The 49,834-nt window shown below is 72.6% G+C and carries 48 protein-coding genes and 3 tRNA genes; 33 read left to right on the forward strand and 18 right to left on the reverse strand.

Annotated features, from left to right (window positions below):
- Window positions 1–165 precede the first annotated feature (165 nt).
- The 13 genes from NQ707_RS09470 (at window position 166) to NQ707_RS09530 (ending at window position 12,472) form a co-directional block, all read left to right on the forward strand.
- Complete coding sequence (locus NQ707_RS09470) at window positions 166–1,569, forward strand: glycosyltransferase (RefSeq protein WP_404435585.1); 1,404 nt, start codon at window positions 166–168, stop codon at window positions 1,567–1,569.
- Window positions 1,566–3,485, forward strand: a complete 1,920-nt coding sequence (locus NQ707_RS09475; protein ID WP_404435586.1) for a polysaccharide biosynthesis protein — start codon at window positions 1,566–1,568, stop codon at window positions 3,483–3,485. Before NQ707_RS09470 ends, NQ707_RS09475 begins: the two co-directional genes overlap by 4 nt.
- Before the next feature lie 5 nt (window positions 3,486–3,490).
- Window positions 3,491–4,516 (forward strand): glycosyltransferase family 4 protein, encoded by a 1,026-nt coding sequence (locus NQ707_RS09480; RefSeq protein WP_058730928.1) that lies wholly within the window; start codon window positions 3,491–3,493, stop codon window positions 4,514–4,516.
- On the forward strand, window positions 4,513–4,989 hold the full coding sequence (locus NQ707_RS09485) for a hypothetical protein (RefSeq protein WP_061225014.1): 477 nt from the start codon (window positions 4,513–4,515) through the stop codon (window positions 4,987–4,989). Before NQ707_RS09480 ends, NQ707_RS09485 begins: the two co-directional genes overlap by 4 nt.
- A complete protein-coding gene (locus NQ707_RS09490; protein WP_061225013.1) occupies window positions 4,986–5,285 on the forward strand; it encodes an AtpZ/AtpI family protein in 300 nt (99 codons plus the stop codon). Before NQ707_RS09485 ends, NQ707_RS09490 begins: the two co-directional genes overlap by 4 nt.
- 139 nt (window positions 5,286–5,424) lie before the next feature.
- The gene (gene atpB, locus NQ707_RS09495) at window positions 5,425–6,159 is read left to right on the forward strand and encodes a F0F1 ATP synthase subunit A (RefSeq protein WP_165590083.1); all 735 of its coding nucleotides are present in this window, start codon (window positions 5,425–5,427) and stop codon (window positions 6,157–6,159) included.
- 133 nt (window positions 6,160–6,292) lie between these two features.
- Entirely contained in the window at window positions 6,293–6,496 is a 204-nt protein-coding gene (gene atpE / locus NQ707_RS09500; protein WP_058730908.1) for an ATP synthase F0 subunit C, read from the forward strand.
- Between the two features lie 51 nt (window positions 6,497–6,547).
- A complete protein-coding gene (locus tag NQ707_RS09505; RefSeq protein ID WP_058730909.1) occupies window positions 6,548–7,099 on the forward strand; it encodes a F0F1 ATP synthase subunit B in 552 nt (183 codons plus the stop codon).
- Window positions 7,099–7,917: a F0F1 ATP synthase subunit delta gene (locus NQ707_RS09510; RefSeq protein ID WP_404435589.1), complete on the forward strand. Its 819-nt coding sequence runs from the start codon at window positions 7,099–7,101 to the stop codon at window positions 7,915–7,917. The genes NQ707_RS09505 and NQ707_RS09510 overlap by 1 nt, the downstream gene beginning before the upstream one ends.
- 137 nt (window positions 7,918–8,054) lie before the next feature.
- Window positions 8,055–9,689, forward strand: coding sequence for a F0F1 ATP synthase subunit alpha (gene atpA, locus NQ707_RS09515; RefSeq protein WP_404435591.1), 1,635 nt, complete (start codon window positions 8,055–8,057; stop codon window positions 9,687–9,689).
- A 61-nt stretch (window positions 9,690–9,750) separates the two neighbouring features.
- Entirely contained in the window at window positions 9,751–10,677 is a 927-nt protein-coding gene (locus NQ707_RS09520; protein WP_404435593.1) for a F0F1 ATP synthase subunit gamma, read from the forward strand.
- Window positions 10,678–10,721: 44 nt separating this feature from the next.
- Entirely contained in the window at window positions 10,722–12,185 is a 1,464-nt protein-coding gene (gene atpD / locus NQ707_RS09525) for a F0F1 ATP synthase subunit beta (RefSeq protein ID WP_144934746.1), read from the forward strand.
- A gap of 2 nt (window positions 12,186–12,187) precedes the next feature.
- Window positions 12,188–12,472, forward strand: a complete 285-nt coding sequence (locus NQ707_RS09530) for a F0F1 ATP synthase subunit epsilon (RefSeq protein ID WP_404435595.1) — start codon at window positions 12,188–12,190, stop codon at window positions 12,470–12,472.
- Between the two features lie 177 nt (window positions 12,473–12,649).
- Here NQ707_RS09530 and nucS read toward each other — a convergent pair whose 3' ends face one another.
- Entirely contained in the window at window positions 12,650–13,345 is a 696-nt protein-coding gene (gene nucS, locus NQ707_RS09535) for an endonuclease NucS (protein ID WP_061225011.1), read from the reverse strand.
- Between the two features lie 54 nt (window positions 13,346–13,399).
- Here nucS and NQ707_RS09540 point away from each other — a divergent pair, with 54 nt between their 5' ends.
- Complete coding sequence (locus NQ707_RS09540; protein WP_061225082.1) at window positions 13,400–13,732, forward strand: hypothetical protein; 333 nt, start codon at window positions 13,400–13,402, stop codon at window positions 13,730–13,732.
- Window positions 13,733–13,747: 15 nt separating this feature from the next.
- On the opposite strand, the gene NQ707_RS09545 is transcribed toward NQ707_RS09540, so the two are convergent.
- Entirely contained in the window at window positions 13,748–15,097 is a 1,350-nt protein-coding gene (locus NQ707_RS09545) for an AI-2E family transporter (protein WP_404435598.1), read from the reverse strand.
- Between the two features lie 229 nt (window positions 15,098–15,326).
- Between NQ707_RS09545 and NQ707_RS09550 the strand changes: the two genes are divergently transcribed.
- From NQ707_RS09550 to NQ707_RS09570, 5 genes are all read left to right on the forward strand, one after another.
- Window positions 15,327–16,298: a co-chaperone YbbN gene (locus NQ707_RS09550; RefSeq protein ID WP_404435600.1), complete on the forward strand. Its 972-nt coding sequence runs from the start codon at window positions 15,327–15,329 to the stop codon at window positions 16,296–16,298.
- 15 nt (window positions 16,299–16,313) lie between these two features.
- Window positions 16,314–17,147, forward strand: coding sequence for an ABC transporter ATP-binding protein (locus NQ707_RS09555; RefSeq protein ID WP_061225009.1), 834 nt, complete (start codon window positions 16,314–16,316; stop codon window positions 17,145–17,147).
- Window positions 17,129–18,718 (forward strand): hypothetical protein, encoded by a 1,590-nt coding sequence (locus NQ707_RS09560; protein WP_404435602.1) that lies wholly within the window; start codon window positions 17,129–17,131, stop codon window positions 18,716–18,718. The genes NQ707_RS09555 and NQ707_RS09560 overlap by 19 nt, the downstream gene beginning before the upstream one ends.
- 46 nt (window positions 18,719–18,764) lie before the next feature.
- Window positions 18,765–19,091, forward strand: coding sequence for a DUF3039 domain-containing protein (locus NQ707_RS09565; RefSeq protein ID WP_081046080.1), 327 nt, complete (start codon window positions 18,765–18,767; stop codon window positions 19,089–19,091).
- 68 nt (window positions 19,092–19,159) lie between these two features.
- On the forward strand, window positions 19,160–20,953 hold the full coding sequence (locus NQ707_RS09570) for a DEAD/DEAH box helicase (RefSeq protein WP_404435604.1): 1,794 nt from the start codon (window positions 19,160–19,162) through the stop codon (window positions 20,951–20,953).
- Window positions 20,954–21,025: 72 nt separating this feature from the next.
- Here the strand turns inward: NQ707_RS09570 and NQ707_RS09575 are convergent, their stop codons facing one another.
- The 4 genes from NQ707_RS09575 to NQ707_RS09590 form a co-directional block, all read right to left on the reverse strand.
- On the reverse strand, window positions 21,026–21,382 hold the full coding sequence (locus NQ707_RS09575) for a hypothetical protein (RefSeq protein ID WP_058730920.1): 357 nt from the start codon (window positions 21,380–21,382) through the stop codon (window positions 21,026–21,028).
- Window positions 21,379–21,780 (reverse strand): TetR/AcrR family transcriptional regulator, encoded by a 402-nt coding sequence (locus NQ707_RS09580; protein WP_058730921.1) that lies wholly within the window; start codon window positions 21,778–21,780, stop codon window positions 21,379–21,381. The genes NQ707_RS09575 and NQ707_RS09580 overlap by 4 nt, the downstream gene beginning before the upstream one ends.
- 79 nt (window positions 21,781–21,859) lie before the next feature.
- Window positions 21,860–22,495: an isochorismatase family protein gene (locus NQ707_RS09585; protein WP_129357450.1), complete on the reverse strand. Its 636-nt coding sequence runs from the start codon at window positions 22,493–22,495 to the stop codon at window positions 21,860–21,862.
- Between the two features lie 97 nt (window positions 22,496–22,592).
- Window positions 22,593–23,876 (reverse strand): nicotinate phosphoribosyltransferase, encoded by a 1,284-nt coding sequence (locus NQ707_RS09590; RefSeq protein WP_100463164.1) that lies wholly within the window; start codon window positions 23,874–23,876, stop codon window positions 22,593–22,595.
- Window positions 23,877–24,088: 212 nt separating this feature from the next.
- Here NQ707_RS09590 and clpS point away from each other — a divergent pair, with 212 nt between their 5' ends.
- The 7 genes from clpS to NQ707_RS09625 all read left to right on the forward strand — a co-directional run bounded on the left by clpS (window position 24,089) and on the right by NQ707_RS09625 (window position 29,278).
- Window positions 24,089–24,430 (forward strand): ATP-dependent Clp protease adapter ClpS, encoded by a 342-nt coding sequence (gene clpS / locus NQ707_RS09595; RefSeq protein WP_064725644.1) that lies wholly within the window; start codon window positions 24,089–24,091, stop codon window positions 24,428–24,430.
- Window position 24,431: 1 nt separating this feature from the next.
- Window positions 24,432–24,983 carry a DUF2017 domain-containing protein gene (locus NQ707_RS09600; protein ID WP_064725645.1) on the forward strand — a complete coding sequence of 184 codons (552 nt, stop codon included), beginning with the start codon at window positions 24,432–24,434 and terminating at the stop codon, window positions 24,981–24,983.
- A gap of 100 nt (window positions 24,984–25,083) precedes the next feature.
- Complete coding sequence (gene murI, locus NQ707_RS09605; RefSeq protein ID WP_404435607.1) at window positions 25,084–26,166, forward strand: glutamate racemase; 1,083 nt, start codon at window positions 25,084–25,086, stop codon at window positions 26,164–26,166.
- On the forward strand, window positions 26,157–26,951 hold the full coding sequence (locus NQ707_RS09610) for an MBL fold metallo-hydrolase (protein WP_404435609.1): 795 nt from the start codon (window positions 26,157–26,159) through the stop codon (window positions 26,949–26,951). Before murI ends, NQ707_RS09610 begins: the two co-directional genes overlap by 10 nt.
- Window positions 26,952–27,009: 58 nt before the next feature.
- The gene (rph, locus tag NQ707_RS09615) at window positions 27,010–27,771 is read left to right on the forward strand and encodes a ribonuclease PH (RefSeq protein ID WP_075514412.1); all 762 of its coding nucleotides are present in this window, start codon (window positions 27,010–27,012) and stop codon (window positions 27,769–27,771) included.
- Complete coding sequence (gene rdgB, locus NQ707_RS09620) at window positions 27,764–28,414, forward strand: RdgB/HAM1 family non-canonical purine NTP pyrophosphatase (RefSeq protein WP_064725648.1); 651 nt, start codon at window positions 27,764–27,766, stop codon at window positions 28,412–28,414. The genes rph and rdgB overlap by 8 nt, the downstream gene beginning before the upstream one ends.
- Before the next feature lie 15 nt (window positions 28,415–28,429).
- Window positions 28,430–29,278, forward strand: a complete 849-nt coding sequence (locus NQ707_RS09625) for a phosphotransferase (RefSeq protein WP_061225004.1) — start codon at window positions 28,430–28,432, stop codon at window positions 29,276–29,278.
- A gap of 16 nt (window positions 29,279–29,294) precedes the next feature.
- Here NQ707_RS09625 and NQ707_RS09630 read toward each other — a convergent pair whose 3' ends face one another.
- On the reverse strand, window positions 29,295–30,413 hold the full coding sequence (locus NQ707_RS09630; protein WP_058743444.1) for an ADP-ribosylglycohydrolase family protein: 1,119 nt from the start codon (window positions 30,411–30,413) through the stop codon (window positions 29,295–29,297).
- A gap of 39 nt (window positions 30,414–30,452) precedes the next feature.
- Between NQ707_RS09630 and NQ707_RS09635 the strand changes: the two genes are divergently transcribed.
- Genes NQ707_RS09635 through NQ707_RS09645 form a run of 3 tightly spaced genes read left to right on the forward strand, consistent with a single transcriptional unit; the run spans window position 30,453 to window position 36,411 of the window.
- Complete coding sequence (locus NQ707_RS09635) at window positions 30,453–31,619, forward strand: exonuclease SbcCD subunit D (RefSeq protein ID WP_404435612.1); 1,167 nt, start codon at window positions 30,453–30,455, stop codon at window positions 31,617–31,619.
- The gene (locus tag NQ707_RS09640; RefSeq protein WP_129357453.1) at window positions 31,616–35,065 is read left to right on the forward strand and encodes an AAA family ATPase; all 3,450 of its coding nucleotides are present in this window, start codon (window positions 31,616–31,618) and stop codon (window positions 35,063–35,065) included. The genes NQ707_RS09635 and NQ707_RS09640 overlap by 4 nt, the downstream gene beginning before the upstream one ends.
- Window positions 35,062–36,411 carry an MFS transporter gene (locus tag NQ707_RS09645; protein ID WP_129357454.1) on the forward strand — a complete coding sequence of 450 codons (1,350 nt, stop codon included), beginning with the start codon at window positions 35,062–35,064 and terminating at the stop codon, window positions 36,409–36,411. Before NQ707_RS09640 ends, NQ707_RS09645 begins: the two co-directional genes overlap by 4 nt.
- Window positions 36,412–36,543: 132 nt before the next feature.
- Here NQ707_RS09645 and NQ707_RS09650 read toward each other — a convergent pair whose 3' ends face one another.
- From NQ707_RS09650 to bcp, 8 genes are all read right to left on the reverse strand, one after another.
- Window positions 36,544–37,194: an MBL fold metallo-hydrolase gene (locus NQ707_RS09650; protein WP_061224999.1), complete on the reverse strand. Its 651-nt coding sequence runs from the start codon at window positions 37,192–37,194 to the stop codon at window positions 36,544–36,546.
- Complete coding sequence (locus NQ707_RS09655; RefSeq protein ID WP_061224998.1) at window positions 37,191–38,297, reverse strand: S-(hydroxymethyl)mycothiol dehydrogenase; 1,107 nt, start codon at window positions 38,295–38,297, stop codon at window positions 37,191–37,193. Before NQ707_RS09655 ends, NQ707_RS09650 begins: the two co-directional genes overlap by 4 nt.
- Window positions 38,298–38,387: 90 nt before the next feature.
- Window positions 38,388–39,188: a hypothetical protein gene (locus tag NQ707_RS09660; RefSeq protein ID WP_404435615.1), complete on the reverse strand. Its 801-nt coding sequence runs from the start codon at window positions 39,186–39,188 to the stop codon at window positions 38,388–38,390.
- 47 nt (window positions 39,189–39,235) lie between these two features.
- The gene (locus NQ707_RS09665) at window positions 39,236–40,318 is read right to left on the reverse strand and encodes a YihY/virulence factor BrkB family protein (protein ID WP_100463015.1); all 1,083 of its coding nucleotides are present in this window, start codon (window positions 40,316–40,318) and stop codon (window positions 39,236–39,238) included.
- Between the two features lie 108 nt (window positions 40,319–40,426).
- Window positions 40,427–41,950, reverse strand: coding sequence for a malate:quinone oxidoreductase (locus NQ707_RS09670; RefSeq protein ID WP_260008890.1), 1,524 nt, complete (start codon window positions 41,948–41,950; stop codon window positions 40,427–40,429).
- A 161-nt stretch (window positions 41,951–42,111) separates the two neighbouring features.
- Window positions 42,112–43,710, reverse strand: a complete 1,599-nt coding sequence (locus NQ707_RS09675; RefSeq protein WP_404435617.1) for an ABC transporter substrate-binding protein — start codon at window positions 43,708–43,710, stop codon at window positions 42,112–42,114.
- A 34-nt stretch (window positions 43,711–43,744) separates the two neighbouring features.
- Window positions 43,745–43,826 (reverse strand) — tRNA-Leu (locus tag NQ707_RS09680).
- 112 nt (window positions 43,827–43,938) lie between these two features.
- On the reverse strand, window positions 43,939–44,418 hold the full coding sequence (gene bcp, locus NQ707_RS09685; protein ID WP_058730598.1) for a thioredoxin-dependent thiol peroxidase: 480 nt from the start codon (window positions 44,416–44,418) through the stop codon (window positions 43,939–43,941).
- 60 nt (window positions 44,419–44,478) lie between these two features.
- On the opposite strand from bcp, the gene NQ707_RS09690 reads away from it, so the two are divergent.
- Window positions 44,479–44,979, forward strand: coding sequence for a MarR family winged helix-turn-helix transcriptional regulator (locus tag NQ707_RS09690; protein WP_064725622.1), 501 nt, complete (start codon window positions 44,479–44,481; stop codon window positions 44,977–44,979).
- Window positions 44,980–45,070: 91 nt separating this feature from the next.
- Here the strand turns inward: NQ707_RS09690 and NQ707_RS09695 are convergent.
- From NQ707_RS09695 to NQ707_RS09705, 3 genes are all read right to left on the reverse strand, one after another.
- Window positions 45,071–45,143: transfer RNA gene (locus NQ707_RS09695), tRNA-Lys, on the reverse strand.
- 44 nt (window positions 45,144–45,187) lie between these two features.
- A tRNA-Lys gene (locus tag NQ707_RS09700) sits at window positions 45,188–45,263 on the reverse strand.
- Window positions 45,264–45,401: 138 nt separating this feature from the next.
- Window positions 45,402–45,863 carry a hypothetical protein gene (locus NQ707_RS09705; RefSeq protein WP_058730599.1) on the reverse strand — a complete coding sequence of 154 codons (462 nt, stop codon included), beginning with the start codon at window positions 45,861–45,863 and terminating at the stop codon, window positions 45,402–45,404.
- Between the two features lie 423 nt (window positions 45,864–46,286).
- On the opposite strand from NQ707_RS09705, the gene NQ707_RS09710 reads away from it, so the two are divergent.
- The 3 genes from NQ707_RS09710 (at window position 46,287) to ilvC (ending at window position 49,727) form a co-directional block, all read left to right on the forward strand.
- On the forward strand, window positions 46,287–48,101 hold the full coding sequence (locus NQ707_RS09710; protein WP_081046387.1) for an acetolactate synthase large subunit: 1,815 nt from the start codon (window positions 46,287–46,289) through the stop codon (window positions 48,099–48,101).
- Between the two features lie 6 nt (window positions 48,102–48,107).
- Window positions 48,108–48,617, forward strand: a complete 510-nt coding sequence (ilvN, locus tag NQ707_RS09715) for an acetolactate synthase small subunit (protein ID WP_058730601.1) — start codon at window positions 48,108–48,110, stop codon at window positions 48,615–48,617.
- Between the two features lie 84 nt (window positions 48,618–48,701).
- Entirely contained in the window at window positions 48,702–49,727 is a 1,026-nt protein-coding gene (gene ilvC, locus NQ707_RS09720) for a ketol-acid reductoisomerase (RefSeq protein WP_058730602.1), read from the forward strand.
- Window positions 49,728–49,834: the final 107 nt, after the last annotated feature.

The raw sequence follows: 49,834 nt of genomic DNA on the forward strand, positions 1-49,834 counted from the left end.
GTGGCCCCCGGGGCGGTTGCCCTGCCGGGCCCCCGGCATCGGGGGGAGTCCGGCGGCGGGGGGCGGGCGGGGGGGGGGGGGGGCGGGGGGGGGCGCCCCCCCCCCCCCCCCCCCGGGGGGGCGGCCCCCCCCCCGGGCGGGCCGGGGGGGGGGGGGCCCCCGCGGGTGGGGGCGCGCACGATCCGCTCGGGCTCCTTCGTCTCCCTGCTCATGGACGCGACGCCGATGCGCCGCACCGGGCTGCCCCTGGCCGAGTACTTCATCTGGAACGACGACTTCGAGTACTCCACGCGCCTGGCCCGCTTCCGCGACGCGGTGCAGGCCCCCGCCTCCGTGGCCGTGCACCGGACCAAGACCTTCGGGACCACGGATGCGGATCCGGGCCCGCGGTTCTACTTCGACGTGCGCAACAAGCTGTGGGTGTTCACCCGCAGCGCCTCGCTGGCGCCGTGGGAGAAGGTCCTGTACTTCGGGGCGACGCTGCGGCTGTGGCTGCGCACCTTCCGCGGGGCCTCGGATCGGCGCGTCGTGGCGGGGCGCCTGCTGCGGGGCGTGCGCGACGCGCTGCGGGCCCCGCGCCCGACCGACGAGGTCCTGCGCGGCTGCTACGACCTGCGCCGACACGCGGTGCCCGGCGAACGTGAACCCGAGGTTGACCCACAAGCTCAGGTGGAGGATGAGGTTTTCTCGGTGCTGATGCCGGTCTACCGCGGAGACACCGCGGAGGGTCTGCGCCGGGCCCTGGAGTCCAACCTCTTCGAGCAGCGCCTGCGCCCCTCCCAGCTGGTCCTGGCCGAGGACGGCGCGCTGCCCGAGGACCTGCATGCGGTCATCCGCGAGGCCACGGCCCGGGCGCGGGAGGCGGGGATCGACGTCGTCGTCCTGCAGCGGACCGAGCACCGCGGTCTGCCGAGCACGCTCAACGAGGGGCTGTCAGCGTGCACCCATCGGGTGGTCGCCCGGGCCGATGCCGATGACGTCTCGCTGCCCGAGCGCTTCGCCCGTCAGGTGCCGCCGGTGGTCGAGGGGCGGTACACGGTGCTCGGGGCCGGCCTGCGCGAGGCCGATGCGAGCCTGACCCGGATCGAGGCCGAGCGGCGCATGGAGACCGATCCCCGGCGGATCCGGCGCGCGGCGCGGCTTCGCAACCCCCTCGCGCACCCGACCGTGGTCTTCGACGCCGAGGCGGTGCGCGAGGTCGGCGGCTACGAGGAGGTCCCGGGGGCCGAGGACTACGCCCTGTGGATGCGTCTGCTGGCCCGCGGAGACCGGCTGGGCAACCTGCCCGAACCGCTCGTGGTCTACCGCGCCGGCGCCGCGGCCTGGGATCGCCGCGGGGGAATGGGGGCGCTGCGCCGGGAGCTGCTGCTGCAGCGGCATCTGCGCGAGGCCGGGCACATCGGCCCGGCCACCGCGCTGCGCAACGTCGTCGTGCGCGGCGGGTACCGTGTCATTCCGAGGGCATGGCGCATCCGCGCCTTCCGCGCCCTCATCGGCTCCGGTCGCACGCGGCGCGGACTGCGCGGCGGTCAGGGGCCGGCCACCGAGGGAAGGGAGCAGCCGGCATGACCGGGACGGGAACGTCATCGGAGGCGGCGGTCGCCTACGAGCGGCCCCGGGCGTGGCTGTGGACGCAGATGCTCCTGGACTCCGCCGCGTGGATCGTGGCGGTGCTGCTGGGGCTGTTCCTGCGCTACGAGATGGATTACGGTCTCGTGCACGTGCCCGGTCTGATCGCCGTGGTGGTGCTCGCGGTGGTCGCGCAGATGATCGCCGGCGCCCTGTTCGGCCTGTATCGGGGGCGCTACAGCTTCGGCAGCTTCGACGAGGCCAAGGCCCTCATCCTGGTCACCCTCGTGGTCACGATCGTGGTGCAGGCCTTCCTGCTGATCCTCGGGGTGTGGCTGCACATGCCCCGCTCCATCGGCCTGATCGCCTTCCCCTTCGCCTGGCTGTTCATGGCGGCGGTGCGCTACCTCAAGCGCATGTACGTCGAATCCAAGTCCAAGCCCAGCGAGCACGCTCCGCACGCCGTCGTGTACGGGGCCGGCTTCCTCGGCAACACCCTGGTCACCCAGATGCTGCAGGACAAGGACTCCCCGTACCTGCCGGTCGCGATCATCGACGACGACCCGGCCAAGAAGCACCTGCGCATCAGCTCCGTGCCGGTGGCCGGGAACCTCACCGATCTGCCGGCGGTGCTGCGCCGGGAGCGGGCCCAGGTGCTCATCATCGCGATGGCCGACCCGGACCCCGAGCTGATGCACCGGATCCGCGAGGAGCTCGGTGATGCCCAGGTGCGCATCCTCACCGCCCCGCCGCTGAAGGACATGTTCGGCGCCTCCGCGCGGCGGGCGCTGGATCTGCGCGACATCCGCCTGGAGGACATCGTCGGGCACCGACCCGTGGACATCAACGTGGAGGGCATCGCCCGCTACCTCACGGACAAGCGCGTGCTGGTCACCGGCGCGGGCGGGTCGATCGGCTCGGAGCTGTGTCGGCAGATCACCCACTTCGCCCCGCGGGAGCTGATCATGCTCGACCGCGACGAGTCCAACGTGCAGGCCACCCAGATCTCCATCACCGGCCGGGGCCTGCTGGACGGGCCGGACACGGTGCTGGCCGACATCCGCGACGAGGAGGCGCTGCGCCGGATCTTCCGCCAGCGCCGTCCCCAGGTGGTCTTCCACGCCGCGGCCCTGAAGCACGTCTCGCTGCTGGAGCAGTACCCGGACGAGGCGTGGAAGACCAACGTCCTGGGCTCGCGCAACGTCCTGCAGGTCGCCGCGGAGGTGGGCGTGGAGGTCTTCGTGAACGTCTCCACGGACAAGGCGGCCAACCCCACCACGGTGCTGGGCCACTCCAAGCGGATGGCCGAGAAGATGACCGCCTGGATGTCCCGGCACGCCGACGGACGCTACACCTCGGTGCGCTTCGGCAACGTCTTCGGCTCCCGCGGGTCCATGCTCCCGCTGTTCACCGAGCAGATCCGCCGCGGGGGCCCGGTGACCGTCACGGACCGGGAGGCCACCCGCTACTTCATGACCATCCCGGAGGCCTGCCAGCTGGTCATCCAGGCCGGGGCGATCGGTCAGCCCGGGGAGGTGCTGATCCTGGACATGGGCCAGCCGGTGCGCATCTACGACATCGCCCGGCACCTGATCGAGATGAGCGGGCGCCACGATGTGAGCATCGAGATCACCGGCCTGCGTCCGGGGGAGAAGCTGCACGAGGAGCTGATCGGGGACGGGGAGCGCGGCGTGCACCGCGGCCACCCGCAGATCTCCCACACGGACTCCCCGCAGCTGGACCCGCGGCGCCTGGATCGCCACGAGTGGAAGCTGCGCGGCAACATGCCCGTGACCCAGGAGCTGCCCGTGCTGGATCCGCCCGCCCCGCGCACCGAGCTCGACGACGCCGCCTCCGGGCCGGACACGGAGCCTCCGGGCCCGGGGGCTCCGGCCGCGGACGCGCCGCGGCGGTGATCCCGATGCAGCCATCGCTGATCCTGCTGCCCGGCGGCCTCGGGCTGGTGCTGGGGGCCGTGCTGCCCCTGGCCGTCCTGCCGCTGCTGCGCCGCCTGGGCGTGCTGGACATGCCGGGGGAGCGCTCCTCCCACGCGGTGCCGACCCTGCGCGGGATGGGTCTTGCCACCGCCGCGGCCGCCCTGCTGGGGGCGCTGGCCGGCCTGGTCCTGGGCCTGGTGCCGGTGGACCGCTCGGTGATGCTCGTGGTGCTGACCGGGATGGTCGCGTGCGGAGTGCTGGGCTGGCGGGAGGACTCCGCCGGGGTCTCGGTGCGGGTCCGGGCGGCCGCCCAGCTGCTGATCGGCCTGGCGGTCACGCTGGGCCTGACCCTCGTGCTGGGCACCGGCTACTGGTGGATCCCGGTGGGGGTGCTCGCGGTGGCCGGCTACATCAACGTCGCGAACTTCATGGATGGGATCAACGGGATCTCCGGTCTGCACGGGCTGACCGCGGGGGTCTTCTACGCCTACGCCGGGTGGGTCACGGACCACCCCTGGCTGGTGGTCGCGGCCAGCGCGATCGCCGGGGCCTACCTGGCCTTCCTGCCCTGGAACCTCTGGGGCTCGCGGGTCTTCCTGGGGGACACCGGCTCCTACTTCCTCGGCGGCTCCCTGGCCTGCTGCGCCGTCGGGGCCTTCCTGTCTGGGGTCTACGTGGAGTACCTGCTGGGCCCGCTGCTGGTCTATCTCGCCGACACCGGCACCACGCTGCTGCGGCGGATTCGCCGCGGGGAGCCGTGGTATCGCCCCCACCGGCAGCACGTCTACCAGCGGCTGACGGATCTGGGGCTGTCCCACCTGGGCTCGGCGGCGGTTGTGACCGCCGCGACCGCGGCCGTGTCCGCGCTGAGCATCTGGTCCCTGGATCTGAGCCGGCCCGCGGCCGCCGCAACCGGAGCGGGGGCCGTGGCCATCCTGGGGCTGTACCTGAGCCTGCCGACGCTGCTGACCAGGCTGCGCCCGGCGCGCGCCCGCGGGGAATCCGCGTGAGGGCGCCGATCTGGCACCGCACACCCCGCCAGAGCCGCACCCCGCTGGCCGACGCCGCCCTGGCGGCCCTGGGCGACGTCGCCGCGGGCAGCCTGGTCCTGGCCGCGGCGGGGCTGCTGCTCGGCGGCAGCGAGGCCGCGGTCTCCGCCCTCGCGGGCGGGGGAATCGTGCTGCTGGCCGTCGCCGCGAGCTGGGCGCTGGTGCGGCTGGTGGGCGAGCAGGGCAGTCGGGCCGCGGCCGCCCTGCTGATCGCCTACCCCGTCAAGGTCCTGCTGGCCGGGGCGCTGCTGCTGGTCGTCCCGTGGCCGCAGGAGGGATCCCGCGGCTGGTTCCTGGCCGGTGCGGTGCTCGGGGTGGTGCTGATGCTGGCGGCCGAGGTGATTGCTGTGCGGCGGCTGCGGATCCCGTACTTCGCACCGGCGGGCACCCCTCGGGGATATCGTGGTGATCCGGAACGGGAGGGTCGAGCATGAGGAACGCATCGCAGTCGGAGCCGCAGGAGCCGCCGCTGGTGCCGCGCAGCTCGGAGGATCTGCGCAGCGCCGGGGACCTGGTGCGCCAGGGCGGGATCGCCGGGGCCTTCATGACGCTGATCTACCTGGTGATCGGCACCGGGTTCTGGAGTTTGGTAGGCTGGGGAGCGGACCACCTGCTGGGCACGCGTTGGATCGTGTGGCTCGGCGCCGGCGTGGGAGCCTGCGCCGGCATCTACCTGGTCTACCTGCACATGCGGCCCACGGACGACGACGCCCCCGGGCGCCAGCCGTGACCGCAGTGGTGAACATCAATCAAGTGTCGAGGTCCTCGCCGTCGCGTGCCCTGACACCACGCCGTACCTGCTGAAAGGATCCGCAGTGCTGGATACCGGGCTCGTTCTCGCGGCCTTCGAACCGCCCACGGTCGAGGACATGCATCTCGCCCCGTTCTTCCACGTCGGCAGCTTCGACTTCGGCAAGCAGACCCTGCTGGTGCTCCTCTCGGTCGTCGTCGTCGCCGCGTTCTTCCTGGCCGCGGCCCGCAAGCACGCGATGGTCCCGGGGCGGATGCAGTTCGTGGGGGAGGCCGGCTACGGCTTCGTGCGCAACTCCCTCGGCCGGGACCTGATCGGGGCCCACCAGTTCAAGCCCTTCGTGCCGGTGCTGTTCACCTCCTTCTTCTTCATCCTGGTGAACAACCTCTGGGGCTCGATCCCCTTCATCCAGCTGCCGGCCTTCTCCCACATCGGCGCGGCCTACGCGATGGCCGGCTTCGCCTACATCTTCTGGGTGGCCGTGGGCATCAGGAACAAGGGCCTGGGCGGGTTCTTCAAGTCCATGACCATGCCCTCCGGCGTGCCGTGGCCCTTCTACATCATCCTGATCCCGCTGGAGTTCCTCTCCAACTTGATCATCCGGCCGATGACCCACTCCCTGCGTCTGTTCGCGACGATGTTCGCCGGGCACCTGGCGCTGATGATCGCCGCGTACATGCTGGGCTTCCTGCTCACCGAGGGCGGGGTCGGCGGCTGGCTGACGGCGCCCTTCGCGGCGGTGTTCGGGCTGTTCCTGTACTTCCTGGAGCTGATGATCCAGGTGATCCAGGCCTACGTCTTCACCCTGCTGTTCGCCGTGTACATCCAGGGCTCCGTGGCCGAGGCCCACTAAGACTTCCGGCGCTTCGCGCGCCGGTCTGCGGGAATCCGCCGGAGCGGATCCGGTCTTCCCGCCCCTACGTACCCGCCGCTTGCGGCACCAGCGCCCGGCACCCGTTCCCGGGCACGATGAAAGGAAACATCCCATGGTAGGTTCGCTCAGCGTCATCGGCTTCGGTCTGGCAGCGATCGGCGGCGGCATCGGCGTCGGCCTGATCTTCGCCGCGTACATGACCTCCGTGGCTCGCCAGCCGGAGTCCCAGCGCGTGCTGCAGCCCATGCTGTTCCTCGGCTTCGCCGTGGTCGAGGCCCTGGCCATCCTGGGCTTCGTTCTGGCCCTGATCAAGTAGCCCTCCGGCTGCGCTTCAGAGCCGAACCGTCTAAGAACAGGAGACACCCACATGTCTGATCTCATGGCCGCGGAGGAGGGCAACAACATCCTCCTCCCGGACGTCTGGGAGATCGTCGTCGCGCTGCTCGGGTTCTTCATCCTGCTGTACATCGTCTGGAAGTACATCGTCCCGGCCTTCGAGAAGATCTACCAGGACCGCACCGAGGCCATCGAGGGCGGTCTGAAGAAGGCCGAGAAGGCCCAGGCCGAGGCGGCCGCCGCCCGCGAGGAGTACAGCCAGCAGCTGGAGTCCGCGCGCCTGGAGGCCCAGAAGATCCGCGAGGACGCCCGCGAGGAGGGCGAGAAGATCCTCGCCGAGTTCAAGGAGCGCGCCAACGCCGAGGCCGCGCGCATCACCGAGAGCGCGCAGCGGACCATCGAGGCCGAGCGCTCGGCCGCCATGGTCTCCCTGCGCACCGAGGTCGGCAGCCTGGCCACGGATCTTGCGGGCAAGATCGTCGGGGAGTCCCTCGAGGACGACGCCCGCTCCAACCGGGTGGTCGACCGCTTCCTGGCTGATCTGGAGGCCTCTCAGCAGCGCAACGCGGGAGTGAGCCGCTGATGGCCGGCGCATCGGGGCAGTCCCTGCGGGATCTGGTCGAGGCCTTCGACCAGCGCTGGGCCGCGGATGCCAGCACCACGACGGCGGAGGAGCTGTTCTCCGTGGTCGGCGTCCTGGACGCCGACGGAGCCCTGCGCCGGGGTCTGACGGATCCCTCGCGTCAGCCCGAGCAGCGCCGCGGCATCGCCGCGACCGTCCTGGAGGGCAGGGTCTACCCGGTGGTGCGCGAGCTGGTGGCCTACGCCGCCCGGCTGCGCTGGAGCGCCGAACGCGATCTCGCCGATGCGCTCGAGCACCTGGGGGCCGTCGCCGCGGCCGCCGTGGCCGCGCGCCGCGGTGGTCAGGAGGCCGTCACCGAGGTCGCCGAGGATCTGCTGCGCTTCGTCGCCGTCGTGCAGGAGGATCCGCGGATCCAGTCCGCGCTGACGGATGCCCGCGCGGGCGAGGAGGCTCGACGCCGCCTGGCCGAGCGGATCTGCCCGGTGCGCTCGGAGGAGGCGCGGCTGCTGATCGACCAGGCCGCGGCTCACCCGCGCGGGCAGGCCCCGGACGCGGTGGCCCAGCGCTTCGCCGATGCCCTCGTGCATCTGATGCGCCGCTCCATCGCCAAGGTCACCGTCAGCCACCCCCTGGATGAGTCCCGGCGCCAGCGCCTGGCCCGGGCCCTGTCTCGGGTCTACGGCCGGGAGCTGACCCTCGACGTCGTCGTGGACCCGCAGATCCTGGGCGGACTCAAGGTCCAGGTCGGGGACGAGGTCATCGACGGGTCGATGACGGCTCGGCTGGCGGACCTGGATCGCACCGTGACCGCGTCCTGACGCATCGACCACCTTCCGACACGGGAGGCCCGCGGACCCGCCGATGAGGCGGGCCGCACCGGCCCCCACCCGACAGACCACACGGATCCTCCGCCGCGGCGGATCGATCCACGACTACAGGAGAGCAGGGACACGAGATGGCGGATCTGACCATCAATGCCGATGATGTCCGCAGCGCGCTGAACGAATTCGCGGCGTCCTACGAGCCCGGTGAGACCGACCGGGTCGAGGTCGGGCGCGTGACCAGCGCGGGCGACGGCATCGCCCGAGTGGAGGGGCTTCCCTCCGTCATGGCCAACGAGCTGCTGCGCTTCGAGGACGGCACCCTCGGCCTGGCGCAGAACCTGGACACCCGCGACATCGGCGCGATCGTGCTGGGCGACTTCACCGGCGTCGAGGAGGGCCAGGAGGTGCACCGCACCGGGGAGGTCCTCTCCGTGCCGGTCGGCGACGCCTTCCTCGGTCGCGTGGTGGACCCCCTGGGCCACCCGATCGACGACCTCGGGCCCATCGAGTCCGAGGGCCGCCGCGCCCTGGAGCTGCAGGCCCCGGGCGTGACCCAGCGCAAGTCGGTGCATGAGCCGCTGCAGACCGGGCTGAAGGCCATCGACGCGATGATCCCGATCGGGCGCGGCCAGCGCCAGCTGATCATCGGCGACCGCCAGACCGGCAAGACCGCCATCGGGATCGACACGATCCTGAACCAGAAGGAGAACTGGGAGACCGGGGACCCGGAGAAGCAGGTGCGCTGCATCTACGTGGCCGTGGGTCAGAAGGCCTCCACGATCGCCTCGGTGCGCCAGACCCTGGAGGACAACGGCGCCCTGGAGTACACCACGATCGTGGCCTCCCCGGCCTCCGACGCCGCGGGCTTCAAGTACCTGGCCCCCTACGCCGGGTCCGCGATCGGGCAGCACTGGATGTACGGCGGCAAGCACGTCCTGATCATCTTCGACGACCTGTCCAAGCAGGCCGAGGCCTACCGCGCCGTGTCCCTGCTGCTGCGCCGTCCGCCGGGACGCGAGGCGTACCCGGGCGATGTGTTCTACCTGCACTCCCGCCTGCTGGAGCGCTGCGCCAAGCTCTCCGACGAGCTCGGCGCGGGCTCGATGACCGGCCTGCCGATCATCGAGACCAAGGCCAACGACGTCTCCGCGTTCATCCCGACCAACGTCATCTCCATCACCGACGGGCAGATCTTCCTTCAGTCGGACCTGTTCAACGCCAACCAGCGTCCCGCCGTGGACGTGGGCGTGTCCGTGTCCCGCGTGGGCGGTGCGGCGCAGATCAAGGCGATGAAGAAGGTCTCCGGAACGCTGAAGCTGGACCTGGCCCAGTACCGGTCCATGCAGGCTTTCGCGATGTTCGCCTCGGACCTGGATGAGGCCTCCCGCCGCCAGCTGACCCGCGGCGCCCGCCTGACGGAGCTGCTGCGCCAGCCGCAGTACACCCCGTACAACGTCGAGGACCAGGTCGCCGCCATCTGGGCTGGCACCAACGGCCACCTGGATGACCTGGAGGTCTCCGACGTCCTGGAGTTCGAGCAGCGGTTCCTGGAGCACCTGCGCCGGAACACCTCCGTGCTCAGCGACATCGCCTCCAGCGGCAAGCTCGAGGACGCCACGGTGGAGGCGCTGAAGTCCGCGGTGGCCGAGGTCAAGCGCGACTTCGCCGCCGAAGGCCCCCGCGGGGGCGGGATCCAGCCCGGCCACGAGGAGCACGCCCCGGTGGATCGCTCCGAGGTGGACCAGGAAGAGATCGTCAAGCGATGAGACCTGACGCGGAGCGGGCCGCTGGACGGCCCGCCCCGCCTCGGGGCTGAAAGGAAGCTCTATGGGAGCCCAGATCAGGGTCTACCGCCAGAAGATCTCCTCGACGTCGTCGATGAAGAAGATCTTCAAGGCGATGGAGATGATCGCGACTTCGCGGATCAACCGCGCCCGCACCCGCTCGGACAAGGCCGGACCCTACGCCGACGCCCTGACCCGCGCGGTCGCCGCGGTGGCCTCGCAGACCTCGATCAGCCACCCGCTGATCAACGACGACAAGCCCTCGCGGCGCTCGGCCGTGGTCATCATGACCAGCGACCGCGGCCTGGCAGGGTCCTACTCCGTCAACGTGCTGAAGAAGGCGGAGGGCCTGATCGAGCGGCTGCGTCGGGACGGGCGCGAGGTGGAGCTGTACCTCGTGGGCCGCAAGGCCAAGCAGTACTTCGACTTCCGCGAGCGGCCCTACGCGAAGGTGTGGTCGGGCAACACCGACAATCCCGACGTGGAGATCGCGGTGCAGATCCGCGACGCGCTCCTGGAGCGCTTCGACGCGGATTCGGCCGAGGGCGGGGTGGACGATCTGCACATCGTCTACACCGAGTTCGAGTCCATGGTCTCCCAGCAGGCCCGCATCCTGCGGCTGCTGCCGCTGAAGGTCGTCGACGCCCAGGAGCTGGGCGAGGAGATCCTGCCCGGCGGCGACGTCGCCGACGCGGACTTCTCCCAGACCCCCAGCTTCGACTTCGAGCCCAGCGCCCAGGAGGTCCTGGACGCCCTGCTGCCCCGCTACATCGCCACCCGGATCTTCTCCTGCCTGCTGGAGGCCGCCGCCTCCGAGCTGGCCTCGCGTCAGCGGGCCATGAAGTCCGCCGGGGACAACGCCGACGAGCTGGTCAAGAAGTACACGCGCCTGATGAACAACGCCCGCCAGGCGGAGATCACCCAGGAGCTGTCCGAGATCGTCGCCGGCGCGGATTCCCTCGCGTCCTAACCACCGTTTTTCGTCCCAGCACGTTCCAAGAGGTAAGTGATCACATGACTGCCACCATCACCGAGTCGGTCAGCGGATCGACCCAGGGCGGCGTCGGTCGCGTCGCCCGAGTCATCGGGCCCGTCGTCGACGTCGAGTTCCCCGCCAACCAGATCCCGGACATCTACAACGCCCTGACCGCCGAGCTGACCATCGGCGGGAAGACCCGCACGGTGACCTTCGAGGTTGCCCTGCACCTGGGCGACAACCTCGTTCGGGCCATCTCCCTGCAGCAGACCGACGGCCTGGTCCGCGGCACCCCGGTCCAGGACACCGGGGCCGCGATCTCCGTGCCCGTGGGCGATGCGGTCAAGGGCCACATCTTCAACGTCCTGGGCGATGCCCTGGATGTGGACAACGACGAGATCAAGGCCGAGGACCACTGGCCGATCCACCGCAAGGCCCCGAACTTCGCCCAGCTCGAGGGCTCCACCCAGATGCTGGAGACCGGCATCAAGGTCCTGGACCTGCTGACCCCGTACATCTCCGGCGGCAAGATCGGCCTGTTCGGCGGTGCGGGCGTGGGCAAGACCGTGCTCATCCAGGAGATGATCACCCGCGTGGCCCGCAACTTCGGCGGCACCTCGGTGTTCGCCGGCGTCGGGGAGCGCACCCGCGAGGGCAACGACCTCTGGGTCGAGATGGCCGAGGCGGGGGTGCTCAAGGACACCGCCCTGGTGTTCGGCCAGATGGACGAGCCCCCGGGAACCCGTCTGCGCGTGGCCCTGACCGGTCTGACCATGGCGGAGTACTTCCGCGATGTGCAGAACCAGGACGTGCTGCTGTTCATCGACAACATCTTCCGGTTCACCCAGGCCGGCTCCGAGGTCTCCACCCTGCTGGGCCGGATGCCCTCCGCGGTGGGCTACCAGCCGAACCTGGCCGATGAGATGGGTCTGCTGCAGGAGCGCATCACCTCCACCCGCGGGCACTCCATCACCTCGATGCAGGCGATCTACGTCCCCGCGGATGACTACACCGACCCGGCCCCGGCCACGACCTTCGCGCACCTGGATGCGACCACCGAGCTGTCCCGTGACATCGCCTCGCGCGGTCTGTACCCGGCCGTGGATCCGCTGTCCTCGACCTCGCGCATCCTGGACCCGCAGTACATCGGCCAGGAGCACTACGACACCGCGGTGCGCGTGAAGTCGATCCTGCAGGAGAACAAGGACCTGCAGGACATCATCGCGATCCTCGGCGTGGACGAGCTGTCCGAGGAGCAGAAGGTCACGGTCTCCCGGGCCCGGCGCATCGAGCAGTTCCTGTCCCAGAACACCTACACCGCCAAGCAGTTCACCGGCGTGGAGGGCTCGACCGTGTCCATCAAGGACACCATCGAGGGCTTCACCGCGATCTGCGACGGCGACCTGGACCACGTCCCGGAGCAGGCCTTCTACAACGTCGGCGGCCTGGACGACGTCGAGAAGAAGTGGGCCGAGATCAAGGCCGAGGGCGGGAGCAAGTAGCCATGGCAGTGCTCAACGTCGAGGTCGTCACCCGCGAGACCGTCGTGTGGCGCGGGGAGGCGAAGTACGTGCGGGCTCGCACCGCCGACGGCCAGCTGGGCATCCTGCCCGGGCACGTGGCCACGATGGCGCTGCTGGCCGAGGACGGCGAGCTGGTCATCGACCCGGTCGACGGGCAGCGGCACACCTCCCGGCTGCAGGAGGGCTTCCTGACGGTCGCGCAGAACCGCGTGGTCATCGCCGCGAAGTCCTCCTCCGACGCCGATAAGGAGCGCTCCGCGGCCTGAGCCCGGGCCACCGCCCCGGTTCCGACCCTGTTCAGAGGGCCAGGCGCCACCCCCGGAAGGGGAGTGGCGCCGGGCCCTCATGCGTGCCGCGGGGAGGGGTGAAGCGCTTCGAGGATGGGCCGGCCGGGACAGCGCGGACGAGGTCGGGCGGCCGGTGTGGTGCGCGGACGGGCCGGGTCAGAACAGCCGGGATTCGGCGTCGTCCACCCCGCGCAGGGCGTCGTAGTCCAGGGTCACGCAGCCGATGCCGCGGTCCTCGGCCAGGGTGCGTGCTTGCGGTTTGATCAGCTGGGCGGCGTAGATCCCGCGCACCGGGGCCAGCAGGGGATCGCGGTTGAGCAGCTCGAGGTAGCGGCTCAGCTGCTCGACGCCGTCGATGTCCCCGCGCCGCTTGAGCTCCACGGCCACGGTGTGCCCGGCGCCGTCCCGGGCGAGGATGTCCACGGGCCCGATCGCCGTGGGGTACTCCCGGCGGATCAGCGCGTAGCCGGGGCCCAAGACGTCGATCTGCTCGGCCAGCAGCCGCTGCAGGTCCGCCTCCACACCGTCTTTGACCAGTCCCGGGTCCACCCCGAGCTCGTGGGAGGACTCGTGCTCCTTGGCGTAGATCCGGATGATGAGGCGATCATCGGACTTGGCGGCCTGGACCGTCCAGACCTCCGCGGCATCGTCGTCGAACTCGTGCTCGTCCGCGTGCTGCACGTGCACCGCGGCCGGCGGGGACATCCAGTTCAGGGGTTTGTAGGAGCCGCCGTCGGAGTGGATGAGCACCGAGCCGTCGGCCTTGACCATGATCAGGCGCCGGGCCAGCGGCAGGTGGGCCCTGAGCCGGCCGATGTAGTCCACGGAGCATTCAGCAATGACGAGTCGCACGGTCTCCCACTGTACAAGCGCGCGGGGCCTCGGGGATGTGCCACCATGGAGGCCATGTCCCGCTCGCGTTCCTCCCGCCCCCGTCGCCAGCTGGGCCACGGCAAGGCCGGACCCAGCAAGTGGCAGCGCAGCGCCCCGGGCGGCGGGGACATCTCCCGGGTCCTGGAGCCGGCCCCGCGGGTGGAGCGGGATCGGTTCGGCTCCTGGGCGGTGCGCTTCATCCCGGCGGTCAATGCGCGCAAGACCTACACCTGCCCGGGCTGCACCCGGCCCATCGCGCCGGGCACGGCGCACTGCGTGGTGTGGCGCACGGACCACCTGTTCGGCGACGAGCGGGGCATCGAGGAGCGCCGGCACTGGCACCTGCGCTGCTGGGAGACCCGCTGAGGCGGTCGTCGGCGGCTACCGGGCGTCCTGGCGCGGGACGAAGACCTCCCGGACCAGCAGCAGGCCCGAGGCGGCCACGGGGATCGCGATGATCGCCCCGAGCACTCCCCACAGGGCCCCGCCCCCGGCGACGGCGATCACCGCGACCGCCGCGGGCACGGCCACGGCCCGCTTCATGATGCGCGGGGAGATGAAGTACGCCTCCACCTGCAGGTAGCCGAAGTAGCAGATGGCGTAGACCAGGGCCGTCTGCCAGCCCTGCATCAGCGCGATGACGCTCATCAGGATCCCGGCGCTCACCCCGCCGACCAGGGGCACGAAGGCCAGCAGCAGGACCACGAAGGCGTTGAGCATCGGGAAGGGCAGGCCCAGGATCAGCATGAGCACCAGGGCGAAGCTCGCGTTGAGGATCGCCACGCAGGCCTGCCCCAGCACGTAGTTGCCCACCGAGGTGGTGATCCGCTCGGTCAGCTCGCCCACCCGCTCGCGTTTGGAAGCCGGGGCCAGGCGCACGAACCACGCCTTGATCACCGGCAGGGAGGCGAGGAAGTACAGGGCCAGGAAGAGCACGACCAGCGTCCCGGTGATCACCTGGGCGATCGTGGAGCCGGCGTTGACCAGGCTGTTGAGGAAGCCGCCGATGATGTTGCGGTCGTTGAGCACGGAGTCCACGATGTGCTCCGCCTCGGCCTCCACGCGCCCGCGCACCCCCCACTGCCGGTCCACGGTGGTCACGAAGTCCGAGTCCAGGAAGCGCTGGAAGCTCTGCGGGAAGGACTGGACGAAGGAGACCGCCTGCCCGGCGATCGCGGGGATGATGACGGTGGCCAGCAGGGCCACCAGCCCCGCCAGCACGACGAGGACCCCGGCGACCCCGACGCCGCGGGGCAGGCCCCGCTTCTCCAGGGCCCGCACGGCCGGATCCAGGCCCAGGGCGATGAACATGGCCCCGGTGATCCAGCCGCCTAACGCCCCGACGTTGACCGCGACGTACCAGCACAGCAGGGCGATCCCGACGCCCACGGTGGCCATGAATCCGGCGTACACGGGGCGGGCGAACAGGCCGGGCTCGGAAGGCTCCGGGGTCGATCCCGCGGTGGCCCAGGGAGCGGCGCCGGCGTCGGCCCCGGGCCGGTCGCGGGCCGCGGCGGCACCCAGGACCCCCTCGTCCAGGTGGGCAGCGGAGTCGGTGCGGGCCTGGGCTTCCGGTCGGGGATCCTCCGGGATGTCGAAGCGCGGGCGGGGCTTGGCCCCGGGGATGGCGGGGAACTCTGCGTGCCCGGGGTCCTGGAAGCGGTGGGCCAGGCGGAGCCGGTCCAGGATGCGGCGCAGGCGCGGGGACTCGGGACGCGGGGTACCGGGCACGGATCGTCTCCTCTTCGGACGGCACGGCGGTGATCCTTCGAGACTACCCGCGCCGAACCCGGCCGATTGCGCGATCCGAGAACGGACGGGGCCGGGAGACGGGCGGCCCGACGCCGGTGTGGGCATACTGGAGGCGGCAACGCCGATCACCGGATCCCGATCGGGGCGCGCCGTGGCCGTTCGAGCGCGGTGCCCCGCGGGACACCCCCGCTGCAGAGAGGACACCTCGATGACCACCATCCCCGAGCCGCACCCCGCGGCCTCCGGCCCCGGGACACCGGCCGCTGCCGAGGAACCGCAGATCCCGGCCTCGGCCCGCCGCGCCCCGGACCTGGCCCAGCGGACCCAGGACGGCGCCGCCGCCCCCGAGCAGGGGCAGGGCCAGCCGAGCTACCGCGCGGAGATCACCACGGGCGAGCAGTTCCAGCAGTACGCCCAGCTGTCCGGGCAGGGCCCCGTGATCTTCGCCCTGTACCGCGGCTCGGACGCCGCGGCGGTGCGCAACGTGGAGCAGCTGGAGCAGCTCATCGACTCCGCGCAGGGACGGCTGCTGCTGGCCGCCGCGGACATCGAGCAGTCCCCGGAGATCGCCCAGGCGCTGCAGGCGGCCACCTCCCTGACCGCGATCGCGATGCTCGGCGGACGCCCGGCGCCGCTGTTCGACCAGCCCGTCTCCCCGGAGCAGATGCAGTCCGTGCTGGGCCAGGTCCTGCAGCTGGCCCAGCAGGCGCAGCTGACCGGCTCCTTCGAACCGGTGGGCACCAAGGGCGCCCCGGCCGAGAAGCCGCTGCCGCCGCTGCACCAGAAGGCCCAGGATGCCCTGGCCGAACAGGACTACGACGGCGCCCGGGCCGCCTACGAGCAGGCGCTGAGCGAGCAGCCGGGGGATCGGGAGGCCAAGCTCGGCCTGGCCCGGGTGGGGCTGCTGGCCCGTGTGGCCGACGCCGATGCCCAGGCCGTGCGTCAGCGGGCCGCCGAAGTTCCGCAGGAGGTGGACGCGCAGCTGGCCGTGGCGGACCTGGACGTGGCCGGCGGGCACGTCGAGGATGCCTTCGCCCGGCTGCTGAAGCTGTTCACTGCCGCGTCCCCCGAGGAGAAGTCCCGCGTGCGCGAGCGGATGCTGGAGCTGTTCGACGTCGTCGGAGCGGAGGACCCGCGCGTGGTCTCCGCCCGGGCCGCCCTGATGCGGGCGCTGTTCTAGAGGAGGTCCCGACCGATGAACCCCGAGCCCCCCATCCCCGGACCCGAGGTTCCAGGGCCCGCCGCCGGCATCCCCGACCCCGCCGCTGCGGCGTCGGCCCCGGCCCTGTCCCTGCGGGGCCTGCGCAAGGTCTACGACGGCGTCGAGGTGGTGCACGGCGTGGATCTGCAGATCCCGGCCGGATCCATGTACGGCCTCGTCGGACGCAACGGCGCCGGGAAGACCACGACCCTGTCCATGGCCACCGGCCTGCTGCGCCCGGACGGCGGCACCGCCCTGGTGCGCGGCACCGACGTGTGGGCCGAGCCCCTGCGGGCCAAGGCCACCCTGGGGGTGCTGCCCGACGGGGTGCACCTGTTCGACCGGCTCAGCGGTCGCCAGCTGATCTCCTACGCGGGGCTGCTGCACGGCCTGGACCGGGACCTGGTGGCCGAGCGGGCCCAGGAGCTGCTGGTGGCCCTGGACCTGCACGACGCCGCCGATCGCACCGTCGCGGACTACTCCGCGGGGATGCGCAAGAAGGTCGCGCTGGCCTCGGCGCTGGTGCACGCCCCCTCGGTGCTGGTCCTGGATGAGCCCTTCGAGGCCGTGGACCCGGTCTCGGCGGCCAACATCCGGGACATCCTCACCGGCTTCGTCCGGCGCGGCGGCACCGTGGTGATCTCCAGCCACGTGATGGACCTGGTGCAGCGACTATGCGACCACGTCGCGATCATGGGCGAGGGGCGGATCCTGGCGGCCGGAACCGTGGATCAGGTGCGCGGGGAGCGCTCCCTGGAGGAGACCTTCGTGGAGCTGGTCGGCGGGCGCGCGCAGACGGAGGGGATCTCATGGTTGGGCGGCTCCTGAGCCTGAAGGGGGCCCTGTTCCGCGCCTCCTTCCGCCGCAGCGGCTGGGTCGTGGCCGGAACCGTGGTCTCCCTCGTGATCGCCGGGTGCGCGGTGCTCGCCGCGGCCGCGGGGTTCCTGGCCCTGCGGGAGGCGGGTCCGCTGGTCGCCGCGCAGATCGCCGCGTGCCTGGGTGCCCTGCTGGGCCTGGTCTGGGTGCTGGTGCCGGTGGTGGTGGCCAGCGAGGACCAGACCCTGGACCCCGAGCTGCTCAGCCCCTATCCGCTGCGGCTGCGCGACATCGTGCTGGCGCAGGTGGCCTCGAGCCTCGTGGGGGTGCTGGGTCCGCTGAGCCTGCTGGGCATGCTCACCCCGGTGCTGTCCGCCCACGGGCCCGGGCAGGCGCTGCTGTCCCTGGTGGCCGGGGTCCTCGGCTTCGTCTGCTTCCTGGTGTGGGCGCGCATCGCGGCGGCCTGCGGGCGCCGACTGCGCCGGCGTCGGGGGCTGACCACGGTGCTGTCCGCCCTAGGCTACGTGCTGCTGATGTTCTCCGGTCTGCTGTTCGGTCTGCTGAGCCTGATCCTGCTGCGCCCGTCGGCGCGGGAGGCGGCCGCCGGGGTCGCGGGCTGGATCCCCTGGTCCGCGGGGTATCTCGCCGTCGCCGACGCCGCCGCGGGGTCCTCGGCGCTGGTTCCGCTGCGCCTGTGCCTGCCCGTGCTCGGCCTCGGGATCGGGCTGTGGCTGCTGGGTGCGCTGCTGCGCCGCGAGCTGCGCACCGTGGGCGCGGGGTCCGCGGGTGGTGCGCAGCGGGGGCGCACCCGCAGGGCCGAGGACGGCGCGCCGGGCACGGGCCTGGCCCTGGCCCGCGGCCCGGTGAGCGCGGTGGCCGTGCGCACGGGCCTGGATCTGCTGCGCGATCCCCGCATGTCCTTCAGCCTCCTGGGGGTGCTGGGCATCGCGGTGCTGTTCACCGGGCTGTCCACGCTGCAGGACGGCGCCCAGGCCCTGATGGCCGGACCCTTCGCGGGGCTCACGGCCTGCACGATCGCCTGCTATCTGACCGCCTACGACAACTCCGCGTTCAGTCTGCACCTGCTCGCCCCGCTGACCGGGCGCCAGGATCGCTGGGGCCGGGCCCTGGGGGTTCTCGGGGTGTACCTGCCGGCGACGCTGGTGGTCTCCGCGGCGTGCACCGTGCTGGCGGGCTTCCCCGAGCAGGTGCCGGCCAACCTCGGGGTCAGCCTCGGGTTCTGCCTGATCGGCACCGGCGTCGGGGCGGTGGCCTCGGCGCTGTGGGCCGCTCCGGTGCCGCCGCCGGGGGCCTCCCCGTTCAAGCGGGCCGGCGGCGGGGCCGGCTCCGGGGCCAAGATGGGGATGCTCCTGGCGGCCCTGGTCTGCCTCGCGCTGAACCTGCTCGCGATCATCCTGTACCTGGTCAGCCTGGTCCCGGGGCTGGGATGGCTGGGCTGGGTGGCCCTGGCGGTCGGGATCGGACTGGGCCTGGCGGTGCTCGGCCTGGGGGTGCGCCTGGGGGCGCGCCGCTACGACGCCCGGGCCCCGGAGCTGCTGGCGCAGGTCTCCGTGTTCCGCTGACCGGGCGGCTGCCGTCGAGCGAGGCGGGGCGCGTAGAATGCTGGGCATGATCAGCACCAGCACCCTGCGCACCGCCCCGGAGATCCTGGACACCGCCGAGCCCCTGGAGGGCACCCGCACCGGCGGGGCCGCGACCATCGAGCGGGAGGAGCAGCGCCAGCTCATCGAGCCCGGGGACCACGAGCGCTTCGCCCACTACGTGCGCAAGGAGAAGATCATGGAGTCGGCGATGACCGGCGAACCCGTGATCGCCCTGTGCGGTAAGGTGTGGACGCCGGGCCGGGACCCGCAGCGCTTCCCCGTGTGCCCGCTGTGCAAGGAGATCTACGAGTCCATGCGCGGTGGCAAGGATGATGACGGCGGCCAGGACTGACCCGCACTCTTTGACGTTCCTTCCGCGCACCGACCGACCGAGGCCCGACCAGGAGTGATGACCCCGCAGTGACCGACGATCCGGAGCAGCCGTCCCTGTTCGCCGCCGGAGCGGACCTGCCGCCGGCCTACCCGGACCGGGCCGCGTGGGGCACCGCCCCCAAGCTGCGCGCCTGGCAGCAGGAGGCCCTGGAGAAGTACTTCGCCGAGCAGCCCCGGGACTTCATGGCCGTGGCCACCCCGGGGGCCGGCAAGACCACCTTCGCCCTGCGGGTGGCCAAGGAGCTGATGGACCGGGGCACCGTGTCCCGGCTGACCGTCGTCGCCCCCACGGATCACCTGAAGTCCCAGTGGGCCGACGCCGCCGCGCGCGTGGGCATCGCGATCGACCCGAACTTCAAGAACGCCGACGGGCACCACGCCCGCGGCTTCTCCGGGGTGGCCCTGACCTACGCGCAGGTGGCCAACAAGCCCCTGCTGCACCGGGCCCGCACCGAGAACGCCCGCACCCTGGTGATCCTCGACGAGATCCACCACGCCGGGGACGCCCTGTCCTGGGGGGACGGGCTGCGCGAGGCCTTCGAGCCCGCGCAGCGGCGCCTGGCCCTGACCGGCACCCCCTTCCGCTCGGACTCCTCCCAGATCCCCTTCGTGCGCTACGAGCAGGACCAGGAGGGGCTGCTGCGCTCGCAGGCGGACTACTCCTACGGGTACGGGCCGGCCCTGAAGGACCACGTGGTGCGCCCCGTGATCTTCATGGCCTACTCCGGGCAGATGCGCTGGCGCACCGCCGAGGGCGAGGAGATGGCCGCCGAGCTGGGGGAGGGGTTCACCAAGGACATCACCGCCCAGGCCTGGCGCACCGCCCTGGACCCGCGGGGCCAGTGGATCCCGGCGGTCCTGCAGGCCGCGGACCAGCGGCTCTCGGAGGTGCGCCGCACCGTGCCCGATGCCGGCGGGCTGGTGATCGCCTCCAACCACGAGGACGCCCGCGCCTACGCCGCGCGGCTGGAGAGGATCACCGGGCAGAAGCCGGCCCTGATCCTCTCCGATGACAAGACCGCCTCCGAGCGGATCGACCGCTTCTCCGCCTCCGAGCAGGAGCGCTGGATGGTCGCGGTGCGCATGGTCTCCGAGGGGGTGGACGTCCCGCGCCTGGCCGTGGGCGTGTACGCGACCTCCACCTCGACCCCGCTGTTCTTCGCCCAGGCCATCGGGCGCTTCGTGCGGGCCCGGCGTCGCGGGGAGACGGCCTCGGTGTTCCTGCCCTCGGTGCCGCTGCTGATGGCCCTGGCCCAGGAGATGGAGGCCGAGCGGGACCACGCCCTGGACCTGGGCACCCGGCCCGACGAGGAGGCGATCATCGCCGCCGACGAGGGTCTGGACGATGAGGCCCTGGAGGAGGCCAACCGCGAGGAGAAGGCCAGCTCGGCTCTGGCCGCGGGCAGGTTCGAGGCGATCGGCTCCCAGGCGGCCTTCCACGGGGTGCTCTACGACGGGCAGGACTACCAGGGCTTCGAGATCGGCGCGGAGGACCAGGACTTCCTGGGGATCCCGGGGCTGCTGGACGCCGAGCAGGTGGGCACGCTGCTGCAGGAGCGCCAGCGCGGCTCCCGGGCGGGGGCACCGGCTCAGCCGCCGCGGCAGTCCCCGGCGGTGCCGGATCACCGGCGGCTCAAGGAGCTGCGGAACAAGCTGGCGAAGAACGTCTCCGCCTGGGCCGCGCGCACCGGGCAGCCGCACGGCTCGGTGCACAACGCGCTGCGCCGGGAGTGCGGCGGCCCGCCGGTGGCCCAGGCCACCGCCGAGCAGATCCAGGCCCGGATCGACAAGCTGCAGAACTGGTTCGTGGGGCGCCGGTAGGCCCCGGCCCGCAGCCCCGGCGGCGCTCGAGACGGGTGGGAGCCGATGGATCCGGCGCCCGTCGGCGGCGGATCAAGCGGCCGCGGCGCGGGCGTTGATCCGGGCGACCTGCGCGGCGGGATCGGCGAGGGAGACGATGATCCGCTGGATCGGCTCGTCGGTCAGCTCGATGACCACGGCGTCTTCGTAGCCGCGCACGTTCAGGAAGTGCCGCTGGCCGTCGCGGTGGAAGGTACCGCTGAGCTTGCCGCCTACGCGCAGCCCGGGCCCGCGCCACCCCTTCGGCTCATCGCGCATCCCGGGGTCGTGGGTGGCCCCGCGCACGTGGGCCCAGGGCACGGCCACCCGCCGGGTGAAGGACCAGAGTTTGTCCAGGCCCCGCGGGGTGATGATCAGCTCGCGTTCGGTCAGCTCGATGGCGTTGCTCATGCTCGGTCGCCTTCCTCTCGGTGCGGTGGGGTGCGGCGGGCGCGGATCAGCAGGCGCTCGCCGAGGCGGCGGGGATCGTCGTCGAAGCACAGTCCGACGGCGCGTTCGGTCAGGGCGCGCAGGCCGTCGTGGTGCGGAGCCAGCTCCAACAGGGCAACCAGGACGAGATCCTGGGCGTCGTGGGTGACCTCACCCGCCCGGGCTCGGTCGCAGACCTGCTCGAGCGCGGCGCGCATCAGTCCGTGCTTCGAGCCGTGGATCTTGTAGAAGCTCGCGCGGCTGAGTCCGAGGACCGAGGTCAGCCGGTCCACGGAGACGGCGTCGAATCCCTCGTGCCCGAACAGCGCCGTCGCCTGCCGCAGCACCTCCTGCTCGTCGAATCCCCGGGGCCTCGCCATGGTTCCATACTAAACGTTCTAGAACGACCCGTCTATAATCGGGGCGACCCCGGATCCGAGAGGGGCAGAGAAGGGTCCGTTACCGGCGGATCTCCGAGGAGTCGATGACCTCGGCCCCGGCCTCCTGGAGGGCCGCGACCGCCTCCTCGGCGGTCTCCTGGGCCACCGGCGCCGTCAGATCCAGCAGCACCCGCGTGTCGTACCCGGCGCCCACCGCATCCAGGGCGGTGGCTCGCACGCAGTGGTCGGTGGCGATGCCGACCACGTCCACCGCGTCGATCTCCTGCTCCTGCAGCCAGTCGTCCAGGGACACGTTGACCGTATCCTCGGTCTGCGCGCCGGGCTCCCGCTCGCCGGTGGCCACCGCCTCCTCCGGGACCAGCAGGCCCTCGAAGCCCGAGTATGCGGCCTCGTAGGCGCCCTTGCGGAACCAGGCATCCACGGCGTCGGTCTCCAGGTCCTCGTGCACGGCCGCGCCGCGGGAGTGGGCCACGCAGTGCACCGGCCAGGAGGTCCGGTAGTCCGGGGTCTCGGAGAAGTGCTCTCCCGGATCCACGTGCCAGTCCTGGGTGCCGACGACGGCGTCGTAGAGGGGGCCGTGGGTCAGCAGGTACTCGGAGATGCCGCCGGCGACCTCCGCGCCCCGCTCGGTGGCGAGGCTGCCGCCGGGGCAGAAGTCGTTCTGCACGTCCACGATGATCAGGGCTCGGGTCATGGAATCCTCCAGGAGCGATGGTCCAGGTGCGCGGCGCGGCGCCGCGCACCTGCGGTATCCGGTTCGGCACCAGGATAGGCGGTGCCTCCCCGCAGAGTCAGGACAGCAGCTGCGTGGGGATGGCCGGCTCCCCCTCGGACAGCCGTCGGGAGGCCGCGGGCAGCTCGGTCCAGGAGGCGGCGTGGCGCGCGGCGGCGGCCTTCAGCCCCTCGGCCCCGGTCGCCCCGGGCAGGATCTCACCCTCGCGCACCAGGTCCGTCATCAGCTCCCGCGTCCGCACACCCTCGGGGAGGTCTCCCCGGGCCCGATCCAGGGCCTGCTCGCTGGAGGCCACCACCTCCGCGACGGCCCGGCCGTCCGCGCCCAGCTGGCGCACGGCGTGCTTGCGACCGCCGGTGGAGCCCTTGCCGGCCGAGCGCTTGGCCACTGGCTCCAGCTGCCCGGAAGCGCCCTCCCGGGCCACGAGCTTGTAGACCATGGAGGTGGTCGGCGCCCCGGAGCCGGTGACCAGCCGGGTGCCCACCCCGTAGGAATCCACGGGCGCGGAGCGCAGCCCGGCGATCGCGTACTCGTCCAGATCCGAGGTCACGGTGATCTTCGTGTCCTTCGCGCCGAGCTCATCCAGCAGGGCGCGCACCCACACCGCCTGGGCGCCCAGGTCCCCGGAGTCCAGGCGCACCGCGCCCAGCTGCGGACCGGCCAGCTCCACCGCGGTGCGCACCGCGGCCTCGACGTCGTAGGTGTCCACCAGCAGCGTGGTGCCCGCGCCCTGGGCCGCCAGCTGGGCCGCGAAGGCCGCGCGCTCGTCGTCGTGCAGCAGGGTGAAGGCGTGCGCGGAGGTGCCGATGGTGTGGATCCCGTAGCGCATCCCCGCCTCCAGGTTGGAGGTCCCGGCGAATCCCGCCACCACCGCGGCGCGGGCCGCCGAGACGGCGGCGGCCTCGTGGGCCCGGCGCGAGCCCATCTCCAGGCAGGGCCGACCCGCGGCCGCCCCGACCATGCGCGAGGCCGCGGAGGCGACGGCCGAGTCGTAGTTGAGGATCGAGAGGATCAGGGTCTCCAGGACGCAGGCCTCCGCGAAGGTGCCCTCCACCTGCAGCACGGGGGAGTGGGGGAAGAACGCCTCGCCCTCGGCGTAGCCGCGCACCGAGCCGGTGAAGCGGAAGTCCGCCAGGTACTCGAGGGTCGCATCCCCGACCACCCGGGTGCGGCCCAGGAAATCCAGCTGCTCCGGGGTGAAGCGGAAGTCCGCCAGCTCCTCCAGGAACCGACCGGTCCCGGCCAGCACCCCGTAGCGGCGTCCGGCCGGCAGGCGGCGGGTGAAGGTCTCGAACACGCTGCGGCGCTCGTGGGTTCCGGCCCGCAGGGCCGCTTCGATCATCGTCAGCTCATAGTGATCCGTGAGCAGGGCGGGAGTAGTCTCGATCACGCCTCCCACTGTAGCCACCGCGCCCGGCCCGGCCAAGGACTGCGGCGCCCTCCGCTGGGCTCCCCGCACCCGAGCTGGCCAGCGCTGCGCCGCCACCCGGTGCGACGCCGACGGCGAACCCGCCCCGCCCCGGGACCCGCGTGCCGGGTAGACTCGGGTGGGTCATGGCCCAGCAGCGCACCCAACCGACCCGCACCGCCGTCACCGGCCCCACGGCCCCCGAGACCACCCCGGAGGGCGGGCTCGGGCTGCTCGAGCGCCCCCAGGAGCAGACCCCGTGGCGGGTGCTCGTATGGAACGACCCCGTGAACCTCATGAGCTACGTGACCTGGGTGTTCCGCACCCACTTCGGGCATTCCCAGGCGCAGGCCCACCGGCTGATGCTGCAGGTGCACGAGGACGGGCGCGCCGTCGTGTTCACCGGCAGCCGCGAGGAGGCCGAGCGGCACACCGCCGCGATGCACGGCTACGGGCTGTGGGCCACCTTCGAGAAGGACGGTGAGTGAGATGGCTCGTCCCTTCCGCGCCGGGCGGCGCGGCATCACCGGGCACCTGGAGCAGCCCGAGCGGGAGCTGCTGATCAAGCTGTTCGGCGACGTCGTGACCACCCTGGAGCCGCGGCAGGATCCGGATCAGGACCCGCTGGCCGCGATGCTCGGGATCACCGAGGACGCCGAGGCGCCGGAGGATCCGGCCCTGGCCCGCCTGCTGCCGCAGGCCGCGGCCGATGAGGGCGAGGCCGCGGAATTCCGCCGCTTCACCGAGCGCGGCATCCGCGAGGAGAAGATCGGGCGCCTGCGGATGGCCGCGATGGACTGCGAGGCCCCGAAGCTGCAGCTGGACGACGAGCACGCCCGGGCCTTCGCCGCGGCCCTGAACGACGTGCGCCTGGTCCTGGCCGCGCGCCTGGGGATCCGCGACGAGCAGGACGCCGAGCGCGTGGCCGGCTACACCGACTGGAACCAGGCCACGGACGTGGAGTCCTACATGTCCCTGGTGTACCAGTTCGTCTCCTGGCTGCAGGACTCCCTGATGGAGGCCATGCTCCAGCGACTGTGATCCCCGGACCTTACCCCTGTGGTCGGTCTCTCGTCGCCCCGGCCACGTGGTCGAGCTCGTGCCGGGGCCCGCTCGCGCAGCGGCTATCCTCGAAGGCATCATGAACTCGCTTCCCGACCAGACCGATGCCGTGACCGCCTGGGGCAGCGCCGCCCCCGCCCGTCCCACCCCCGGGGCCCCGATCGGGGTCTTCGACTCCGGCGTCGGCGGACTGACCGTGGCCCGGGCCATCATGGACCAGCTGCCCCACGAGCAGATCCTCTACGTCGGGGACACGGCCCACGGCCCCTACGGACCGCTGAGCATCGCCCAGGTGCGCGCCAACGCCCTGCGCATCATGGACGACCTCGTGGACTCCGGGGTCAAGGCCCTGGTCATCGCCTGCAACACCGCCTCCTCCGCGGTGCTGCGCGACGCCCGCGAGCGCTACACCCGCCACTACGGGATCCCCGTGGTCGAGGTGATCCAGCCGGCCGTGCGCCGGGCCGTGGCCGCGACCCGCAACGACGTCGTCGGCGTGCTGGGCACGGCGGCCACGGTCTCCTCCCGCGCCTACGAGGACACCTTCGCCGCGGCCCCGCAGCTGCGGATCGTCTCCGAGGCCTGCCCGGAGTTCGTGGAGTTCGTGGAGCGCGGCATCACCTCAGGGCCCGAGCTCCTGGAGGCCGTGCGCACCCACCTGGCCCCGCTGCAGGAGGCCGGGGTGGACACCGTCGTGCTGGGCTGCACCCACTACCCCCTGCTCACGGGCGTCATCTCCTACGTCCTGGGGGAGGAGGTCACGCTGGTGACCTCCTCCGAGGAGACCGCCAAGGACCTGTTCCGGGCGCTGATGGCCCAGGACCTGCAGCGCCCGGCCGACGCCCCCGCCCCGCGCCACGAATTCGTGGCCACCGGGGACCCCGAGCGCTTCCAGGCCCTGGCCCGGCGCTTCCTGGGCCCCGAGGTCCTCGGGGTGCGCCACTCCGCGAGCATCGCCGAGTCCTACCCCACCGGCTCCCTGGCGGTGGTCACCCCGGAGATGATCCGCACCGCCAGCGTGGACCTGAGCGCCGTGGCCGCGACATCGGGTGCAGCGGCCGAGGTCACCGGAGCCGCGGGGACGGATCCCGGGCCCCGCTCCGCGGCGGCCCCGGAACCGGACGCCGAGTCTGGGGCGCAGGAGGGACGGGCATGGAGCTGACCATCATCGGGTGCAGCGGCTCCTTCGCCGGACCCGACTCCGCGGCCTCGTGCTATCTGGTCAGCGGCGAGGATGAGGCCGGGCGCACCTGGCGCATCCTGCTGGACCTGGGCAGCGGGGGGCTCGGGGCGATCCAGCGGCACCTGAGCCTGCCGCAGATCGACGGGATCTTCATCTCCCACCTGCACCCCGATCACTGCATCGACCTGGCCGGCCTGCACATCGCGGTGCGCTGGGATCCGCGCGGCTGGCCCGGGCCGCCGATTCCGCTGTGGGGACCGGCGGACACCCACCCGTACCTGGCCCGCACCCACGGGATCGGCCTGGAGCCCGGGCTCACCGGCTCCTTCGGCTTCCACCCCTGGGCCCCCGGGGAGCCGGTGCGCCTGGGGCCGTTCACGGTGCAGGCCTTCCCCGTGCTGCATCCGGCCCCCGAGCCCTACGCGATCCGGGTGACCCACGAGCTGGCCGGGCGCCGCAGCGTCCTGGCCTACTCGGGGGACTCGGACGCGTGCCCCGAGCTGGTCGAGGCCGCCCGGGAGGCGGATTTCTTCCTGTGCGAGGCCGCCTTCCAGGAGGGGCGCGACGACGCGATCCGCGGGGTGCACCTGACCGGGGTGCGGGCCGGGCGGGTGGCCGCCGAGGCCGATGTCGGACACCTGATGCTCACCCACCTGCCGGTGTGGAACGACCCGGAGGTGGCCCGCGCCGAGGCCTCCCGCACCTACGCCGGGCCGATCTGCGTGGCCGAGGATTCCCGCACCTACGCGATCCCGCCCCGCTGAGCCGCGCCCCGGGCTCCTGCGGGGCGCGGCCGGGGGCGGCCCGGGTACAGTGAGGGACATGACGAGCACCGAGTCCCCCCAGACCCTCACGCGCGCGGACGGGCGCGCCGTCGACCAGCTGCGTCCGATCTCCATCACCCGCGGGTGGTCCCGCAACGCCGAGGGCTCGGCCCTCATCGAGTGCGGGGACACCCGAGTGCTGTGCACCGCCTCCCTGACCGAGGGCGTGCCCCGGTGGCTCAAGGGCGAGGGCCGCGGCTGGGTCACCGCCGAGTACGCGATGCTGCCGCGGGCCACCTCGACCCGCTCCGCCCGCGAATCCGTGAAAGGCAAGATCGGCGGACGCACGCACGAGATCTCCCGGCTGATCGGGCGCTCCCTGCGCGCGATCATCGACCTGAAGGCCCTCGGGGAGAACACCGTGGTCCTGGACTGCGACGTCCTGCAGGCCGACGGCGGCACCCGCACCGCCGCGATCACCGGGGCCTACGTCGCCCTGGCCGACGCCCTGGACTGGGCGCGCCGGGAGAAGATCCTGCCCCGGGGCGCCCAGCCCCTGACCGACTCCGTGGCCGCGGTGTCCGTAGGCATCATCGACGGGGTGCCCATGCTGGATCTGCCCTACACCGAGGACGTGCGGGCCGAGACGGACATGAACGTGGTGGTCACCGGCTCCGGCAGCTTCGTGGAGGTCCAGGGCACCGCCGAGGGCGCGCCCTTCGACCGGGCTGAGCTGGACAGCCTGCTGGACCTGGCCCTGATCGGCACGGCCGAGCTGTCCAGGATCCAGTCGCAGACGCTGGCCGGTGCCCATGAGTGAGCCGCGGCTGATCCTGGCCACCCACAACTCCGGCAAGCTGCGGGAGCTGCGCGAGATCCTGCGCGATGCCGTGCCGGGCCTGGAGGTGGACGCGGAGGTGGTCGACGCCGGCTCCCTCGGCGTCCCGGACGTGCCCGAGACCGGCACGACCTTCGCCGAGAACTCCCTGCTCAAGGCCCGCGCCGTCTATGAGGCCACCGGCCTGCCGGCCATCGCGGATGACTCGGGGCTGTCCGTGGCCGTGCTGCACGGGGCGCCGGGGATCTTCTCCGCCCGCTGGTCCGGGCGCCACGGCGACGATGCGGCCAACCTGCGCCTGCTGCTGGCTCAGCTGTCCGACATCCCCGATCCGCATCGGGGTGCCGCCTTCGAGTGCGCCGCGAGCCTGGTCGGCCCGGACACCGAGGTCGTGCAGACCGGGCGCCTTACCGGGCGGCTGCTCACCGAGCCACGCGGGGAGCACGGCTTCGGCTACGACCCGATCCTCGTGCCCGAGGAGCTTCCCGCCGCGTGGGAGGGGGCCAGCTGCGCCGAGATCCCGCCGGAGCTGAAGAACGCGATCAGCCACCGCGCCCGGGCCTTCACCGCGCTGATTCCGCACATCGCCGCCCTGCTGGACGGGGCCGGCGGAGAGAAGGTCTAGCCCGCCGTGGCCCGCATGTCCCCGTTCGCGCTGATGCGCTTCCGACCCCTCATCCAGGCGGTCCTCGACCAGGCCGGGGTCCGGTGCGCGCCCACCGAATGGGACGTGCACTCCAACGGGTCCGCGCACCTGGTGGTCAACGCGGGTCAGCGGGTCAGCGTGCGGGTGGCGAAGAACCACCTGGTGGGCCGGCAGGTCCAGCGCCGCACCGACCTGCTGCGCGCCCTGCCTGCGGACCTGCCCTTCGAGGTGCCCCGCCCCCTGACCCGGGTGCTGGAACGCGGCGGGCACGTCGCCGTCGGGCTGACCTGGGTGCCCGGGCGGCCCCGCGAGGTGGGCCCCGCCCCGGCGCGGGCCCTGGGCCGGGCGCTGCGCGCGATCGACGCGATCGACCCCGCGCCCCTGTCCGCGATGCTCGAACCCTCCCAGTCCCACTGGGGCGGCTCGCACTGGCCGCGCACCGTCCGAGAGCGGATCATCCCCCAGCTGCTGCACGGCAACCGGGAGCGCGCCGAGCGCCTGCTGGACGATGCCCTGGCCCTGGACCCGGTGACCCCCCGGTTCATCCACTCCGACTTCGCCGGGCACAACATCCTGTGGAACCGGGAGCGCATCTCGGGGGTCATCGACTGGGATCATGCCAGCGTCGGGGATCCCGGCTGGGACATCGCCGCGGCCGGGAACTGGTTCGGCTGGGAGGCGGTGACCCGTGTGGTGGGACGCGACTGGGCCGAGCGCGGCCGCGTGCTGCAGCGGCTGATGCCCCTGCAGGCCGTGGGGTATGCGATGATCCACGGCTACGGTGGCGCGACCCTGCGTCAGGCCGTGGAGCGGGCCGACCGCTGGATCGAAGCGGAGGCCTGAGGGGCAGGGCGGCCGGTCACCCTCCCGAGGCGCCCCAGACCCCCCACCACCGCCGCGCGGTCTCGACCCAGCGTTCGGCCAGCCGATCGGCCAGCCGATCGGCCAGCTGCTCGGCCGAGGGATATGTCGGCGCCAGCCCGGCCCGCGCCATCGGCGACTGTGACGTCTCGGAGGCCTCGTCGGAATCCGCCTCGGACCGGGCCTCGGAGTCGGCCGCGGCCCCGCCGTCCGCCGCGTCCGCTTCCGGTCGCGCGATGCCCGCTCCGGTGAGCTCGCGGGCCAGGGCCCGCACGCACCCGGGCACCTGATCCCCGCCCCGCCCCTGCGCGGTCCCCGCGGCGTCGGGATCGGCCAGGACGGCCGCGCTCAGCGGTGCCGCCGCCAGGACGCGGGCCAGACCGGAGCGGGTGGCGCCGGTGGCCCCGTAGGAGGCGAGCAGCCCGGCGGACGGCGCGGATCCGCCCGGATCCCGAGGGCTGAGCAGCTCGAGCACGCGGCGCCGGGCCCGCTCCCGCAGCTGCGCCGGAGCACGACGCCGCGGGTCCGCGCCGTTCCCGGCATCCCCGACGGCCTCGGCGTCCAGCCCGAGCAGGGCCCGCCGATGCAGCACGATCACCAGGCCTGCGGCCAGGGCCTCCGGGTGACCGTGGGTCAGGGCGGTGAGGTTCACGGCCAGCTGGCCCAGCTGCTCCAGGCCCTCGCGCGGGTGCAGGGGGAGCACTGCCAGGCGGGGGAGGAAGGCGTCATCGGCCAGCTCGGTGAAGGGGGTGCGCGCCGGATACGGCATGTTACCGGCGCACAGGGCCCGGGCCAGCAGCGGGTGCCGCTCGGCGAAGTCCGCGGGGGCCAGGCGGGCGGCCTCGGGCTCCCACCACGCCCTCGGCGGCATCGGGGCGGCCTCCTCGGGGTTCAGACCCAGCGCCCGGGCCCACCGCAGATCGCCCAGCCACACGCACGCCGTCTCGTCCGCGCCGACCCCCTGCGCGGACCAGTCCAGGGCTTCGCGCAGCCCCTCGATGCCGGCGGCCAGCGCGCCCAGCAGCTCGGGGCGGGCCCGGGCCTGCGCGCGCAGCGCCGCGCGCACCAGTGCGGGGTACTCGGCGGCGTCGGGGAAGGGGATGGGCAGGGAATCCATGGTGCTCATTCTGTCAGTCGCCCGGGTTACGTTGGAGCCATGAAGATCCTGCACACCTCGGACCTGCACCTGGGGCGCAGCTTCCACGGCCGCTTCCTCCAGGCGGATCAGGAGGCCATCTGCGCCGAGCTGGTGCGGGTCTGCGCCCGGCAGCAGGTGGATGCGGTGCTGATCGCGGGGGACGTCTACGATCAGGCCTCCCCGCGCACCGAGGTCATCCAGCTGCTCTCCCGGCTGCTGGGCGAGCTCAACGCCCAGGGCACCACGGTGGTGCTGACCTCCGGCAACCACGACTCCGCGGCCCGCCTGGGCTTCGGGGACACCATCCTGGAAGGGGCGGGGGTGCACCTGCGCACCCGCCTGGCCGACGCCGCGCGGCCGGTGCTGCTGGACGAGTCCACCGCGGTGTACGGCATCCCCTACCTGGACCCGCGGGCCGCGGGCCCCAGCCTGGGGGTGCAGCCCACGCACGCGGCGGTGCTGGAGGCGGTGGCCGAGCGCATCCGGGCGGATCTGGCCCGGCGCCCGGGGGTGCGCGGCATCGTCATGGCGCACTGCTTCGCGGTGGGGGCCGAGCCGACGGATTCGGAGCGGGCCATCGAATCGGGCAGCCTCGGGGCCGTGCCGGCGTCGGTGTTCCGGGGCCTGGACTACGCCGCCCTGGGGCATCTGCACGGGCGCCAGCAGATCACGCCGACGGTGCGCTACAGCGGCTCGCCCCTGCGCTTCTCCTTCTCCGAGACGGACCAGGTCAAGGGCTACTGGATGCTGGAGCGCACGGAGGGCGGGATCGAGGCGAGCCCGGGAGTCTGGGAGCACCAGGTGCCGCTGGCCCGGCTGCGGGGGCGCCTGGAGGAGCTGCTGGAGGACCCGGAGCTGGACTGGGCCCGGGAGCGGATGTGCCAGATCACCCTGACCGACGCCGAGCGGCCGGCGCATCCGATGGAGCGGCTGCGCACCCGCTTCCCGCACACCGTGGAGCTGCTCTTCGACGGTCTGCGCACCCGCCCGGCCGGCTTCTACGCCCAGCGCCTGGCCCGGGCCCGCACCCCGGAGCAGGTGTGCGCGGAGTTCTACGAGCAGGTCCGCCGCCGCCCCCTGGATGAGCCGGAGCGGCGGCTGGTGGAGGGGGCCCTGGACCGGGCCCGGGACGAGCAGGCGCACGAGGCGGAGGCGACGGACGCGACGGAAGGGAAGCGGGCATGAGGATCCACCGGCTGCGACTGGAGGCCTTCGGCCCGTACCGGCAGGCCCAGGAGATCGACTTCGAGCCGCTGAACGAGGCCGGGCTCTTCCTGCTCACCGGGCCCACGGGCGCCGGCAAATCCACGGTGTTCGAGGCGCTCACCTTCGCCCTGTACGGCACGACCACCGTCCCGGAGAACGCCAAGGGCCTGAAATCGCATTTCGCCGAGGCCGCGGCCAAGCCCTCGGTGGAGGTGGAGGTGAGCATCGGAGAGCACCGCTACCTCGTGCAGCGCAGCCCCGCCTGGAACCGGCCCTCGACCCGGGCGAAGGCCGGCTACGTCGAGCAGCACGCCACGGTGCTGGTGCGCCGGCGTCCCGAGGCGGATCCGGAGGCCGAGTGGGAGGTGGTCTCCACCCGGATGGATGAGGCCGGTGAGCACCTGGCCCAGGCCATCGGCCTGACCCGTCAGCAGTTCGCCCAGGTGGTCATGCTCCCGCAGGGTCGCTTCGCCCAGTTCCTGCAGGCCTCCTCCTCGGACCGCGAGGAGCTGCTGCGGCGGCTGTTCCCAACGGACCTGTACGCGGAAACGCAGCGGGTGCTGCAGGAGCAGGCGCGGGCCGCCCGGGAGGAGCTGGCCGATGCAGCCCGGCAGCGTGAGCACCTGCTGGCCGAGTTCGCTCGGCTGCAGGAGCGGGAGCGCGGCCTCCTGACCCCGGAGCACGGCGATCACCCCGGTGCGCTCGGCGCGCCCGGACGGCAGACAACCGAGCCTGAGGCGCCGGAGGAACGAGAAGAACCGGGGGAACAGGAGGACTCGGGGGAGCAGGAGCCGGCCCGCCGGATCCACCGGGCCCAGCGGCGTCTGGCCGAGGCCGCAGCCGGTCTGGAGGAGGCCCTCGGCTCCGCGCGCGCGGCCTGGACCCGGCATCGGGAGGAGACGGCCCGGCAGCGCGACGCGCTGGAGGCCGCCCGGGAGCACGCCGTCCTGCAGCGGCGGGCAGAGGACCTGCGCGCCCGGGAGGCCGAGCACCGCCAGCGCACCGAGCGCCTGGCCGCGGCCGAGCGGGCCGAGCCCGTGCGCGCGGCCGAGGATCAGCGCCGCGCCGCAGAGGAGGAGCTGCACCAGATCCAGCAGGAGCTCACCGACCTGACCCGCCGGGCCCGCAGGCTGCGCCAGTCCGGACCGCACGCCGTCGCGCCGGATGCGCGGGAGCAGGCCCTGGACGAGCGGTTCTGGGAGCAGGTCGGGGCCGAGCCCGACGCCGACCCGGATGCTGAGGACGATGCCGCCTCCGGTCTCGCCTCCGACGGCGAGCACGCGGCCGAGGTCGAGAACGCGCCCGAGGGCGCGCAGGCCGGTTCGGATGCGGTTACAGCCGAGGGGCAGGAGGCCTCCGCTCAGGGGGAGCATCCCTACCGGGTGCGGCTGCGGGAGCGGCGTCGAGCCCTGGAGGCCGAGCTGCGCGCCGCCGAGGAGCAGGCCGCGGCCGAGGAGCAGGCCCGCGGGCTGGTGGAGCGGATCCGCCGTGCGCAGGAAGCTGTCGGGGCCACCCGGGAGGAGATCGACCGGACCCAGGCCGCCGCGCAGCGGGAGGCCGAGGCCGTCGCCGCCCAGGAGCACCTCGCCGCAGATGCTGCGCCGGCCCGGCAGGAGGAGCAGGAGGCCACCCGGGCTCGACGGCGCAGCGCCGAGCGGATCCGTCACCTGGAGCAGCGGCGGGAGCTGGCCGAACGCCACGAACGGGCCGAACACGAGCGCACCGAGACCCTGGAGCGCTACGAGCGCCTGCAGAGCGCGCGCCTGCGCGATGCCGCGGCGACCCTGGCCGAGGACCTCGTCCCGGGGCGTCCGTGCCCCGTCTGCGGCAGCCGGGAGCATCCCGACCCGCATGCCGGAGCCATGCCCGGGTCTGTCCCCGGCGGCGCCGATTCCGCGCCGGGGCAGACCGAGGCGGGCCTCGACCGGGGAGCGGGGGACGGCAGCGGGCAGGCCGCGCCCCCGGATCTGAGTCCCAGGGCTCTGCAGGAGGCCCGGCGGCGCCGCGACGCCGCCCTGGCCGAGGCCCAGCGGATCCTCGAGGCGCTGGCCCGGGTCGACGCCGCCCTCGAGGCCCTGGACGCCGAGGGCACCCCGCCCACCCCCGAGCAGGCGCAGGAGGGCCTCGACGCGGCGGCAGCGCGGGTGCGCGCGGCCGAGCAGGCCGAGCGGCGGGCCGAGCAGCACCGGGGCCGGGCCCAGCGCCTGGCGCAGGAGCTGGACCGGCTGCGCGAGCGCCTGCGGGGACAGGAGCTGGAGCACCGCGACCTGCAGACCCGCGGCGCCCAGGCTCGGGAGCGGGCCCGCTCCGCTCGGGCCCGGCGCGGCGGCGACCCCCGGGACCTGCTCGACTCCTCGACGCTGCGCACCCGACTGGCCGCCGCGGAGGACTTGGAGCGGCTGCTCGAGCGGGTGCTCGGCGGTCTGGAAGCCCGCTCCCGCACCGCACGGCGTCGAACCCGGTCTGCCCGCGCGGGCGCGCAGGCCGCGCGGGAGGCCGGCTTCGCCGATGTCCCCGAGGCGCTGGCGCGGTCCCTGGATCCGCAGCGGCGCGGACAGCTGCGCCGGACCGTGGCCGCCGAGGAGCAGGAGCGGGCCCGGCTGGAGGAGGCCTGGCAGGCCCCGGCCCATCGCAGGCTGCTGGAGGAGGCGCAGCGGGCCGAGGCCGAGGGGCTGGATGCGGGCTCGATCACCGACCCGCAGCGGCGCGGCGAGCTGGTCGAGCAGGCCGCCCGGCGCGAGGCCGCCGCCCAGGAGGAGCACGAGCGGGTCCTGCTCACCCGGGAGCGGGCCCAGCAGCTGCTGGCCGATCTGCGGGAGCTGGCCGTCCGCTGGGAGGACTGGGCCCGACGCTCCGGGCGGCGGGCCGAGCGGGCCCGGCGCATCGGGGACCTCGCGGAGGTGGCCGCCGGCAACGGGGCCGAGAACCTGCAGCGGATGTCCCTGACCACCTACGTGCTGGCCGCCCAGCTCGAGGAGATCGCCGAGGCCGCGAGCCTGCGGCTGCAGCAGATGAGCTCGGGGCGCTACACCCTGCGCCACTCCGACGCCGCGGCCGGGCACGGGCGCCGCTCCGGGCTGGGCCTGGAGGTCTTCGACGCCTGGTCCTCCGTGGCCCGCCCGACCAGCTCCCTGTCCGGAGGGGAGTCCTTCATGGCCTCGCTGTGCCTGGCCCTGGGCCTGGCCGACGTCGTGCAGGCCCGGGCCGGCGGGGTGCAGATCGACACCCTGTTCGTCGACGAGGGCTTCGGCAGCCTGGACGAGGATACGCTGGAGGACGTCATGGACGCGATCGACGGACTGCGCGAGAACGGGCGGGTCATCGGGCTGATCAGCCACGTCGCGGACCTGCGCGCCCGGATCCCGCAGCACCTGCGCGTCCGGCGCACCCCGGCCGGATCCCTGATCGAAAGCGACGCAGGATGAGAACCCCACCCGCCACGGCACCCGGGTCCACCGGGTCCTTCCGCATCCCCCCGGCCGCCCGGGCCGGTACGGCCTGGGCCCGGCTGCGCGTCCTGGCGCGCCTGGTCGGGCTGGGCTACCTGGGGGTGACCGTCTTCGCTCGCCTGCCGGTGGCGATGCTGCCGCTGGGCACGCTGGTGATGATCGCCTCCTGGACCCGGCAGGTGCTGCTGGCCGGATACGCCGCCGGGGCGGTGGCCCTGGCGCTGGCCGTCTCGGTCCCGCTGTACGGGATGCTCGCCCGGCGCGTGGGTCAGCGGGTGGTGCTGCTGTTCTGCTCGGTGGCCAACACGGCCGCGCTGCTGTGGCTGATCCACGAGGCCGACCGGGTCCAGCGTCACCCGGAGATCGGCATCGGGCTGCTGCTGGCCGCGTGCGCGGTCACCGGGGCCACCTGCGCTCCCGTGGCGGCCCTGGCCCGGATCCGCTGGGCGGGGGAATCCCAGCGCCTGGCCGATCGCAGCCTGCTGAACTCCTCCCTCGCCTTCGAATCCGTCGCGGACGTGCTGGCCCTGCTGCTCGGGGCCGCGGTGACCGGGCTCAGCTGCGTCATCGGCGGCCCGCACACGGGGCTGCTCATGGTCGTGCCGGTCAACGTCGTCGGAGTGCTGGCCTTCGCGTTCTTCCGGCTGCGCCACGCCCTCGGCCCCACCAGCCCGCCGCCGGAGCCGGAGGCGGCCGCCGAGGACGCCGCCAGGCGCTCGCTGATGTGGCTGCCGGTGGTGGGCATGGGCGCCCTGGGGCTGCTGCTCGGATCCATGCAGTCCTCGCTGGTCAGCTACACCATGAACTTCGACGCCGTGCAGTACGTGGGGCTGCTCTACGCCGTGCTCGGCGGATCCAGCCTGGTCTCGGCGGTCATCGTCGTCGGGCTGCGGGCCCGGACCAACACCTGGGGGGCGTGGCTGCTGTGGGCGTGTCTGCTGACCCTCGTGGGGATGCCGGTGTCCATGCCCACCGGGGACGCCACGCTGGCGCTGAGCCTGGTCGTGGAGGGGGCGGTGGTCGGGGTCGCCCTGATCGTCACCGACTCCGTGGTGATGTCCATCGCCCCGGTGCGCTGCCTGGACCTCGTGCTCACTTCGGCGCTGGCCTCGCTGCTGGCCGGCAACGCCCTGGGGCTGGCCTGGGGCGCGGTGCTGGGGGACTCCCTGGGCTACAACTCCGCGCTGATGCTCCCGGTGCTCTCCGCCGGGGCCTACCTGCTGCTGGCCCACCTGTACGGGTACCTGTGGCGCCAGCGCTTCGAGCGCCGGGAGACCGACGCGCGCCTGGCCCGGCACCTCGCCCGCCGCGACGGACGGTGACCCCAGCGGGTCGAGACAGGCCGAGCACGCTGGCCCAGGACGCGGAGCGGGCCGGAGCGCCCCCCCCTCAGCTGGGAGGGATGCTCCGGCCCGATCTCGCCGCGGGGCGGCCCCGTGCGGTGCAGGACCGGCTCAGTGGCCGCGGTCGATCCACTCCTGTCGGTGCGGGGCCTCCGCCCCGATCGTCGTCGTCTCCCCGTGACCGGTGAGCACCGCGGTGCCCGGGTCCAGGCTCAGCAGCTTCTCCGTGATCGAGTCGATGATCGTCGGGAAGTCGCTGAAGGAGCGGCCCGTGGCCCCGGGTCCGCCCTGGAACAGGGTATCCCCGGAGAACACCACCGGGGAGGAGCCCTCCCAGGACAGGTCCTCACTCAGGAAGCACACGGAGCCGGGGGAGTGGCCCGGGGTGTGCAGCACGGTCAGGGTGGCCCCGCCGGCGGGGATCCGCTGCCCCTCGGACAGCGGCTGCGGCTGCACGTCCGTGTCCGGGTTGGCCAGCAGCCACAGCGGGCGGTCCTCCGGGTGCAGCAGCACCGGCGCGCCGAAGCGCAGGGAGGCCTCCGGAGCCAGTCCGGCGTGGTCGTCGTGGGCGTGGGTCAGCAGGATCGCGGTGACCTCCCGATCCCCGACCAGCCCGGCGACGGCCTCCAGGTCGTGCGCCGGGTCGATGACCACGCAGCGCTCGTCATCGCCGATCACCCAGACGTTGTTCTCCACCTCCCAGGTCCCCCCGTCCAGGGAGAAGGTGCCCGCGGTGACGGTGTTCTCGATGCGGGTGCTCACGCGCCACCTCCCGGCAGGTCCACCACGGAGCGCAGCACGGCCCCGTCGGCCATCTTCTGGAAGGCCTCGTTGATGTGCTCCAGGTCCGTGCGCTCGGTGACGAACGCATCCAGGTCCAGCCGGCCCAGGCGGTACTGGTCCACGAGCATCGGGAAGTCCCGGGTGGGCAGGCAGTCCCCGTACCAGGCGGGGCGCACGGAACCGCCGTGGGAGAAGACGTCGGCCAGGTCCAGGGTGAGCTCGGTGCCCGGGTTCGGCACGCCGACCAGGACCAGGCGACCGGCCAGGTCCCGGGCCTCGAAGGCCTGGCGGAAGGTCTCGGCCACCCCGACGGCGTCGATGACGACGTCGGCGCCGTGCCCGCCGGTCAGCTCGCGGATCGCCTCCACGGCGTCGCGCTCGGAGGAGTCCACGGTGTGGGTGGCGCCCAGGCGCTCGGCGGCGGCCAGCTTCTGTCCGTCCACGTCGACCGCGATGATCGTGGTGGCCCCGGCCAGGGCGGCACCCGCCACGGCCGCCACCCCGACCCCGCCGCAGCCGATCACGGCCACGGATTCGCCGCGGCGCACGGCCCCGGTGTTCAGCGCCGCCCCGATCCCGGCGGTGATGCCGCAGCCCAGCAGCCCGACGGCGGCGTACTGGTCCCGGTCCATGTCCCCTTCGATCTTGGTGCACTGGCCGGCGGCCACGAGGGTCTTCTCCGCGAAGGCGCCGATCCCCAGGGCCGGCTCCAGCTCGGTGCCGTCCTGCAGGGTCATCTTCTGGTGCGCGTTGTGCGTGTCGAAGCAGTACCAGGGCTCCCCGCGGCGGCAGGCGCGGCACTGGCCGCACACGGCCCGCCAGTTGAGGATCACGTGGTCGCCGACGGCGACGCCGGTGACGTCCTCGCCCACGGCCTCGACGATCCCGGAGGCCTCGTGGCCCAGCAGGTAGGGGAAGTCGTCCCCGACCCCGCCCTTCTGGTAGTGCATGTCGGTCTGGCAGACCCCGCAGGTGAGGACCTTGACGAGGGCCTCACCCGGGCCCGGATCCGGGACGGTGATGGTGGTCAGCTCGGCGGGAGCGTCCTTCTCCCGCACGATGACGGCCTTGACCTGCTGCATGGTTCCTCCTCAACGGTTGGGGTGGCCTCGTACGCGCACCCGATCGACCCGGCCTCTCGGCGGGCGCGCACGGCGGCGGTCCATGACCAGTCAATCACGAGAAGCCGCTGCCGCGCCCAGATGGGCCGCGCCGACCCGGCGGAAGATTCCGCTGGTCAGGGCGTCGGCGTGGGTGCGCTGCGGCAGGGGCAGGGCGGTGCAGCGCGGTGCCAGCGCCGCCAGCCGCGCCAGGTCGGGCCCGGCGATGGCGTCACTCGCGCCGGCCGCCAGCAGGAGCGGCTGGCCTGGTCCCGGGGCGGGGACGAAGCGCGGGTGGGTGACCAGCGGCAGCAGCGCGGCGATGCGATCGCGGGGGATCGTGGAGCGGGCCAGGACCCCGCCCAGCTCGGCCAGTGCGGGATCCGGGTCCCGCGGGCCCGGAAGGACTCCCGATTCGGTGGGCCCGAGGAGGCCCGCAGACTCTCGTGGACCGGTGCCGGGGTCGGGTGCGGGGGAGGGGCCGCCTGTCCGCGCCGGGGGAAGCTCGGCCAGCAGATCGCGGGCGGGCAGCCCGCCCAGGACCAGGCGGCGGAGGGCTTCCGGCTCCTCCCGGGCCAGCTGCCACAGCAGCCGGGCACCGAGGGAGTAGCCCAGCCCGTCCAGCAGCACCGGCGCCCCGAGGCTCTCGCAGGCCTCGGCTCCGGCCTCCAGGAGGGCCGCCAGCAGCCCCGGCACCCCGTCGGCCTCCTCCAGGGGGATCTCACCGGAAGCGCTGGCCCCGGCCGCGGGGGCGGGATCCCCGTGTCCGGGCAGCTGGATGAGCACCAGGTCCCGGTGGGCCAGGATACGGGTCCACCCCGTGCGCACCCAGCACTGCGCGGCAGTCACCGCCAGCCCGTGCACCAGCAGCACCGGCGGCTGGGCGGGCCCGGTGCAGGCTCCAGCGCAGGCCGGTCACCTCAGTCCTGTTCGGAGTAGTCCAGGTGGTCGTTGTCCAGGCGCAGCTGCCGGCCCTGCTTGACCAGATCGGCGTGGGCGTCGCGCATCTTCTCCGCCTGGCGGATGCCGCGCGGGGGCAGCTGGATGTCCTCCTCGGCCCGGATGCCGGATTCCAGCTGGCGGGCCCGCTCCAGCTCGGAGTCCAGCACCGCCCCGAGCAGCAGGACGTTGTTCATGATCCAGATCAGCAGCAGCATGACGATCACGCCACCGAGGGTGCCGTAGGTGGCGTTGTAGTTGGAGAAGTTGGAGACGTAGAACCCGAAGGCCGCCCCGGCCACCCCCATCATGACCAGCGCGATGGCGGCGCCGGGACTGATCCAGCGCAGCTTGGGCTGCTTGATGTTGGGGGTCGCGTAGTACAGCAGCGCGATCAGGGCCACGACCAGCACGAGGGCGATCAGCCAGCGCACCCAGTTCCAGATCTGGGTGATCTGGTCGCCGATGCCCAGGTGGTCGGAGAAGAACTCGATGACCCCGCCGGAGAGCAGCACGGTGAGCATGGTCAGCACCACGAGGATGACCATCGTGAAGGTCACCAGCAGGTTCCAGGGGCGCAGCTTCCAGATCGGTCGGCCCTCCACGACGCCGTAGATCCGGTTCAGGGCACGACCGAAAGCGCCGGTGTACCCTGAGGCGGTCCACAGGGCGCCGACGATACCGGTGATCAGGGCCAGGCCGGCGCCGTTGCCCTCCGTGAGCTGGCGGATGGGCTGCTCGATGAGGTCCATCAGCTGACTGGGGGCGTACGGCTGGATCAGGTCCAGGATCGTCTCGGTCGTCTGCTCACCCTGGCCGAACACGCCCAGCAGGGACACGACGGCCAGCAGCCCCGGGAACACCGAGAGCACCGTGAAGTAGGTCAGGGTCGCCGCGAGGTCCGTGCAGCCCTTGGAGGTGAAGGAGTTCAGCGTCCGCTTGAGGATGTAGCCCCAGCCGGGCTTGGAGATGCTGGTGACCTTGCGGGTCTTGTGCCGATGCGGCGAGGAGGACTGCTCCTCGTCGATCTCGGCTTTGGCGATGGTCTGTTCGGGCAGGTTCACCGGTGGCTCCAGTCGGGGGTCGGCGCGGGGACCGCGCAGGGTGGTCGCCGGGGCCGATGCCGCCCGAACGACTCGGGCGGCATCGGCTCGCGGGGCAGCGGGGCTCTGTCAGCGGGTCTCGTGGTGGATGCCGAGGACCTTCGCGGTGCGCGACATCGTCTCCTCGGCCAGTCGGGCGTCGTCGTTGAGACGGTGACCGTAGGTGGGCACCAGCTCGCTCAGCCGCGAGGACCAGGCGTCGATGCGCTGCGGGAAGCACTTCTTGATGAGGTTGAGCATGATCGGCACGGCCGTGGAGGCGCCGGGGGAGGCGCCCAGCAGGGCCGCGATCGAGCCGTCCCCATGGGTGATCAGCTCGGTGCCGAACTGCAGCACCCCGCCCTTCTTCGCGTCCTTGCGCATGACCTGCACGCGCTGGCCGGCCTCGATCAGCTCCCACTCATCCGCGTCTGCCTCCGGGTAGTACTCCCGCAGGGAGGCGATCTTGGAGGAGCGGGTCTTGACCAGCTCGCTGAGCAGGTACTTGACGAGATCCAGGTTGTCCAGCCCGGCGCGGGCCATCGGGTAGACGTTGTCCGCGCGCACCGAGCGGAACAGGTCCAGCAGGGAGCCGTGCTTGAGGAAGTTGGTCTTGAATCCGGCATAGGGCCCGAACAGCAGCGACCGCTTGCCGTCGACCCACCGGGTGTCCAGGTGCGGCACGGACATGGGCGGGGCCCCGACGGAGGCCTGGCCGTAGACCTTCGCGTCGTGCTGGGAGGCGGTGTCCTCGTTGGTGTTGCGCAGGAACAGCCCGGAGACCGGGAAGCCGCCGAAGCCGCGGCCCTCGGGGATCCCGGACTTCTGCAGCAGCGGCAGCGCGTAGCCGCCGGCGCCGAGGAAGACGAACTTCGCCCGCACCAGCAGGTCGTCATCGGAGTCCAGCAGGTTGCGCACCCGCAGGGACCAGGAGCCGTCGGACTCCTGGCGCAGGTCCTGCACCTGGTGGCCGTAGCGCACGGAGGCGCCCTGCCCGGTCAGGCGCTCGGTGAGCTGGCGGGTCAGGTTGCCGAAGTCCACGTCCGTGCCCTCGGGGGACCAGTTGGCGGCGATGCGCTGGGAGGCGTCGCGTCCGCGCACCGTCAGCGGCGCCCACTGCTGGATCTGGTCGCGGTCCTCGGTGAAGCGCATCGAGGAGAACAGGGTCTGCGGGTGCAGGGCCTCCCAGCGCTTCTTCAGGTAGTCGCTGTGGGCGTCCCCGAAGACCAGGGACATGTGCGGCACCGGGTTGATGAAGCCGGCGTCGGCGAGCTTGCCCTCCTCCACCAGGGTGGCCCAGAACTGGCGGCTGAGCTGGAACTGCTCGTTGATGTTCAGGGCCTTGGCCGGGTCCACCGTGCCGTCGGCCCCGAGCGGGGCGTAGTTCAGCTCGCACAGGGCCGAGTGCCCGGTGCCGGCGTTGTTCCACGGGTTGGAGCTCTCCGCACCGACCTTGTCCAGCCGCTCGAACAGGGTGATGTCCCAGTCCGGCTCGAGCTCCTGGAGCAGGACCCCGAGGGTCGCGCTCATGATTCCGCCGCCCACCAGGGCGACGTCGGTCTTCAGGGTCTTGGTCACGGCAGTCCTGTTCTCCTGTGCTCGACGGTGCGGCAGGCGGGGCCGACGGCGACCGCGCCTGCGGGCCGTCCGCGGGGCGGACGCGCGATGCGCGGGGCGCACCGCTCAAGCCTCCGGGACGGCCTCGGCTCCCCTCAGCGTAGCCCTCCGCGCGGGCGGAAATCGAACGCGCCCGGCCCTGGGCCGGGTGCGCGGGCTCAATCGCTGAGGGTGACCCGGTCGAATTCGGCGACGCCGGTGGCGGCCAGCGGGTACCCGGTGACCCGCGAGCTCAGCGCGACCGCGGAGATCGGATAGGCCAGCGGCACCGCCGGCACGGTCTCGGAGACCATCTCGTTGATCCGCCGGTAGGCGTCCTTGCGGGTGTCCCCGTCCTGCTGGCCGGCCGCGTCCTCGACGGCCTCGAACAGCTCGGACTCCTGCGCGCCGAGCAGATCGGTGCGACGGGAGAACAGCGGGGCCAGAAAGGCGTCCGGATCCCGGTAGGTGCCCATGATCCCGGTCAGGGCCAGGGCCCGATCCGGGTCCTCGGCGTGGATGCGCGCCGGATAGTCCTCGGACCAGGGGATCGGCACCGGTTCGATCGTGAAGCCCGCCTTGGTCAGCCCCTCGGCGATCCGCGCGTAGATCGCCTCCGGCTTCTGCAGGTACGGCAGGGACACGTCGGTGGGATAGCAGAAGCGCAGGGATCGGCCGTCATAGTCCGAGGCCTGCACGAGGCGCTGGGCCAGCCCGAGGTCGTAGCGGTAGGCGGATCCGGTGCCGCTGCCGCTGACGTCGAAGAGCTTGGGGGTGAAGTCGTTGGCGGTCTCGGTGCCCTCGGGGTAGTAGGAGCGCACGATGTCCGACCGGTTGATCGCGTGGGCGGCGGCCCGGCGCAGCTGGACGCTGGCGAAGACCGGGTGTCGCTGGTTGATCGCCAGGAACGCCAGGTTGTACGGGTCCCGCTGCTGGATCTGGTAGCCGCGTCGGGCGAGACTGACGAAATCCGACGTGCCCACCAGGTCGATCGCATCGGCTTCGCCGGTGAGCAGCCGGTAGTAGCGGGTCTGGGCCCCGATGACCGTGGGGAACACCAGCTCCTGCACCTGTGGGGCGTCCCCCCAGTAGTCCTCGTTGCGGCGCAGCCGCACGGTCTGGTCCTCGCGCTGCTGGAAGACGAAGGGCCCGGTGCCCACCGGGTGCCCACCGGGGTCCTTCCCGTCCGCGAAGGAGGCGGGGGAGGCGATGCCGAAGGCCGGCTGGGTCAGGGCGCGGATCAGCGCCGGGTGCCGGCGGTTCAGCCGCAGGACGACGGTGCGGGCGTCGGGGGCGGTGCACTCGGCGAACAGGGCCGGTGCCTCGGCGGTGCCGGGCATCCGGAACACGGTCTGGAAGGCCGTGGGCGGGTGGTGCTGGGTGCGGGCCGCCTCCGCCCAGCGCAGGACGTTGGCCCGCACGGCCTGGGCATCGAAGGTCCGCCCGTCGTGGAATCGGGGGGAGGAGCGCAGGCGGAAGGTGTAGGTCAGCCCGTCCCCGGAGATCTTCCACGACTCGGCCAGATGGGCCATGGCCTCCCCGGTGTCCGGGTTGGCCCGCACCAGCGGCTCCAGCACCTGCGCGCTGATCCGCGCCGTCTCCAGCCGGCCGTCGGTGGAGGGGTCCAGGCTGGAGGCCGGGGCGGCGTCGGTGAAGGTCAGCCGCGTCGGATCCGCCGAGGCGCTGGCCGCCGGGGAGGGCTCCTCCCCGGAGCACCCGCTCAGCGCCAGCCCGGCGGCGAGGCAGCCGCCCAGGAATCCTCGACGGCTCGTGCTCACGGGGGCTCCTTCCTCAGGGGTACCGGGGTGCCGGTGCGCGAGACGGGACTCGAACCCGCACGCCGCAGGGCACAGGAACCTAAATCCTGCGTGTCTGCCAGTTCCACCACTCGCGCTCGCTGGCCCCGGCGCGTCCTCCCGGTTGAGGGAGGTGCGGGGCCGGGGTCGGCCCTCGCAGTCTACCGGCTCGGCCTCGCCGCGGTCCGGCAGGGCCCCCGCCCGGGGTATTCAGTCGGACAGGCCGAGCTCGCGGCGCAGCCTGGCCACGTGTCCTTTCGCCCGCACGTTGTACTGGGCCAGGCGCACGGCGCCCTCGGCATCGACGACGACGGTGGAGCGGATCAGGCCCACGCTGGTGCGTCCGTAGTTGGTCTTCTCCCCCCAGGCGCCGTAGGCCTCGGCCACGGCGTGGTCGGCATCGCTGAGCAGGGTGAATCCCAGGTCGTGGTGCTCGGCGAAGGAGCGCAGCTTGGCCGGGGAATCGGGGGAGATGCCCACGACGCGGTAGCCGGCCGCGCCGAGTGCCGCGAGGCTGTCGCGGAAATCGCAGGCCTGGGTCGTGCACCCCGGGGTCTCCGCGCGGGGGTAGAAGTAGACGACGACGGGCTGCCCGCGCAGTGCGCTCAGGCTCACGGGGTGCCCGTCGGCGTCGGGGAGGGTGAACTCGGGGGCCCGGTCTCCGGGACTCAGGCGACGGCTCTCGGTCATGACGGCGGGGTCCTCCTGGGGGCTCGGATGGCGTGAAAGCGACAGTCTATACTGCTGGGCATGCCACAAATCCGGGAATGGTCGATCTCGCGCCTGATGTCCACGGCCGCGCGCATGTTCGAGTACAACTGGAACCGCAAGCTGCAGGCGCTGGGACTGACCCACGCGGGGGTCATGGCCCTGGACGTGATCAGCCGCGAGGGCGGGCTGACCCAGGCGCAGGTGGCGCACAAGGTCGGCGTTCAGGCCCAGACCATGGGCAAGACCCTCACGCGCCTGGAGGCGCACGGGCACATCGCTCGGGAGCGCAATGCGGTGGACCGTCGCAGCTACGTGATGGTTCTCACGGACAAAGGTCGCCGTGCGCTGGCGGAGGCCGCCGAGATCGAGCACGACCTGGCCGGCACCGGCGTGCTGGATCACGAGGAGCTGCGCCAGGCGCTGGAGCAGGTGATCCGCGACCTGTCCGAGACCGACACCATGCCGCTGGACGTCGTGCGCGCCGAGGGCTCCGGGCTGGTGTCCGGGATCTCCCCGGCATCGTCGGAGCCGCGGGGCTAGCCGACGGCCGGATGGCACGGCCGTCAGGGGTGACACCCGACGAGCAGGGGCCCGATCCTCGGCGGATCGGGCCCCTGCTCGCGTTTCTCGGTGCGCCCCCCGGGACTCGAACCCGGAACCCATTGATTAAGAGTCAATTGCTCTGCCAATTGAGCTAGAGGCGCTCGCCCTGAGGGCGATCGTCGACGGCGTCCGCGCGGACACCGCCTGGTGCGCCCCCCGGGACTCGAACCCGGAACCCATTGATTAAGAGTCAATTGCTCTGCCAATTGAGCTAGAGGCGCTCACCGCTGCGCGACGGCTCCGACCCGGTCGGTCGGCATCCGCACCGCGCGGCAACGAATGGATACTCTACGCCGGGATCGGCCATCGGGCAAATCCGTCCCGACGCGGGCGTATCAAGGGCTCTGGAGGGCCCGACCTCAGGGTCGCTGGGCCGGGCCGAACAGCTGGGCGAGGAACTCCAGCAGGTCCGCGACGTCGGCCTCCTGCTCCAGCACCTCGTTCCCGGCGGCGGTGGGAACCTCGATCAGCGGCGAGATCTCCAGTCGGAATCGAGCCCCGGAGGTGGTCTCCAGCAGGATGGAGCGGTCGGTGAGCGCTTCGCCGCGCAGCATGTTGGTGTTGTCCACGGCGATCGGTGGGGCGAGCGGTTCGAGGGTCTTCGGGTCGAAGGGGGCGATGATCAGCTCCGCGGGTCCGCGCCGATAGCCCACCAGGAAGTGCCCGGCGGCGGCGTGCTCCTCGGCGGGGGATCCCCCCGTCGCGGAGGCGGCGTCTCCCGGGGTGCATACCAGGTTGTAAGCGCCGTAGTTCATCACCTGGGCATCGAAGATGCTGCGCAGGCGATCCTGCAGGGCGACCGAGGGTCCGCTGAGAGACATGTCTGCGAGTCTAGACGGGCCGGCCCCTGCAGGGGAGGGGTCCGTGCCCCGGTGACGCCCGGAGTCACCCCCCCCGGCGCGGGCCTCGGGAGGGCTGTTTCACATTATGAAACGTTTTTGATCTCCTGGATGCCCCGGCGTTGTATGGAGCACATGGCACGCCGCGCATCCTCAGCCCTCACGGACGCACGCATTCCGCTCATTCCGGCGGAGCGCGGGGTCCGTGGCGTCCGCTAGAGGACGGCAGCCTGCCGGCCGCCACCGCCGCACCGAGTCGGGCGGCGGCCGAACAGCTGACACGGACCCCTCGCCCCGCACCCGGGCCGAGGGGTCTTTCGCGATCCGCCCGTCGCACCGGCCCATCCGCCGAGGAACAGCAGCGGTCGAAGGCCGAACGCACCATCCGGTAAGACCACCCACAGAATGAGGACGAACGCAATGAGCACCGCCTCCTCACCCACCCCGACCGCTCCGACCGGGACCCGCCCGCCCGAGCGCATGACCGGCTCCCAGGCCGTGATCCGCACCCTCGAGGAGCTCGGGGTCACCGACGTCTTCGGCCTGCCCGGCGGGGCCATCCTGCCGACCTACGACCCGCTGCTGGACTCCGAGTCCATCAATCACATCCTGGTCCGCCACGAGCAGGCGGCCGGACACGCCGCGCAGGGCTACGCCCTGGCCACCGGCCGGGTCGGGGTGTGCATCGCCACCAGCGGGCCGGGGGCCACCAACCTCATCACCCCGCTGGCCGACGCCCACATGGACTCCGTGCCGATGGTCGCGATCACGGGGCAGGTCTCCTCCGCGGTGCTCGGCACGGACGCCTTCCAGGAGGCGGACATCGTCGGGATGACCATGCCCATCACCAAGCACTCCTTCATGGCCACCCGCGCCCAGGACATCCCGCGGGTGCTGGCCGAGGCGTTCCACCTTGCCGCCTCCGGGCGCCCGGGCCCGGTGCTGGTGGACATCACCAAGGACGCCCAGCAGGGCCAGATGGACTTCGAATGGCCCGTGCCCCTGCAGCTGCGCGGCTACCACCCCGTGCTCAAGGGCCACGCCAAGCAGATCCGCGAGGCCGCGCAGCTGCTGGCCGAGGCCCGCCGCCCCGTCCTGTACGTCGGGGGAGGCATGCTGCGCTCGCATGCGGGGGCCGAGCTGGCCGAGCTCGTTGCGGCCACCGATGCCGCCGTCGTCACCACCCTCACCGCCCGCGGGGCCTTCCCGGACGCGGACCCGCACCATCTGGGCATGCCCGGGATGCACGGCTCGGTGCCCGCCGTCACCGCGATGCAGCAGGCCGATCTGCTGGTGGCCCTCGGCGCGCGCTTCGACGATCGGGTCACCGGCGTGCTGGACTCCTTCGCTCCGCACGCCAAGGTCATCCACGTGGACATCGACCCGGCGGAGATCTCCAAGATCCGCTGGGCGGACGTGCCCATCGTGGGGGACCTCAAGGCCGTGCTGCCGGACCTCATCGAGGCCTACCGCGCGCAGACCTCCGGGCGCACCCCGGACCTGCGGGACTGGTGGGCCGTGCTGAACCGGCTCAAGGAGGAGTACCCCCTGGGGTGGGTGCCCACCGAGGACGGGCTGGGCTCGCCCCAGCACGTCATCCGCCGCATCGGCGAGCTCACCGGACCCGAGGCCATCTACTGCTCCGGGGTGGGCCAGCACCAGATGTGGGCCGCGCAGTTCATCGGCTACCAGCGCCCGCACCAGTGGATCAACTCCGCGGGCCTGGGCACGATGGGCTACGCCGTGCCCTCGGCGATGGGCGCCAAGGTCGGCTGCCCGGACCGGGTGGTGTGGGCCATCGACGGCGACGGCTGCTTCCAGATGACCAACCAGGAGCTGGCCACCTGCGCCCTGAACGACATCCCCATCAAGGTCGCGGTGATCAACAACTCCTCGCTGGGGATGGTCCGGCAGTGGCAGACGCTGTTCTACGACGGCCGCTACTCCAACACCCACCTGAACACCGGCCACGCCTCCCGGCGCATCCCGGACTTCGTCAAGCTCGCCGAGGCCTACGGCTGCGCCAGCTTCCGATGCGAAGGCGACGACCAGGTGGACGAGGCGATCGCCCGGGCCCTGGAGATCAACGACCGCCCCGTCGTCGTGGACTTCACCGTCAGCCCGGACGCGATGGTCTGGCCGATGGTGCCCGCCGGGGTGTCCAACGACGCGATCCAGATCGCCAAGGACACCTCACCCGACTGGAACCGAGAGGACTGAGCGCCCATGGCCGCCCACACCCTGTCCGTGCTCGTGGAGGACACCCCCGGCGTCCTGACCCGGGTCTCCGGGCTGTTCGCCCGCCGACAGTTCAACATCGACTCGCTGGCCGTCGGGGGCACCGAGGTGCCCGGGATCTCCCGGATCACCGTGGTCGTCGAGGCCGACGAGGTCCTCCTGGAGCAGGTCACCAAGCAGCTGAACAAGCTCATCCACGTCCTGAAGGTCGTGCGGCTGCCCCCGGAGACCTCGGTGCAGCGGGACCACGTGATGGTCAAGGTCCGCGCCGACGCCGCGACCCGCACCCAGGTCACCCAGGCCGCCGAGCTGTTCCGCGCCCGCGTGGTGGACGTCTCCACCGAATCCGTGGTCATCGAGGCCACCGGACCGGCCGGCAAGCTCGAGGCCCTGCTGGAGGTCCTGGAGCCCTTCGGCATCCGCGAGATCGTGCGCGCCGGGACCCTCGGCGTCTCCCGCGGTCCCCGCTCCCTGTCCGAGAAGGCCCTGCGCCGCTGACCCACCGAACCACCCGGCCCGCCCGCCAGGGCGCACACCGGGTCCGCAGACCCACCCACCGACCAGCAAGGAGAAGCTGACCCCATGACCGAGATCTTCTACGACGACGACGCCGACCTGTCGATCATCCAGGACCGCCAGGTCGCCATCATCGGCTACGGCTCCCAGGGCCACGCCCACGCCCTGAACCTGCGCGACTCCGGCGTGGACGTGCGCATCGGACTGGCCGAGGGCTCCCGCTCCAAGGCCAAGGCCGAGGCCGAGGGGCTGCGCGTGCTCAGCGTGGCCGAGGCGGCCGCCGAGGCCGACGTCATCATGATCCTCACCCCGGATCAGGTCCAGGCCCAGATCTACCGCGAGTCCATCCAGCCGCACCTGCAGCCCGGGGACGCCCTGTTCTTCGCCCACGGGTTCAACATCCGCTTCGGCTACATCGAGGTGCCCGAGGGCATCGACGTCGCGATGGTCGCCCCCAAGGGCCCGGGGCACACGGTGCGCCGCGAGTTCGAGGCCGGCCGGGCCGTGCCGGCGCTGGTGGCCGTGGAGGTCGACGCCTCCGGGAAGGCCATGGACCTGGCCCTGTCCTACGCCAAGGCCCTGGGGGCCACCCGCGCCGGGGTCATCAAGACCACCTTCACCGAGGAGACCGAGTCGGACCTGTTCGGCGAGCAGGCCGTGCTGTGCGGCGGCGTGTCCCAGCTGGTCCAGTACGGCTTCGAGACCCTGACCGAGGCCGGCTACCAGCCGCAGATCGCCTACTTCGAGGTGCTGCACGAGCTGAAGCTCATCGTGGACCTGATGAACGAGGGCGGGATCACCAAGCAGCGCTGGTCCTGCTCGGACACCGCCGAGTTCGGTGACTACGTCTCCGGGCCGCGGGTCATCACCCCGGACGTCAAGGAGCACATGAAGGAGGTCCTGGCGGACATCCAGAACGGCTCCTTCGCCCAGCGGTTCATGGACGACCAGGCGGCCGGCGCCCCCGAGTTCACCCGGCTGCGCGAGCGCGGTGCCGCCCACCCCATCGAGAAGACCGGCCAGGAGCTGCGCAAGCTGTTCTCCTGGAAGTCCGCCGATGAGGACTACACGGACGGCTCCGCCGCCCGCTGATCCCCTCCGGTGCGCCGGGGCGGGGGGAGCGTGCGCCCCCCCCGCCCCCCCCCCCCCCCCGGGGCCCCCCCCCCCCCCCCCCCCCCCCCCCCCCCCCCAAACCCCCC

Source organism: Rothia sp. BD8, assembly GCF_044878465.1.
GTDB classification, from domain to species: Bacteria; Actinomycetota; Actinomycetes; order Actinomycetales; family Micrococcaceae; genus Rothia; species Rothia kristinae.

What these genes read in the sequence shown, in the direction of transcription:
- rph (WP_075514412.1), top strand. Translation starts at nt 27,010, where the DNA reads ATGACGAGCACCGAGTCCCCCCAGACCCTCACGCGCGCGGACGGGCGC.
- NQ707_RS09560 (WP_404435602.1), top strand. Translation starts at nt 17,129, where the DNA reads ATGGTTGGGCGGCTCCTGAGCCTGAAGGGGGCCCTGTTCCGCGCCTCC.
- NQ707_RS09585 (WP_129357450.1), bottom strand. Translation starts at nt 22,495, where the DNA reads ATGACCCGAGCCCTGATCATCGTGGACGTGCAGAACGACTTCTGCCCC.
- NQ707_RS09520 (WP_404435593.1), top strand. Translation starts at nt 9,751, where the DNA reads ATGGGAGCCCAGATCAGGGTCTACCGCCAGAAGATCTCCTCGACGTCG.
- NQ707_RS09565 (WP_081046080.1), top strand. Translation starts at nt 18,765, where the DNA reads ATGATCAGCACCAGCACCCTGCGCACCGCCCCGGAGATCCTGGACACC.
- rdgB (WP_064725648.1), top strand. Translation starts at nt 27,764, where the DNA reads ATGAGTGAGCCGCGGCTGATCCTGGCCACCCACAACTCCGGCAAGCTG.
- NQ707_RS09530 (WP_404435595.1), top strand. Translation starts at nt 12,188, where the DNA reads ATGGCAGTGCTCAACGTCGAGGTCGTCACCCGCGAGACCGTCGTGTGG.
- NQ707_RS09540 (WP_061225082.1), top strand. Translation starts at nt 13,400, where the DNA reads ATGTCCCGCTCGCGTTCCTCCCGCCCCCGTCGCCAGCTGGGCCACGGC.
- clpS (WP_064725644.1), top strand. Translation starts at nt 24,089, where the DNA reads ATGGCCCAGCAGCGCACCCAACCGACCCGCACCGCCGTCACCGGCCCC.
- NQ707_RS09480 (WP_058730928.1), top strand. Translation starts at nt 3,491, where the DNA reads ATGCAGCCATCGCTGATCCTGCTGCCCGGCGGCCTCGGGCTGGTGCTG.
- NQ707_RS09490 (WP_061225013.1), top strand. Translation starts at nt 4,986, where the DNA reads ATGAGGAACGCATCGCAGTCGGAGCCGCAGGAGCCGCCGCTGGTGCCG.
- NQ707_RS09645 (WP_129357454.1), top strand. Translation starts at nt 35,062, where the DNA reads ATGAGAACCCCACCCGCCACGGCACCCGGGTCCACCGGGTCCTTCCGC.
- NQ707_RS09510 (WP_404435589.1), top strand. Translation starts at nt 7,099, where the DNA reads ATGGCCGGCGCATCGGGGCAGTCCCTGCGGGATCTGGTCGAGGCCTTC.
- NQ707_RS09625 (WP_061225004.1), top strand. Translation starts at nt 28,430, where the DNA reads ATGTCCCCGTTCGCGCTGATGCGCTTCCGACCCCTCATCCAGGCGGTC.
- atpB (WP_165590083.1), top strand. Translation starts at nt 5,425, where the DNA reads ATGCATCTCGCCCCGTTCTTCCACGTCGGCAGCTTCGACTTCGGCAAG.
- NQ707_RS09635 (WP_404435612.1), top strand. Translation starts at nt 30,453, where the DNA reads ATGAAGATCCTGCACACCTCGGACCTGCACCTGGGGCGCAGCTTCCAC.
- murI (WP_404435607.1), top strand. Translation starts at nt 25,084, where the DNA reads ATGAACTCGCTTCCCGACCAGACCGATGCCGTGACCGCCTGGGGCAGC.
- ilvC (WP_058730602.1), top strand. Translation starts at nt 48,702, where the DNA reads ATGACCGAGATCTTCTACGACGACGACGCCGACCTGTCGATCATCCAG.
- bcp (WP_058730598.1), bottom strand. Translation starts at nt 44,418, where the DNA reads ATGACCGAGAGCCGTCGCCTGAGTCCCGGAGACCGGGCCCCCGAGTTC.
- NQ707_RS09600 (WP_064725645.1), top strand. Translation starts at nt 24,432, where the DNA reads ATGGCTCGTCCCTTCCGCGCCGGGCGGCGCGGCATCACCGGGCACCTG.
- NQ707_RS09640 (WP_129357453.1), top strand. Translation starts at nt 31,616, where the DNA reads ATGAGGATCCACCGGCTGCGACTGGAGGCCTTCGGCCCGTACCGGCAG.
- NQ707_RS09705 (WP_058730599.1), bottom strand. Translation starts at nt 45,863, where the DNA reads ATGTCTCTCAGCGGACCCTCGGTCGCCCTGCAGGATCGCCTGCGCAGC.
- NQ707_RS09475 (WP_404435586.1), top strand. Translation starts at nt 1,566, where the DNA reads ATGACCGGGACGGGAACGTCATCGGAGGCGGCGGTCGCCTACGAGCGG.
- NQ707_RS09610 (WP_404435609.1), top strand. Translation starts at nt 26,157, where the DNA reads ATGGAGCTGACCATCATCGGGTGCAGCGGCTCCTTCGCCGGACCCGAC.
- atpD (WP_144934746.1), top strand. Translation starts at nt 10,722, where the DNA reads ATGACTGCCACCATCACCGAGTCGGTCAGCGGATCGACCCAGGGCGGC.
- atpE (WP_058730908.1), top strand. Translation starts at nt 6,293, where the DNA reads ATGGTAGGTTCGCTCAGCGTCATCGGCTTCGGTCTGGCAGCGATCGGC.
- NQ707_RS09590 (WP_100463164.1), bottom strand. Translation starts at nt 23,876, where the DNA reads ATGATCGAAGCGGCCCTGCGGGCCGGAACCCACGAGCGCCGCAGCGTG.
- NQ707_RS09655 (WP_061224998.1), bottom strand. Translation starts at nt 38,297, where the DNA reads ATGCAGCAGGTCAAGGCCGTCATCGTGCGGGAGAAGGACGCTCCCGCC.
- NQ707_RS09550 (WP_404435600.1), top strand. Translation starts at nt 15,327, where the DNA reads ATGACCACCATCCCCGAGCCGCACCCCGCGGCCTCCGGCCCCGGGACA.
- NQ707_RS09710 (WP_081046387.1), top strand. Translation starts at nt 46,287, where the DNA reads ATGAGGACGAACGCAATGAGCACCGCCTCCTCACCCACCCCGACCGCT.
- NQ707_RS09580 (WP_058730921.1), bottom strand. Translation starts at nt 21,780, where the DNA reads ATGGCGAGGCCCCGGGGATTCGACGAGCAGGAGGTGCTGCGGCAGGCG.
- NQ707_RS09575 (WP_058730920.1), bottom strand. Translation starts at nt 21,382, where the DNA reads ATGAGCAACGCCATCGAGCTGACCGAACGCGAGCTGATCATCACCCCG.
- NQ707_RS09630 (WP_058743444.1), bottom strand. Translation starts at nt 30,413, where the DNA reads ATGGATTCCCTGCCCATCCCCTTCCCCGACGCCGCCGAGTACCCCGCA.
- NQ707_RS09555 (WP_061225009.1), top strand. Translation starts at nt 16,314, where the DNA reads ATGAACCCCGAGCCCCCCATCCCCGGACCCGAGGTTCCAGGGCCCGCC.
- NQ707_RS09505 (WP_058730909.1), top strand. Translation starts at nt 6,548, where the DNA reads ATGTCTGATCTCATGGCCGCGGAGGAGGGCAACAACATCCTCCTCCCG.
- atpA (WP_404435591.1), top strand. Translation starts at nt 8,055, where the DNA reads ATGGCGGATCTGACCATCAATGCCGATGATGTCCGCAGCGCGCTGAAC.
- NQ707_RS09690 (WP_064725622.1), top strand. Translation starts at nt 44,479, where the DNA reads ATGCCACAAATCCGGGAATGGTCGATCTCGCGCCTGATGTCCACGGCC.
- ilvN (WP_058730601.1), top strand. Translation starts at nt 48,108, where the DNA reads ATGGCCGCCCACACCCTGTCCGTGCTCGTGGAGGACACCCCCGGCGTC.